The 57,671-nt window shown below is 71.4% G+C and carries 50 protein-coding genes (1 of these 50 running past the window's edge); 35 read left to right on the forward strand and 15 right to left on the reverse strand.

Annotation, left to right across the window (positions count from 1 at the left end):
* The first annotated feature begins 145 nt into the window (after positions 1-145).
* The 4 genes from ABLE68_RS09050 to ABLE68_RS09065 all read left to right on the forward strand — a co-directional run bounded on the left by ABLE68_RS09050 (position 146) and on the right by ABLE68_RS09065 (position 6,008).
* On the forward strand, positions 146-415 hold the full coding sequence (locus ABLE68_RS09050) for a hypothetical protein (protein ID WP_348870987.1): 270 nt from the start codon (positions 146-148) through the stop codon (positions 413-415).
* 13 nt (positions 416-428) lie between these two features.
* Positions 429-2,249, forward strand: coding sequence for a glutamine--fructose-6-phosphate transaminase (isomerizing) (glmS, locus tag ABLE68_RS09055; protein ID WP_348870988.1), 1,821 nt, complete (start codon positions 429-431; stop codon positions 2,247-2,249).
* A 58-nt stretch (positions 2,250-2,307) separates the two neighbouring features.
* Positions 2,308-4,053, forward strand: coding sequence for a DEAD/DEAH box helicase (locus tag ABLE68_RS09060; RefSeq protein WP_348870989.1), 1,746 nt, complete (start codon positions 2,308-2,310; stop codon positions 4,051-4,053).
* A 62-nt stretch (positions 4,054-4,115) separates the two neighbouring features.
* Positions 4,116-6,008 carry a penicillin-binding transpeptidase domain-containing protein gene (locus tag ABLE68_RS09065; protein ID WP_348870990.1) on the forward strand — a complete coding sequence of 631 codons (1,893 nt, stop codon included), beginning with the start codon at positions 4,116-4,118 and terminating at the stop codon, positions 6,006-6,008.
* Here the strand turns inward: ABLE68_RS09065 and ABLE68_RS09070 are convergent.
* Positions 6,005-8,104 (reverse strand): elongation factor G-like protein EF-G2, encoded by a 2,100-nt coding sequence (locus ABLE68_RS09070; RefSeq protein WP_348870991.1) that lies wholly within the window; start codon positions 8,102-8,104, stop codon positions 6,005-6,007. The genes ABLE68_RS09065 and ABLE68_RS09070 overlap by 4 nt on opposite strands.
* A 331-nt stretch (positions 8,105-8,435) precedes the next feature.
* Here ABLE68_RS09070 and ABLE68_RS09075 point away from each other — a divergent pair, with 331 nt between their 5' ends.
* Positions 8,436-9,893 (forward strand): NAD-dependent succinate-semialdehyde dehydrogenase, encoded by a 1,458-nt coding sequence (locus tag ABLE68_RS09075; RefSeq protein WP_348870992.1) that lies wholly within the window; start codon positions 8,436-8,438, stop codon positions 9,891-9,893.
* Here ABLE68_RS09075 and ABLE68_RS09080 read toward each other — a convergent pair.
* Positions 9,879-10,859, reverse strand: a complete 981-nt coding sequence (locus tag ABLE68_RS09080; protein WP_348870993.1) for a hypothetical protein — start codon at positions 10,857-10,859, stop codon at positions 9,879-9,881. The two genes, ABLE68_RS09075 and ABLE68_RS09080, sit on opposite strands and share 15 nt — an antisense overlap.
* Before the next feature lie 53 nt (positions 10,860-10,912).
* Here ABLE68_RS09080 and ABLE68_RS09085 point away from each other — a divergent pair, with 53 nt between their 5' ends.
* Positions 10,913-11,884: a DUF2332 domain-containing protein gene (locus ABLE68_RS09085; protein WP_348870994.1), complete on the forward strand. Its 972-nt coding sequence runs from the start codon at positions 10,913-10,915 to the stop codon at positions 11,882-11,884.
* Positions 11,885-11,903: 19 nt separating this feature from the next.
* On the opposite strand, the gene ABLE68_RS09090 is transcribed toward ABLE68_RS09085, so the two are convergent.
* The 6 genes from ABLE68_RS09090 to ABLE68_RS09115 form a co-directional block, all read right to left on the reverse strand.
* Positions 11,904-13,139, reverse strand: a complete 1,236-nt coding sequence (locus tag ABLE68_RS09090; protein ID WP_348870995.1) for a low temperature requirement protein A — start codon at positions 13,137-13,139, stop codon at positions 11,904-11,906.
* A gap of 21 nt (positions 13,140-13,160) precedes the next feature.
* The gene (locus tag ABLE68_RS09095; protein WP_348870996.1) at positions 13,161-14,153 is read right to left on the reverse strand and encodes a LuxR C-terminal-related transcriptional regulator; all 993 of its coding nucleotides are present in this window, start codon (positions 14,151-14,153) and stop codon (positions 13,161-13,163) included.
* Positions 14,154-14,220: 67 nt separating this feature from the next.
* Positions 14,221-14,781 carry a maleylpyruvate isomerase family mycothiol-dependent enzyme gene (locus tag ABLE68_RS09100; RefSeq protein ID WP_348870997.1) on the reverse strand — a complete coding sequence of 187 codons (561 nt, stop codon included), beginning with the start codon at positions 14,779-14,781 and terminating at the stop codon, positions 14,221-14,223.
* Complete coding sequence (locus ABLE68_RS09105; protein WP_348870998.1) at positions 14,778-15,737, reverse strand: sigma-70 family RNA polymerase sigma factor; 960 nt, start codon at positions 15,735-15,737, stop codon at positions 14,778-14,780. The genes ABLE68_RS09100 and ABLE68_RS09105 overlap by 4 nt, the downstream gene beginning before the upstream one ends.
* A 22-nt stretch (positions 15,738-15,759) precedes the next feature.
* The gene (locus ABLE68_RS09110; protein ID WP_348870999.1) at positions 15,760-17,322 is read right to left on the reverse strand and encodes a glycerol-3-phosphate dehydrogenase/oxidase; all 1,563 of its coding nucleotides are present in this window, start codon (positions 17,320-17,322) and stop codon (positions 15,760-15,762) included.
* Positions 17,319-17,909, reverse strand: coding sequence for a TetR/AcrR family transcriptional regulator (locus ABLE68_RS09115; RefSeq protein ID WP_348871000.1), 591 nt, complete (start codon positions 17,907-17,909; stop codon positions 17,319-17,321). The genes ABLE68_RS09110 and ABLE68_RS09115 overlap by 4 nt, the downstream gene beginning before the upstream one ends.
* A gap of 17 nt (positions 17,910-17,926) precedes the next feature.
* Here ABLE68_RS09115 and ABLE68_RS09120 point away from each other — a divergent pair, with 17 nt between their 5' ends.
* Together ABLE68_RS09120 and ABLE68_RS09125 are read left to right on the forward strand one after the other, a co-directional pair.
* Complete coding sequence (locus tag ABLE68_RS09120; protein WP_348871001.1) at positions 17,927-19,495, forward strand: FAD-binding oxidoreductase; 1,569 nt, start codon at positions 17,927-17,929, stop codon at positions 19,493-19,495.
* Positions 19,492-20,400 carry a diacylglycerol/lipid kinase family protein gene (locus tag ABLE68_RS09125; protein WP_348871002.1) on the forward strand — a complete coding sequence of 303 codons (909 nt, stop codon included), beginning with the start codon at positions 19,492-19,494 and terminating at the stop codon, positions 20,398-20,400. The genes ABLE68_RS09120 and ABLE68_RS09125 overlap by 4 nt, the downstream gene beginning before the upstream one ends.
* Positions 20,401-20,501: 101 nt before the next feature.
* On the opposite strand, the gene ABLE68_RS09130 is transcribed toward ABLE68_RS09125, so the two are convergent.
* Positions 20,502-21,164, reverse strand: coding sequence for a pirin family protein (locus tag ABLE68_RS09130; protein ID WP_348871003.1), 663 nt, complete (start codon positions 21,162-21,164; stop codon positions 20,502-20,504).
* Positions 21,165-21,180: 16 nt separating this feature from the next.
* On the opposite strand from ABLE68_RS09130, the gene ABLE68_RS09135 reads away from it, so the two are divergent.
* Positions 21,181-22,542 carry a GH1 family beta-glucosidase gene (locus tag ABLE68_RS09135; protein ID WP_348871004.1) on the forward strand — a complete coding sequence of 454 codons (1,362 nt, stop codon included), beginning with the start codon at positions 21,181-21,183 and terminating at the stop codon, positions 22,540-22,542.
* Here the strand turns inward: ABLE68_RS09135 and ABLE68_RS09140 are convergent.
* The gene (locus tag ABLE68_RS09140; RefSeq protein WP_348871005.1) at positions 22,531-23,649 is read right to left on the reverse strand and encodes a MalY/PatB family protein; all 1,119 of its coding nucleotides are present in this window, start codon (positions 23,647-23,649) and stop codon (positions 22,531-22,533) included. The genes ABLE68_RS09135 and ABLE68_RS09140 overlap by 12 nt on opposite strands.
* Before the next feature lie 35 nt (positions 23,650-23,684).
* Here ABLE68_RS09140 and ABLE68_RS09145 point away from each other — a divergent pair, with 35 nt between their 5' ends.
* A complete protein-coding gene (locus ABLE68_RS09145) occupies positions 23,685-25,082 on the forward strand; it encodes a CapA family protein (RefSeq protein WP_348871006.1) in 1,398 nt (465 codons plus the stop codon).
* Here the strand turns inward: ABLE68_RS09145 and ABLE68_RS09150 are convergent.
* Positions 25,057-26,004 (reverse strand): M28 family metallopeptidase, encoded by a 948-nt coding sequence (locus tag ABLE68_RS09150; protein WP_348871007.1) that lies wholly within the window; start codon positions 26,002-26,004, stop codon positions 25,057-25,059. The genes ABLE68_RS09145 and ABLE68_RS09150 overlap by 26 nt on opposite strands.
* Positions 26,005-26,052: 48 nt before the next feature.
* Between ABLE68_RS09150 and ABLE68_RS09155 the strand changes: the two genes are divergently transcribed.
* The 4 genes from ABLE68_RS09155 to ABLE68_RS09170 are packed head-to-tail and all read left to right on the forward strand — an operon-like array spanning position 26,053 to position 28,974.
* Entirely contained in the window at positions 26,053-26,508 is a 456-nt protein-coding gene (locus tag ABLE68_RS09155; RefSeq protein WP_348871008.1) for a DUF4396 domain-containing protein, read from the forward strand.
* Positions 26,509-26,529: 21 nt separating this feature from the next.
* Entirely contained in the window at positions 26,530-27,396 is an 867-nt protein-coding gene (locus ABLE68_RS09160; protein WP_348871009.1) for an ABC transporter substrate-binding protein, read from the forward strand.
* 7 nt (positions 27,397-27,403) lie between these two features.
* Positions 27,404-28,246, forward strand: a complete 843-nt coding sequence (locus ABLE68_RS09165; protein ID WP_348871010.1) for an amino acid ABC transporter permease — start codon at positions 27,404-27,406, stop codon at positions 28,244-28,246.
* Positions 28,243-28,974, forward strand: a complete 732-nt coding sequence (locus ABLE68_RS09170; protein WP_348871011.1) for an amino acid ABC transporter ATP-binding protein — start codon at positions 28,243-28,245, stop codon at positions 28,972-28,974. The genes ABLE68_RS09165 and ABLE68_RS09170 overlap by 4 nt, the downstream gene beginning before the upstream one ends.
* 132 nt (positions 28,975-29,106) lie before the next feature.
* On the opposite strand, the gene ABLE68_RS09175 is transcribed toward ABLE68_RS09170, so the two are convergent.
* Positions 29,107-30,081, reverse strand: a complete 975-nt coding sequence (locus tag ABLE68_RS09175) for a hypothetical protein (protein WP_348871012.1) — start codon at positions 30,079-30,081, stop codon at positions 29,107-29,109.
* Between the two features lie 231 nt (positions 30,082-30,312).
* Between ABLE68_RS09175 and ABLE68_RS09180 the strand changes: the two genes are divergently transcribed.
* From ABLE68_RS09180 to ABLE68_RS09205, 6 genes are all read left to right on the forward strand, one after another.
* Positions 30,313-31,470, forward strand: coding sequence for a CaiB/BaiF CoA transferase family protein (locus ABLE68_RS09180; RefSeq protein ID WP_348871013.1), 1,158 nt, complete (start codon positions 30,313-30,315; stop codon positions 31,468-31,470).
* Between the two features lies 1 nt (position 31,471).
* Positions 31,472-32,203, forward strand: a complete 732-nt coding sequence (locus ABLE68_RS09185) for a glutamine amidotransferase (RefSeq protein ID WP_348871014.1) — start codon at positions 31,472-31,474, stop codon at positions 32,201-32,203.
* A 23-nt stretch (positions 32,204-32,226) separates the two neighbouring features.
* On the forward strand, positions 32,227-33,666 hold the full coding sequence (locus ABLE68_RS09190) for a flavin-containing monooxygenase (protein ID WP_348871015.1): 1,440 nt from the start codon (positions 32,227-32,229) through the stop codon (positions 33,664-33,666).
* Between the two features lie 46 nt (positions 33,667-33,712).
* Positions 33,713-33,907, forward strand: a complete 195-nt coding sequence (locus tag ABLE68_RS09195; RefSeq protein WP_348871016.1) for a CsbD family protein — start codon at positions 33,713-33,715, stop codon at positions 33,905-33,907.
* A gap of 212 nt (positions 33,908-34,119) precedes the next feature.
* A complete protein-coding gene (locus tag ABLE68_RS09200; RefSeq protein WP_348871017.1) occupies positions 34,120-35,574 on the forward strand; it encodes a DEAD/DEAH box helicase in 1,455 nt (484 codons plus the stop codon).
* Between the two features lie 31 nt (positions 35,575-35,605).
* On the forward strand, positions 35,606-36,199 hold the full coding sequence (locus ABLE68_RS09205; protein WP_348871018.1) for a CPBP family glutamic-type intramembrane protease: 594 nt from the start codon (positions 35,606-35,608) through the stop codon (positions 36,197-36,199).
* A gap of 4 nt (positions 36,200-36,203) precedes the next feature.
* On the opposite strand, the gene ABLE68_RS09210 is transcribed toward ABLE68_RS09205, so the two are convergent.
* Positions 36,204-37,082, reverse strand: a complete 879-nt coding sequence (locus ABLE68_RS09210; RefSeq protein ID WP_348871019.1) for an NAD(P)H-binding protein — start codon at positions 37,080-37,082, stop codon at positions 36,204-36,206.
* A gap of 56 nt (positions 37,083-37,138) precedes the next feature.
* Here ABLE68_RS09210 and ABLE68_RS09215 point away from each other — a divergent pair, with 56 nt between their 5' ends.
* On the forward strand, positions 37,139-39,727 hold the full coding sequence (locus ABLE68_RS09215; protein WP_348871020.1) for an Ig-like domain-containing protein: 2,589 nt from the start codon (positions 37,139-37,141) through the stop codon (positions 39,725-39,727).
* A gap of 3 nt (positions 39,728-39,730) precedes the next feature.
* On the opposite strand, the gene ABLE68_RS09220 is transcribed toward ABLE68_RS09215, so the two are convergent.
* Positions 39,731-40,456, reverse strand: a complete 726-nt coding sequence (locus tag ABLE68_RS09220) for a MerR family transcriptional regulator (RefSeq protein WP_348871021.1) — start codon at positions 40,454-40,456, stop codon at positions 39,731-39,733.
* A gap of 88 nt (positions 40,457-40,544) precedes the next feature.
* Between ABLE68_RS09220 and ABLE68_RS09225 the strand changes: the two genes are divergently transcribed.
* From ABLE68_RS09225 to ABLE68_RS09235, 3 genes are all read left to right on the forward strand, one after another.
* Positions 40,545-41,756 carry an acetyl-CoA C-acetyltransferase gene (locus ABLE68_RS09225; protein ID WP_348871022.1) on the forward strand — a complete coding sequence of 404 codons (1,212 nt, stop codon included), beginning with the start codon at positions 40,545-40,547 and terminating at the stop codon, positions 41,754-41,756.
* A 206-nt stretch (positions 41,757-41,962) separates the two neighbouring features.
* Complete coding sequence (locus tag ABLE68_RS09230) at positions 41,963-44,158, forward strand: 3-hydroxyacyl-CoA dehydrogenase NAD-binding domain-containing protein (RefSeq protein ID WP_348871023.1); 2,196 nt, start codon at positions 41,963-41,965, stop codon at positions 44,156-44,158.
* Between the two features lie 22 nt (positions 44,159-44,180).
* Positions 44,181-44,843: a histidine phosphatase family protein gene (locus ABLE68_RS09235; protein WP_348871024.1), complete on the forward strand. Its 663-nt coding sequence runs from the start codon at positions 44,181-44,183 to the stop codon at positions 44,841-44,843.
* Here ABLE68_RS09235 and ABLE68_RS09240 read toward each other — a convergent pair.
* The gene (locus ABLE68_RS09240; protein ID WP_348871025.1) at positions 44,840-45,589 is read right to left on the reverse strand and encodes an SDR family oxidoreductase; all 750 of its coding nucleotides are present in this window, start codon (positions 45,587-45,589) and stop codon (positions 44,840-44,842) included. The two genes, ABLE68_RS09235 and ABLE68_RS09240, sit on opposite strands and share 4 nt — an antisense overlap.
* 69 nt (positions 45,590-45,658) lie before the next feature.
* Between ABLE68_RS09240 and ABLE68_RS09245 the strand changes: the two genes are divergently transcribed.
* From ABLE68_RS09245 to ABLE68_RS09295, 11 genes are all read left to right on the forward strand, one after another.
* The gene (locus ABLE68_RS09245) at positions 45,659-46,276 is read left to right on the forward strand and encodes a TetR/AcrR family transcriptional regulator (protein WP_348871026.1); all 618 of its coding nucleotides are present in this window, start codon (positions 45,659-45,661) and stop codon (positions 46,274-46,276) included.
* Positions 46,273-47,058, forward strand: coding sequence for a TIGR03084 family metal-binding protein (locus tag ABLE68_RS09250; RefSeq protein ID WP_348871027.1), 786 nt, complete (start codon positions 46,273-46,275; stop codon positions 47,056-47,058). The genes ABLE68_RS09245 and ABLE68_RS09250 overlap by 4 nt, the downstream gene beginning before the upstream one ends.
* Positions 47,055-48,749: an acyclic terpene utilization AtuA family protein gene (locus tag ABLE68_RS09255; RefSeq protein WP_348871028.1), complete on the forward strand. Its 1,695-nt coding sequence runs from the start codon at positions 47,055-47,057 to the stop codon at positions 48,747-48,749. The genes ABLE68_RS09250 and ABLE68_RS09255 overlap by 4 nt, the downstream gene beginning before the upstream one ends.
* Positions 48,746-49,864 carry an acyl-CoA dehydrogenase family protein gene (locus ABLE68_RS09260; protein WP_348871029.1) on the forward strand — a complete coding sequence of 373 codons (1,119 nt, stop codon included), beginning with the start codon at positions 48,746-48,748 and terminating at the stop codon, positions 49,862-49,864. The genes ABLE68_RS09255 and ABLE68_RS09260 overlap by 4 nt, the downstream gene beginning before the upstream one ends.
* Positions 49,865-50,006: 142 nt before the next feature.
* A complete protein-coding gene (locus ABLE68_RS09265; protein WP_348871030.1) occupies positions 50,007-51,575 on the forward strand; it encodes an acyl-CoA carboxylase subunit beta in 1,569 nt (522 codons plus the stop codon).
* Entirely contained in the window at positions 51,572-53,452 is a 1,881-nt protein-coding gene (locus ABLE68_RS09270) for an acetyl/propionyl/methylcrotonyl-CoA carboxylase subunit alpha (protein ID WP_348871031.1), read from the forward strand. Before ABLE68_RS09265 ends, ABLE68_RS09270 begins: the two co-directional genes overlap by 4 nt.
* Entirely contained in the window at positions 53,449-54,612 is a 1,164-nt protein-coding gene (locus tag ABLE68_RS09275; protein WP_348871032.1) for an acyl-CoA dehydrogenase family protein, read from the forward strand. The genes ABLE68_RS09270 and ABLE68_RS09275 overlap by 4 nt, the downstream gene beginning before the upstream one ends.
* A 92-nt stretch (positions 54,613-54,704) precedes the next feature.
* The gene (locus tag ABLE68_RS09280; protein WP_348871033.1) at positions 54,705-55,091 is read left to right on the forward strand and encodes a hypothetical protein; all 387 of its coding nucleotides are present in this window, start codon (positions 54,705-54,707) and stop codon (positions 55,089-55,091) included.
* A 39-nt stretch (positions 55,092-55,130) separates the two neighbouring features.
* A complete protein-coding gene (gene dinB / locus ABLE68_RS09285) occupies positions 55,131-56,348 on the forward strand; it encodes a DNA polymerase IV (RefSeq protein WP_348871034.1) in 1,218 nt (405 codons plus the stop codon).
* A gap of 4 nt (positions 56,349-56,352) precedes the next feature.
* Positions 56,353-57,132, forward strand: coding sequence for a carboxymuconolactone decarboxylase family protein (locus tag ABLE68_RS09290; RefSeq protein ID WP_348871035.1), 780 nt, complete (start codon positions 56,353-56,355; stop codon positions 57,130-57,132).
* Positions 57,133-57,141: 9 nt separating this feature from the next.
* Positions 57,142-57,671, forward strand: the 5' portion of a protein-coding gene (locus ABLE68_RS09295; RefSeq protein ID WP_348871036.1) for a YihY/virulence factor BrkB family protein. 502 nt of this gene lie beyond the right edge of the window; 530 of the gene's 1,032 nt are visible here — the first part of the coding sequence; the start codon lies at positions 57,142-57,144; the stop codon falls past the right edge of the window.

Here is a 57,671-nt window from a genome sequence, read left to right on the forward strand (position 1 = left end):
CGCCCTCCACCGTCGGCGTGGTGGGGCGGGTGGGAATGAGACCGGGGCTCCGAACGGGCGACTTCCAGGACGTCGATACGACGATTCCTGCCCGATTGCGGGCAGGAAGTTGCGATATGTGGCGGATGAGCGCACGATCTTCGCCGTGCCTACGTCACCCGATCCCGAGCTGGTGGAGCGGATCGCCGCCAGCACGGGGCTCTCGACCGCCGAGGCTGCTCGTGTCGTCGAGGACGTCGTCGCCTTCCACGCCGAACCCGTGGAGGACTACGTACGGCGCAGGCACGCCCACCTGAAGACCTACGGCGCCAAGAACGCCGAGATCTTCGCCCTGATCGCCGAGGAGCTGGCCGACCGCGTGGTCGCCGCTCCCGAGCTCACCGAGCGCCAGCTCCGGCGCCTGGTCTACGGATAGAGAGAAGCGCCCCATGTGCGGAATCGTCGGCTACGTCGGCACCCAGCAGGCAGCCCCGATCCTGCTCGAGGGCCTCACCCGCCTCGAGCACCGCGGCTACGACTCGGCGGGTCTGGCGCTGCTCGGCAGCACCGGCATCAAGGTCGCCAAGCGCGCCGGCCGGGTGCGGGACCTCGCGGACGGGCTGCCGAAGCGCTTCGCCGGCAAGGTCGGCATCGGCCACACGCGGTGGGCGACCCACGGCCCCGCGAACGACGTCAACGCCCACCCGCACACCGACGGCAAGGGCCTGGTCGCGATCGTTCACAACGGGATCATCGACAACGCCGCGGCGCTGCGGAAGCGGCTGACCGACGAGGGCGTCGACCTGGCCAGCGACACCGACAGCGAGGTGCTCGCCCACCTGGTCGCGGGTTCGGACGCCGAGACGCTCGAGGGCAAGGTGAGCGAGGCGCTGGCCGCGATCGAGGGCACCTACGGCCTGGCCGTCATGCACGCCGACTTCCCCGACCGGTTGGTCGTCGCCCGCAACGGCAGCCCGCTGCTGATCGGCGTCGGCGAGAAGGAGATGTACGTCGCCTCCGACCTGGCCGCCATCGTCCGGCACACCACCACGATCGCCCACCTCGACGACGGCGAGATGGCGACGATCACGGCCGGCGGCTTCACGACGTACGGCGAGGGGCTGGCGCGCGTCAGTCGCTCGGCCGTCACCGTCGACGTCGACCCGGCGTCGTACGACGCGGGTGAGCACGACTCCTTCATGCACAAGGAGATGGTCGAGCAGCCCGCCACGGCGGCACGGATGCTGCAGGGGCGGCTCAACGAGCGCTTCGGCACGGCCCACCTCGGCGGGCTGAACATGGACGCACGCGAGACCCGCGCGATCCGCCGGGTGAAGATCCTCGGCTGCGGGTCGGCCTACTACGTCGGGCAGATGGGTGCCTCGCTCATCGAGGAGCTCGCGCGGATTCCGTCCGACGCCGAGCCGGCCAGCGAGTTCCGCTACCGCAACCCGATCATCGAGCCGGACACGCTCTACGTCGCGGTCAGCCAGTCGGGCGAGACGATCGACACCCTGCTGGCCGTGCAGGAGATCCGGCGCAAGGGCGGCCGGGTGATCGGCCTGGTCAACGTGGTCGGCAGCGCGATCGCGCGCGAGGTCGACGGCGGCATCTACCTGCACGCCGGCCCGGAGGTCGCGGTCGCGTCGACGAAGGCGCTGACCAACATGTTCCTCGGCTTCGCGCTGCTCGCCCTCCAGCTCGGCCGGGTCCGCGACCTCTCCATCGCCGACGGGCGTCGGCTGATCGCCGGGCTCAGCCGGCTGCCGGACCAGATCGCCGAGATCCTCGAGCGCGAGGACGAGATCGCCCGGCTCGCGGCCGGGCTCGCCGGCGCCGAGAGCCTCTTCTTCGTGGGCCGGGTGCGCGGCTTCCCCGTCGCGCGCGAGGGCGCGCAGAAGTTCAAGGAGATCTCCTACCGGCACGCCGAGGCCTACCAGACCTCGGAGCTCAAGCACGGGCCGCTCGCGCTCATCTCGGAGTCCGTCCCGACGGTCGCGATCGTGCCGGACGACGAGCTGACCGACCGCAACGTCGGCGCGCTGCACGAGATCGCGGCCCGCAAGGGGCCGCTCGTGGTGATCTCCCACGAGGGTGTCGACCTCGGCGAGATCGACTGCGCGCGCATCGACGTACCCGTCAACGAGCGCGAGCTCGACCCGATCCTGCTGACCATCCCCCTGCAGCTGCTTGCCTACCACGCAGCCCTCGAGCTGGGCCACGACATCGACAAGCCGCGCAACCTGGCCAAGTCCGTGACGGTGGAGTGAGCCAGCCCACCGCGACGACGAAGGTGGCGTCGCTGGACGGAGCCACTACCGTTGACGGGTGAGCAACGACGAGCATGACGACACTTCTGCCCCCGAGGTGACGTTCGCCGACCTCGGCCTCGACGACAAGGTGCTGAAGGCGCTGGCCGATGTCGGCTACGAGACGCCCTCCGCCATCCAGGCCGCGACCATCCCGCCGCTGCTCGCCGGCCGCGACGTCGTCGGCCTCGCGCAGACCGGCACCGGCAAGACCGCGGCGTTCGCGCTGCCGATCCTGTCGCGCCTCGACCTGTCGCAGAAGAAGCCGCAGGCGCTGGTCCTCGCCCCCACCCGTGAGCTCGCGCTCCAGGTCTGCGAGGCCTTCGAGCGCTACGCCGCCCACCTGAAGGGCGTGCACGTGCTGCCCGTCTACGGCGGCCAGGCCTACGGCGTCCAGCTCAGCGCGCTGCGCCGCGGCGTCCACATCGTCGTCGGCACCCCCGGCCGGATCATGGACCACCTCGCGAAGGGCACGCTCGACCTCACCGAGCTGCGCTTCCTGGTCCTCGACGAGGCCGACGAGATGCTCAACATGGGCTTCGCCGACGACGTCGAGACGATCCTCGCGGACACGCCCGACGACAAGAACGTCGCGCTCTTCTCCGCGACGATGCCGGCCCAGATCCGCCGGATCTCGAAGCAGTACCTCAACAACCCCGAAGAGATCACGGTCAAGGGCAAGACCTCGACCGCGCCGAACATCACCCAGCGCTACCTGCTCGTGTCCTACCCGCAGAAGGTGGACGCGCTCACGCGCATCCTCGAGGTCGAGAACTTCGAGGGCATGATCGTCTTCGTCCGCACCAAGAACGAGACCGAGACCCTGGCCGAGAAGCTGCGGGCCCGCGGCTTCTCCGCGATGGCCATCAACGGCGACGTGGCGCAGAACCAGCGCGAGCGGACCGTCAACCAGCTCAAGTCCGGCAAGCTCGACATCCTGGTCGCCACCGATGTCGCCGCCCGTGGTCTCGACGTCGAGCGGATCAGCCACGTCGTCAACTACGACATCCCCACCGACACCGAGTCCTACGTGCACCGCATCGGTCGCACCGGCCGGGCCGGCCGCAGCGGCGACGCGATCTCCTTCGTGACGCCCCGCGAGCGCTACCTGCTCAAGCACATCGAGAAGGCCACCCGCCAGCCGCTGACCCAGATGCAGCTGCCGACCGCCGATGACGTCAACGCCACCCGGCTGTCGCGCTTCGACGACCAGATCACGGCGGCGCTGGAGCAGACGACCCGGATCGAGGCGTTCCGCGACATCGTCGCCCATTACGTCCGCGAGCACGACGTGCCCGAGGCGGACGTGGCCGCTGCGCTGGCCGTCGTCGCGCAGGGGGACACCCCGCTGCTGATCGACCCGAACGAGGTGGTCCGGCCGCCGCGTGACGACCGTCCGGCCCGCACCGACCGACCCGACCGCGGCGACCGGGGTTCCCGCCCCGAGCGTCGGCCGCGCGGTCGCACCGACGTCCCGATGGCGACGTACCGGATCGCGGTGGGCAAGCGGCACAAGGTCGAGCCGCGCCAGATCGTCGGCGCGATCGCCAACGAGGGTGGGCTCTCCCGCCAGGACTTCGGCCACATCGACATCCGCGCCGACCACTCGCTGGTCGAGCTGCCGGCCGACCTGCCGGGTGGTGCCTGGGACAAGCTCCGCGGCACCCGGATCTCCGGCAAGCTGATCGAGCTGGCTCCGGACAGCGGTGCGCCGAGCCGTGGCCACGACGCGGGCGAGCGGAAGAAGCCGCGCACCAAGCACTGACCTGGCCGGTCCGATCTGCCTGGTGACCTGCTCCGTGGGTGGCTCCTGGTAGAACCAGGGGCATGCGCCGACTCGTCTCCCTGGCCGCCGCTCTGGTCCTCCCGATCGCGGTGCTGAGCGCCTGCGACTCGGCGGAGAAGGTCACCGGACCCGACCCCGACGAAGCCGCGCAGGGCCTGGCGACGGCGTTCGGCACGGGTGACTTCAGCGACGTCGCCTTCACCGACGACACCCCGGAGACCGTGACGCCGGAGTACGCGAAGGTCGTCGCGGGCATGGGGTCCGACGTCCACCCCACCGTCGAGGCGGGCGACGTCGAGGAGGACGGTGACACGGCGACCACCACGCTCACCTGGACCTGGCCCGTCGGGGGACGCGAGTGGACCTACACGACCGACGCCGAGCTGACCAAGGCCGACGACGCGTGGCAGGTGGCGTGGTCGCGCAAGCTCGTCGAGCCGACCCTCGGACCGGGCACCGTCCTCGACGTCACCCCGGTCGCCGGCGCTCGCGGGCCGATCATGGGAGCGGACGGCCTGGCGCTGGTGACGCTGCGGCCCGTCGTCCGGTTCGGGATCGACCGCTCGCAGGTCTCGGCCGACAAGGCGGGGGAGTCGGCCCGCCGGCTGGCCGCGCTGGTCGACGTCGACGCCGCGCCGTACGCCAAGCAGGTCGAGGCGGCGGGGGACAAGGCGTTCGTCGAGGCGATCGTCTTCCGCAAGGACGACGTGCCCGTCTCCGTGGCGCAGGGCTACGACGACATCCCGGGCGCGCTCGCGATCCCTGACAACCTGCCGCTCGCGCCCACCCGCGGGTTCGCCGCACCCATCCTCGGCACGGTCGGACCGGTGACGGCGGAGATGGTCAAGAAGGACCCGGACAAGTACCAACCCGGCGACGAGGCCGGACTCTCCGGACTGCAGGCGCGCTACGACGACCAGCTGCAGGGCGTCGACGGCGCGGTGGTCAACGCGGTCTCCAGTGACGGGCAGGAGCGTGAGGTCTTCCGGGTGGACACCAGGCCGGGGACGGCGCTCCGGCTGACCATGGACGAGCGGCTGCAGACCGCCGCCGAGAACGCGCTCGCCACCGTCCGGCCGGCCAGCGCGCTGGTGGCGATCAGGCCGTCGACAGGGGCGATCCTGGTCGCGGCCAACGGACCGGGCACCGACGGCTACAACGACGCGACCTACGGTCAGTTCGCGCCCGGGTCGACCTTCAAGACCGTCAGCAGCCTGGCGTTGCTGCGCGCGGGGCTGACGCCGGACACCGTCGTACCGTGCACCCGGACCGTGGACGTCGACGGGCGCGACTTCGAGAACTACGACGACTACCCGAGCACTGCCCTCGGCAACATCCCGCTGCGCACCGCCGTCGCCAACTCCTGCAACACCGCCTTCATCTCGCAGACCGACAAGCTCAGCGACGGGGACCTGGCGAGCGCGGCGGCGACGCTCGGGCTCGGGATCGACCACGACCTCGGGTTCCCGGCCTACTTCGGCAGCGTGCCGCCGCCGGAGTCCGAGACGGGTGCGGCGGCCGACATGATCGGCCAGGGCACCGTGCTCGCCTCGCCGATGGCGATGGCCACGGTGATGGCCTCGATCCAGGCCGGTCACACGGTGGTCCCGCAGCTCGTGAAGACGGTCGACGTCTCCGTGCCCGACGAGGCGACACCGCTGACGGACGCGGAGGACGCCGCGCTGAAGTCGATGCTGCGGGGCGTGGTCACCTCCGGCAGCGGCCGCGGGCTCCTCGACCTGCCCGGCCCGCCGGCGATCGCCAAGACCGGCACCGCGGAGTTCGAGAAGAACGGCAAGACCCTCACCCATGCGTGGATGGTCGCCGCCCAGGGTGACCTGGCCGTCGCCGTCTTCGTCGACGAGGGCGCCTCCGGCTCCGGCACCGCCGGCCCGATCCTGGAGCAGTTCCTGCGGGCGGCTCAGGCGGGCTAGGCGTCGGCCAGCACCGAGCGGGCGACCTCTTCGGGCATCGCCTCGTAGTGCGCGAAGGACCGGGTGAAGACGCCGGCCCCGTGGGTCGAGGAGCGCAGGTCGATGGCGTAGCGGACCAGCTCGGTCTGGGGGACCTCGGCCAGCACCTGGGTCCGGTCCTCGCCGACCTTGTCGGTGCCGAGCACCCGAGCCCGGCGCGACGACAGGTCGCTCATCACGGTGCCGATCAGCTCGTCCGGGATCACGACCGTGACCGCGTCGTACGGCTCGAGCACGGTGATCGTCGCGGCGGCCGCGGCCTCCCGCAGCGCGAGGGCGCCGGCGGCCTGGAAGGCCATGTCGGACGAGTCGACGCTGTGCGCCTTGCCGTCGACCAGGGTGACGCGCAGGTCGACGACCGGGTGTCCGTGGCGTACGCCGCGCTCCATCTGGGCCCGGACGCCCTTCTCGACGCTCGGGACGTACTGACGGGGCACCGACCCGCCCACCACCTTGTCGACGAACTCGAAGCCGGCGCCCTCCGGCAGCGGCTCGACCTCGAGGTGGCAGACGGCGTACTGCCCGTGCCCGCCGGACTGCTTCACGTGGCGGCCCAGGCCGGTCGCCCGATCGGCGAAGGTCTCGCGCAGGGAGACGACGAACGGCACCGTGTCGACGTGGACGCCGTAGCGGTCGGTGAGCCGCTCGAGGGTGACCTCGGCGTGGGACTCGCCCATGCACCAGAGCACGAGCTGGTGGGTCTCGGCGTTGTTGGCGATCCGCAGCGACGGGTCCTCGGCGGCGAGCCGTCCGAGCGCCTGCGACAGCTTGTCCTCGTCGGCCTTGCTGCGGGCGACGATCGCGACCGGCAGCAGCGGCTCGGGCATCGACCATGGCCGCAGCACGCGCGGGTCGTCGACCGAGGAGAGCGTGTCACCGGTCTCGGCGCGGGTCAGCCGGCCGATCGTGCACAGGTCACCGGCGACCACCCGGTCGGCCGGTGACTGGGCGCGGCCGAAGGCGTGCGCCAGCGCACCCACCCGCTCGTCCTCGTCGTGGTCGGGGTGGCCGCCACCCGCGCCGAAGAAGGCGGTGAAGTGGCCCGAGACGTGGACCGGCTGGTCCGGCACCAGCGTCCCCGAGAAGACCCGCACCAGGCTGAGCCGGCCGAGGTAGGGGTCGCTGGTGGTCTTCACGACCTCGGCCACCAGCGGGCCGTCGGGGTCGGTGCCGATCGGCGGTGCGGCCGCTCCCGAGGGCAGGAAGACGTCGGGCGAGGGGTGCTCGGCCGGCGACGGGAAGCCGCGGACCGCGAGGTCGAGCAGCTCGGCGCAGCCGATGCCGGTCACCGAGCAGACGGGTACGACGGGGTGGAACGACGCTCGCGCCACCGCCCGCTCCAGGTCGTCGACGAGCACGTCCTCGGCGCTCTCCTCGCCGCCCACGTAGCGGTCCATCAGGGTCTCGTCCTCGGACTCCTCGATCACCGCCTCGATCAGGTCCCCACGGAGGCCGGTCGCATCCGCCTCGGCGCCTGGAGCGAGCAGACCGACGAGCCCGACCACCTCCGTCCCCTGGCGGACCGGCACGTAGAGCGGCAGCACCCGGTCGCCGAAGGACGCCTGGGCCTGGCGGAGCAGGCCGTCGTAGTCGGCGCGGGCCTGGTCGAGCTTGGTGACGACGACCGCCCGGGGCATGCCGACCGCTGCGCACTCGCGCCACAGCGACCGGGTGGCGTCGTCGATCCCCTCGTTGGCGGCGACGACGAAGAGGGCGCAGTCGGCGGCGCGCAGCCCGGCGCGCAGCTCGCCCACGAAGTCGGCGTACCCCGGGGTGTCGACCAGGTTCACCTTGGTGCCGGCGTGCACCAGCGGAGCGACCGCCAGCGAGATGGTGCGCCCGTGCGCGTGCTCGGACTCCTCGTGGTCGCAGACGGTGGTGCCGTCGCGCACCGATCCGGCGCGGCTGATGGCGCCCGAGGCGGCGAGCAGGGTCTCGATCAGGGTGGTCTTGCCGGAGCCTGCTGGGCCGACGAGCACGACGTTCCTGATCCGGTCCGGGCTGCTCGCCCCCAGATTGTGTCCCGACGCTCTCCGCGAGCCACCCTTGTCCGCCATCGTCCGACCTCCAGCCGGGACCGCGCTGTCCCGCGAGACCGACACAACTCCTCCTCGCGCCGGTGCGCAAGGGTCGGAAGGCACCCGGTGAAGACACAGGTGGGGGCCGCGGCGATGCCACGGCCCCCACCCACGTCCGGCGGCCGCGCCCCGGACACGAGGGGGTGATCCGGGTCGGCCGACCAAGGGTGAACCCCTCGCTGCATGGGGTCAGCAAGGGGTTCGTGTCGACCTCAAGGTGCTCCCTCCGAGTCGACGCTTCCAGGGTGTCACGCCGTCCAAGTCCCTGTCTGCGATTTGCCGGAAGGTGATCGAGTGCAAGGCTGTCGGCATGAACGGACTCGACCTTCTCGGCCCCGACCAGCGGGGCCTCTTCATCGGTGGCACCTGGCGCGAGGCGGAGGGTGGCAAGCGGCTCGACGTGATCGACCCGGCGGACGGGTCGGTGCTGACCGACGTCGCCGACGGCTCGGTCGCTGATGCCGTCGACGCACTCGACGCGGCCGTCGCCGCGCAGGCCGCCTGGGCCACGACCCCGCCGCGCGAGCGCGGGGAGATCCTGCGTACGGCGTTCGGCCTGATCACCGACCGCGCTGACCAGTTCGCCCAACTCATGAGCCTGGAGATGGGCAAGACCATCGCCGAGGCGCGCGGCGAGGTCGGGTACGGCGCGGAGTTCTTCCGCTGGTACTCCGAGGAGGCCGTCCGCATCCACGGTCGCTGGATGCAGGCACCCGCCGGCGGCAGCCGGCTGCTGACCATCAAGAAGCCGGTCGGCCCCTGCCTCTTCATCACCCCGTGGAACTTCCCGCTCGCGATGGGCACCCGCAAGATCGGGCCCGCCATCGCGGCCGGCTGCACCATGGTGGTCAAGCCCGCCAGCCAGACCCCGCTGACGATGCTCGCCCTCGCGGCGCTGCTCGCCGAGGCGGGTCTGCCCGACGGCGTGCTCAACATCGTGACCACCAGCCACACCAGCGAGTTCAGCCAGGCGCTGCAGGGCGACGACCGGCTCCGCAAGGTCAGCTTCACCGGCTCGACGGGGGTCGGCAAGGTGCTGGTCCGCCAGTCGGCCGACCAGCTCCAGCGGCTGAGCATGGAGCTCGGCGGCAACGCACCGTTCCTCGTCTTCGAGGACGCCGATGTCGACGCTGCGGTCGACGGCGCGATGGTCGCCAAGATGCGCAACATGGGCGAGGCGTGCACCGCCGCCAACCGCTTCCTCGTGCACAGCTCGGTCGCCCAGGAGTTCGGCGAGAAGCTCGGCAAGCGGATGGGGGCGTTGGCCCTGGGCCGCGGCCAGGACGACGGCGTCGACGTCGGCCCGCTGATCGACGAGAAGGCGATCGAGTCGGTCAGCCAGCTCGTCACCGACGCCGTCCACGACGGCGCGACGGTGGTCGTCGGTGGCTCCGCCGTCGACGGTCCCGGCTACTTCTACCAGCCGACCGTGCTGCTCGACGTGCCGAGCGACTCCGCGATCAACACCGAGGAGATCTTCGGCCCCGTCGCACCGATCACGACGTTCGAGTCCGAGGAGGACGCGATCCGCCAGGCCAACGACACCGAGTACGGCCTGGCCTCCTACGCCTACACGCGCGACCTGAACCGGACCATCCGGCTCGCGGAGTCGCTGGAGTTCGGGATGATCGGCATCAACACCGGTCTGATCTCCAACCCGGCGGCGCCGTTCGGCGGCGTGAAGCAGAGCGGCTTCGGTCGCGAGGGCGGCTTCGAGGGCATCGAGGAGTACCTCGAGACGACGTACGTCGCGCTACCCGCCGGCTGACGCCTTCGCGAGGCCGGCCAGCCAGACGTCCCACCCGCGGTCGAGCGGGTCCCGGCCCTTGGCCGGGGCCTGCCCGGTCACCCAGGACGCGAAGTCGTCGTCGAAGGCACCACTGCCGTCGTCGTTGTGCAGGTCCAGCCACACCGGGAGCCCGGCCACCCTCGCGGCACCGATCGCCGCCCGGGCCAGCGCGGACACGTCGGCGCCGTACCGCGCGATCGTGAGCTCGGCGGGCGGCACCGGCTGGCCGTCGAACTCGACGTCGAGGTCGAGGCGGACGTGCCCGTCGCGACGGTCCAGCCGCCAGCCGGGTGCCGACGCCTGCAGGCTCTCCGAGGACACGCTGCGCTGGACGTCCTGGAAGAGCGAGCTGTCGTCGAAGCCGACCGCGCCGGCGACGGTGAAGGACGTGTCGGCGTTGACGAAGGTCCAGGTGGTGCCGGCGCTGCCGTAGTGGAGGTGGCCAGCCTCGCTGACGTCGTGGGCGATCGCGCCACCCGAGTCGACGGTGATGGTCTCGACGCCGGGCACCACGACGTACTCCAGGTCGCCGAGCAGCGCGTCGCGGACGGCGTACCAGTTGGTCAGGACGGCAGTCTCGTCGTCGCGACCCGCGAACGAGTCGTCGACGACCAGCTTCGCGGCACCGCTGTCGGGCGTCAGGTCGAGCCGGTAGGTCGAGTAGCCCTCGTCGTCCACGGCCGCGTCGACGTCGGCGATCAGTGTGGTCAGCGCCGGCGCCCGGTCGACCGCTCCGGCGTCGAAGCGGACGGCGATGACGGTCCCGCGATCGCGGCTGGCCGTCGTGACGTCGACGCTGTCGACGTGCTCGATCCGGCCGATGTGGGTCTGCAGGACGTGCGCCCGGTCGGCCTCCTCGGTGCAGCCGGCCAGCGAGAGGACCAGGAGGGCAGGCAGGCAGATCGCCAGGACGGAACCCGCCCCTCTCCCCCCAGAGGTCCTCATGCGGAGAATGGTCCCCTATCCGGCACCCCGGCCGGACAGGAATCTCCGCACTGGTGGGAGGCACCGTGGATCCCTATGCCGACTCCGCGCGGCAGTACGCCGAGTTCGCCGCCGACGCGGGCGATGAATCACCGTGCTTCGCCGCGTGGGCACGCGGGGTCGCCGCCGATCCGGACGTGCTCGCCTGGCTGGCCGGGCTGCCCGGCAACAAGCGGCAGCCCAACCTGGTCTTCGCAGCCGCACGCTGGCACGGCGTACCCGCCCCCGGCCCGTACGACGGCCTCCGGCGCGGGCTGCTCGGCGACGACGGGAGCATCCGGCGCACCATCCTCGCGCGGGCGACCCAGACCAACGAGGTCGGCCGGCTGGCGACCCTGGTGCCGGCCTTCGCGCAGGTGTCGCCGTGTCCGCTCGCGCTGATCGAGGTCGGTGCGAGCGCGGGACTCAACCTCTTCCCGGACCGCTACTCCTACTCGTGGGGCGCCGGCTCGGGACCGCTCCTCAGCACCACGGTCACCGGCCCGGCGCCGCTGCCGGCCGCGGTCCCGGAGGTCGCGTGGCGCGGCGGCATCGACCTCAACCCGCTCGACGTGACCGACGACGACCAGATGGCCTGGCTCTCCACCCTGGTGTGGCCCGAGCAGGACGACCGTCGCGACCAGCTCCGCCGGGCGATCGAGGTCGCGCGCACGGACCCGCCCGCCATCGTGCGCGGCAACCTGCTCGAGGAGCTGCCGGCCCTGGTCGAGCAGGCGTCGGCGTACGGCACGGTCGTGGTGTTCCACAGTGCGGTGATCGCCTACCTGGTCGACGAGGACCGCGAGCGTTTCCACGACCTGATGGCGTCGCTGGTCGCCGACGGGGCGTGCCACTGGGTCAGCAACGAGGGGCCGCGGGTGCTGCCGCGGGTCACGGCCACCGGGCCGGAGCTGCCGGCGGACCTGCGCGGCTTCGTGCTCGGCGTCGACGGCCGCTCGGTGGCGTGGACGCACGGGCACGGTCGCTGGCTTCAGTGGCACTCGTGACCGAGCGGCGCACCCAGACCTACAGGGACGCGAGGATCTCCTCGTTGTGCCGGTGGCCGACGGTCTCGTAGCCGACCACCGTGACCCACGGGGTCACCGCGACGACGAGCAGCGACCAGACCAGTGGGGCCCCGGCCGCGACCATCGCCACTCCCGCGACGAGCACGGCGGCGGACAGCAGGATCAGCAGCAGGTGGAACGGGTCGAGGGTGCGCGTGAGGATCCCGTAGACCAGGAACGAGAACACGACGTAGATCGCGAGCGGCACGGCGACCGCCACGACGGTCGCGGTGTCGCTGAGGAGGGAGTGGCCCTCGAGCCGGTACGCCGCGGCGTGCAGCCCGGCGCCGACGGCGACCAGCGCGCCGAAGAACGGGATGTGGCCGTAGCTCCACGCGAAGCTGCGCTCGCGGTGGGCGTGCAGCAGGTCGCCGCTCGGCATCACGAAGTAGGTCCACCACATCCCGAAGGTCACCCCGACGCCGGCCAGCCCGAGCACCGCGACGTCGATCGTCCACCCCTCCTCGCTGAGGATCGCCGACAGGGTGGCGACGGTGCCGATCAGCCCCTCGCCGAGGGCGATGATCACCATCAGGCCGTAGCGCTCGGCGATGTGGTGCGGGTGCCACGGGGTGCCGCCCTCGTGACGACGCTCGGCCAGCCACGGGGTGGCGGACTCGAGCAGGATCAGCAGCACCGCGCACACCAGGAAGACGGAGATGGTGGTCTCGACCAGGGCGAGCACCACCCAGGCGGTCTGCGAGACGACCAGGCCGCCGACGAAGAACCGGCTGATCTCCGCCCGGTCCGGGTCCTGGCGGCCGGCGCGCAGCCACTGGAAGATCATCGGCACCCGCATCACGACGTAGCCGAGCACCATCACCCGGTTGTCGATGTGGTCGTCGTGGAGCAGCGACTCGAACATGTCGGGCAGCCCGAGGGCCAGGATGATCACGCCGATCATCTGGACCATCGTGGTCAGCCGGTAGATCCAGTCGTCGGTGTCGTACGCCGATGCGAACCAGGTGAAGTTGATCCACGCCCAGGACACCGCGAACGTCGCGAACGCGAACCCGAGGACCCCGTCGGCGACGTGGTCGGCGGCGAGGAAGTGCGCGAGCTCGGTGGCGGCCGCGCCGAACGCGATCACGAAGGTCAGGTCGAACAGCAGCTCCAGCGGTGTCGACGCGCGGCTGTCCTCGTGCGGGTCGCGCCCGGACATCCTGATGACGGCATGGGTGATCCGCTCCGGCATGGCGTCAGCCTAGAGCGGAGCTCAGGCGAGGCCGAGCGTCGCGGCCAGCCCGGCTCGCGACGCGATCCCGAGCTTGCGGTAGACGTGGGAGAGGTGCCACTCGACCGCCTTCACGCTCACCGCCAGCTCGCCGGCCACCTGACGGTTGGTCAGACCGCCCGCCGCCAGCCGGGCGACCTTCTGCTCGGCCGCGGTCAGCACCGCGAGCGCCTCGCCCTGCATCGGCCGGGCGGACTGGCCAATCCGGGCCAGCAGCCGACGGATCCGCCCCTGCAGCGGCCACAGGTCCTCGGCGGACGCGTACTGCTCCGCGTGCCGGAGCAGGGCGAGCGCCTCGTCGGCCGACGCGGGATCCGCGCCCAGGAGCAGGAGCCCGGCGAGGTCGGTCTCGATCTGCGCGGCCAGGCGGGCCGCCCGGACACCGTCGAGGACGTCGTGCGCCTCGCGGAGCAACGCGCTCCGGTCGGCGTGCGGGTCCACGGTGGCCAGCGCGCGCAGCCCGATCGCGATCGAGTACGCCGTCCCTGCCGACCGCGCGAGCGCGAGGTGCTCCCGGGCCAGCACGGTGCCCTCGGCGCGGTGGCCGCACCGGACGGCGGAGAGCGCGGCCGCCGCGCGCCAGGGCAGCAGGTCCGGGTCGTCGTCCGGTCCGTGCACGAGCCGGGAGATCCGGGAGAAGTGCGCGGCGGCCAGGTCGTCCTCGCCGCTCGCCGCGGACAGCTCGCCCCGTCCGTAGTGCGCGGTCGCACCGACCAGGCCGGCAGCATCGAGGTGGCGGCCGAGCTGCTCGCCCAGCGAGAGCGCCTCGGCGAGCTCGCCGCGCGCGAGCCGGCAGTCGATCGAGGTGGTCAGCAGTGCCGCTCGGTCGAGCTCGGACAGGGCGTCCGTCGAGCCGGCACGGACGCGGTCGAGATCGGCCAGCGCCACCCGGACCCGTCCGGCGCGCGCGGCGGTGAAGGCGCCCGCGAGCAGCTCGCGAGAGGGGTCGATGCTGAGCACCGGGGAGGGGGGCACCCGTGGAGCCTAGGAACGGGCGCACCCCGGCCGAGGCGAATGCCACCGATTGCCGTCGGTGGACCAGTCAGGTCCGCTCGGTCCGGCCGAGGAACGCCAGCAGCTCGACGTCGTACGACGCGGACGGTGCGACCGCCAGGGGATGTGCGAAGCGGAGGCCGCGGTCGGACTCCGCCACCATCGCGCGGGCGACCGGCAGCAGCTCGCGCGCGAGCGTCGCGGGGATCGGAGAGCGGTCGGCGGTGGCCTGCCCGACGTCCCAGCCGTGCACGGTGATCTCGAGCGCCGCGGTCGCGACGAGCACCGTGCTGCCGAGGTCGAGGCCTCCGACGAGGACGTCGCCCGGACCGGTCCGGCTCCACACGCCGAGGAGCGCACACGCCTTGTCCTGCAGGGCGGCGACTCGGCCCTCGGCCGTCGTGGTGAGGTGCACCGCGACCGCACCACCGGCGGCCTCGGTGAACGCGTCGAGCGAGTCCTCCATGTGGGCGAGCAGCTCCGCGAGGGACCAGTCGGCGCACGGCGTCGGCCGGTCGAGCAGGCCGCCGCGGACCGAGCCCAGCCGTTCGCGCGTGTAGTCGAGAGCCCGGTCGAGGAGGTCGACGGAGCTGCTCAGCGTCTGGGTCACGTGCGGTCGTCGGGTAGGCCCGCGGGCAGGCCGAACGTCGCGAAGAGCGTGGTGTCGAAGAAGGCCGTCACGTGGCGGACCCGGTCGCCGTCGAGCTCGAGGACCTGCAGCTGGAAGGGCTTGAAGTCGCCCTCCGGCGTACGCAGGTAGAGGCCGTACGCCGGCTGACCGTTCGCCCAGGTCGCGACCATCGGCATGTCGTGGGAGCCGCCGGGGCACTCGGTGCCGATCAACCAGCTGATCGCCTCCTTGCCGCGGTACCAGCTCGTGAACGGCGGCATGTCCCACGTCGCCTCGGCGGTCAGCATCCCGACGATCGACGTGACGTCCTTGCGCCAGAAGGCGTCGACGTAGCGCTCGAGCATCTGCTGCTGGGCGGCGGTGAGGTCGGGCTCGACCGTGTCGGGGGTGAGGCCGCGCTCGGCGAGCTGGGCGTGGGCGCGCTGGAGCGCGGAGTTGACCGCCGCCGCGGACGTGTCGAGCGCCTCCGCCACCTCGGCCGCCGACCACCGGAGCACGTCGCGCAGGATCAGCACCGCCCGCTGGCGGGCCGGCAGGTGCTGGAGCGCGGCGATGAACGCGAGCCGGATGGTCTCGCGCTCGGCGACGACGACCGCGGCGTCGGGCACCGGCTCGAGCCAGGCGATCTCGTGGTCGAGCTCGAGGGCGTCGCCGGCCATGGCGTCGGCCGTGCCGAGCCCTGCGGGCAGCGGCCGCCGGGGTCGGTTCTCGAGGTTGGTCAGGCAGACGTTGGTGGCGATCCGGTAGAGCCAGGTGCGGACCGAGGACCGCCCCTCGAACGCTGCCGATGCCTTCCACGCCCGCAGGAACGTCTCCTGCACGAGGTCTTCCGCCTCGTGCACGGATCCGGACATCCGGTAGCAGTGCGCCAGCAGCTCACGCTGGTAGCGCTCGGTGAGTGCGGGGAAGTCGTCGAGCTCAGTGGTGGTGGCCATGGCCGCTCCAGTCTGCATGGGACTACCGACCGGAGTCGACCGCCAAACTCATCGCCCGCTCGGCGGCGGGTACGGCGAGCGCCCGGTCGGCCGCGATCAGCCCGACCCGGGTGCGCCGGTCGAGCAGGTCGTCGACGTCGGCAGCGCCCTCGTGGGTCACCCCGAAGATCAGCTCGGCGAGGGTCACCGGGACCGTCTCCGCGATCGGCGCGAGCAGCTCCTCGTCGCTCAGGCCGCTGACCGTGCGCGCGTTGTCCAGGACGAGCGCGGCGTCGGTCCCGAAGCGGCGCACCAGCCGGGCCGGGTCCTCCAGCTCGGCCAGCCGCTCGCGCGACGCGGCGCCCAGCAGCGGCAGGTCGCGGGTGCGGCACGCCGCAGCCGTCAGCCCCGCGTGGGCGACGGCGGCGTCGACCGCGTCCTCGGCCATCTGCCGGTAGGTCGTCAGCTTGCCGCCGACGACCGTGATGACACCCGTCTCGCTGGTCAGCACCGCGTGCCGGCGGGACAGGTCCGACGTCGCCCCCTCGTCGCCCGACGAGAGCAGCGGCCGCAGCCCGGCGTACGCACCGATCACGTCGCTGCGGTGCAGGGGTCGGGCGAAGGCCGCCGAGGCCACGTCGAGGAGGAACCCGATCTCGGGCTCCGACGGCTCGGGCACGTCGGGGATCTCGTCGTCGACGGGTTCGTCGGTGAGCCCGATGTAGATGGTGCCGTCGGGCTGCGGCAGCACGTTGATGAAGCGGCCGGTGGTGCCGGGGATCGGGGCGAAGACCGACGTGCGGAGGCCGGGGATGCTCGACCCGCGCAGGACCAGGTGGGTGCCGCGGCTGGGTCGCAGGGTCACCTCGGGAACCAGCGACCCGGCCCACACACCGGTGGCGTTGACCACCGTGCGCGCGGTGACGACCGACGTCGCGCCGGTGAGCTCGTCGCGCAGCTCGACGGAGGTGCCGGTCGCGGCCAGGACCCGCGCGCGGGTGCGGACGTGGGCGCCGTACGACGCTGCGGTGCGCGCGACGTTGGTGACCAGCCGGGCGTCGTCCTCGAGCTGTCCGTCCCAGGTGATGAGCCCGCCACGCAGCCCGGCCACCCGGAGCGGGGCGAGCTGGAGCGCCTCGACGGTGGAGACGCGTCGGGGTCGCGGCAGGACGTCCGAGGGGGTGCGCGCTGCTCGGCGAAGGACGTCGCCTCCCAGGAGGCCGGCACCCGTGAGGATCGCCAGGCGACGGCTGGTGACCGAGCCGAGCGGGATCAGCATCGGGATCGCGTGCGTGAGGTGGGGCGCGGTGCGCTCCATGAGGATCCCGCGCTCGACGGCGCTCTCGTGGGCGACGCCGAACTGGAACTTCGCGAGGTAGCGCAGGCCGCCGTGCACCAACTTGGAGGACCAGCGCGAGGTGCCGAAGGCGAGGTCGTGGGCGTCGACGGCGAGGACCGACAGGCCGCGGCTGACCGCGTCGAGGGCGACCCCGACCCCGGTGATGCCGAGGCCGATGACGACCACGTCGACGTCGGTCGGCGCGCCGGCGAGGCCGGGGGTGATGCGGGTGCTGGGGGTGCTGCGGGTGGGGGTCGGGGCGCTCATGGCAGCAGTCCTCGGGTCAGGGCGAGCCGGAGCTCGCCGTCGAGCTCGTCGAGCGAGACCGCGTCGTCGACCATCGTGTGCGCGGACAGGACGAAGCCGTGGGCGGCGAGCAGCATGGAGCGCGCCATCAGCACCGGGTTGCCCTGGCGGACCTCGCCGGCGGCCTGCGCCTCGGTGAGAGCGTTGACGGTCAGCTCCAAGATGGCGTCCTGCGAGCGGCCGCGACGGGAGAAGAGGTAGGGGAGGATCAGCTCCGGGTCGAGGTCGACGATCCGGATGAACAGCTCGTTCTCGCGCAGTCGCTGGACCGTGCCGACGATGTCGCCGACCAGGCGCTCGACGGTCGAGGTGTCGGGGTCCTCGTCGGCGAGGGCGTCGGCGACGACGCCGCCCCACTCGCGGGTCATCAGGTCGGAGAGCAGCTGCGGCATGTCCGACCAGGTGCGGTAGATCGTCATCCGGGAGACCCCGGCACGACGGGCCACCTCGGTGAGCGTCGTACGCCGCCAGCCGACGTCGAGGATGCAGTCGCGTGCGGCGTCGAGATAGGTGTCCCGAGGTTCGGTGTTGTGACGAAGTGACGTCATGTGTCACAGTGTAACGCATGACGCCAGAGATGCATCCCTCCCGTTGGGGCGACCCGGCCCGCGCCCAGTCCCTTCCCGCCGAGGCCCGCGGCCTGGTGGAGATGGTGTTCGGCGTCGACGACCGCCCCGCGGTCGAGCCGCCCGCACTGCGTCCGTCGTCGCTCGATGCCGGTGTGCTCGACGCCCTCGCCGCGGTCGTCGGCGCCGACCACGTGCACACCGACGACGACACCCGACGACTGCGGACCCGCGGGAAGTCCACCCCCGACCTGCTCCGCGCGCGCTCGGGCGACCTCGAGGACGCGCCCGACGCAGTGGTACGACCGGCGACCCACGACGAGGTCGCGGCCCTGATCGCGCTCGCGGTCGAGCACCACCTCGCGGTGGTCCCGTTCGGTGGCGGTACGTCGGTCACCGGCGGCCTGGTCGCCCGGCGCGAGGGCTTCGCCGGGGTCCTCAGCCTCGACCTGGTCCGGATGAAGCAGCTGCTCGCGGTCGACCACGTGTCGATGACGGCGACCCTCGAGCCCGGGCTGCGCGGCCCCGAGGCCGAGGCACTGCTGGCCGCCGAGGGACTGACCCTGGGCCACTACCCGCAGTCGTTCGAGTACGCCTCGATCGGCGGCTTCGCCGCCACCCGCTCCAGCGGCCAGTCGAGCGCCGGATTCGGCCGCTTCGACGCGCTGGTCGTCGCGATGACCGTGGCGACGCCGCGCGGTCGGATCGACCTCGGCTCCGCGCCGTCGAACGCCGCGGGCCCCGACCTGCGCCAGGTCTTCCTCGGCTCCGAGGGCGCCTTCGGCGTGATCACCTCGGTCACGGTGCGGGTGCGCAAGCTGCCCGCGGTGAAGCGCTACGAGGGGTGGCGCTGGGCGTCGTTCGCCGACGGTGCCGACGCGATGCGCACCCTCGCCCAGTCCGGCCTGCTGCCGACCGTGCTCCGGCTCTCCGACGAGGCCGAGACCTCGATCAACCTGGCAGACCCGGGCGCCATCGGCGGCGAGGGCAGCGCAGGGTGCCTGATGATCACCGGCTTCGAGGGCGAGCCCGACGCGGTCGACGCCAAGCGTGCGGCGGTCGCTGCGCTGCTCGAGGGACTCGGCGGGACCAGCACCGGGGAGGCGGCCGGCGAGAAGTGGGCGCACGGTCGCTTCGATGCGCCGTACCTCCGTGACTCGATGCTCGATGTCGGGGTGCTGGTCGAGACGCTCGAGACGGCGACCTTCTGGTCCAACCGCGACCGGCTCTACACCGACGTGAAGGCCGCGCTGGAGGCGTCGCTCGGGCAGCCGTCGATCGTGCTCTGCCACATCTCGCACGTCTACGAGACCGGCTGCTCGCTCTACTTCACCGTCGCCGCGAAGGAGACCGACGACCCGCTCGCCCAGTGGCAGGTCGCCAAGACCGCCGCGAGCGACGCGATGATCGCCGCGGGTGCGACCATCACCCACCACCACGCGGTCGGCACCGACCACAAGCCGTGGCTCGCCCAGGAGATCGGGCCGCTCGGCGTCTCGGTCCTGCGCGCGGTCAAGGCCGACCTCGACCCGACCGGCGTCCTCAACCCGGGGGTGCTGATCCCGTGACTCGCTCGTTCTCCTTCCTCGTCAACCCGACCTCCGGCGGCGGTGCCGCACCCGGTGCCGTCGTCCCGGTCGCGCGGATCCTGCGGGACGCCGGCGCGACCGTCGACGTCACCTACTCGCCCGGCCCGCACGCGATGGTCGAGCTGGTGGACGAGGCGATCGCCCGCGGCGACGTCATCGTGTCGGTCGGCGGCGACGGGATGCTGTCGTCGCTCGCGGGGCTGGTCTCCGAGCGCGACGGGACTCTCGGCGTGGTGCCCGCCGGCCGCGGCAACGACTTCGCCCGGATGCTCGGCCTGCCCGACGACCCCGCCGGTCAGGCGCGAGTCCTGCTCGAGGCCGACGTACGGCGCGTCGACCTGCTCGCCGTCTCCGGCCTCGCCTCGCCACGTCGCCTGGTCGCCGGCTCGGTCTACGCCGGGGTCGACGCCCGGGCTGCCGAGATCGTCGACCGCGCGACCTGGCTGCCGCGCCGGCTGCAGTACCCCTACGCCGCGCTGCGCTCGCTCGCGACGTACCAGCCCGGCGACTACCGGGTCTCCGTCGACGGCGAGGAGCGGTCGTACGCCGCCGCGACGGTCGTGGTGGCCAACTCGGCCTACTACGGCAGCGGCATGCAGATCGCGCCGCCAGCCTCCGTCGAGGACGGCATCCTCGACGTGGTCGTCATCGAGGCCGCCGGGCGGCTCGCACTGATGCGGTCGCTGCCGAAGGTCTACGACGGCGGGCACGTCCACCTCGACGAGGTGACGGTCCTGTCCGGCACGCGGGTCGAGGTGCGCGGCACCTCACGCGCCGGCATCTCGGTCGGCGGTGACGGTGAGCCGCTCGGCACGCTGCCCACCCTCGACGCCTCGCCCGCCGTGGTCGAGGTCGTCCCCGGCGCGCTGGCCGTCCTGTGTTGAGTCGAGACTTCCGTAGCTTCAATCGAGACTTCCGTCGGTCGAATCTCTCGATTCAACCGACGTAACTCTCGACTCGACCGACGGAAGTCTCGATTCAACCGTCAGTCGAACGCCCAGACGAGCAGCTCGGTGGGCACGGCCGCGGTGACGGTGTGCGCGGGCTCGTCGGTGAAGCGGAAGGCGTCGCCGTCGGAGAGCGGCTCGGCCAGGGAGAACCGCTGGAGTGCGCCGCCCGCGACGAAGGCGTGCACGCGCGCCGCCTCCGGGAGGGTGACGGGGTCGCCGGCGCCGAGATGCGCGACCGAGAAGGTCGCGGCCCCCAGCTGCACGACAGGCGTCAGCTCGCCCGGCACCAGGTCGACCGGCGTGACGGCGTACGTCGGAGTGGTGCCCGTCTCGGAGGGTGTCAGCCAGGCCTGGACGAACCGGACCTGCCCCTCGGGTCCGGCGATCTCGGCGTGGGTCACGCCCGAGCCCGCGGACAGCACCTGCACCTCGCCCGGGTGGACGACGCCGGTGTGGCCCTCGCTGTCGGTGTGCAGCAACGACCCCGACAGCACCCACGTGACGATCTCGACGTCGCGGTGCGGGTGGTCGGTGAAGCCGGTGCCGGCCTTGAGCCGGTGGTCGTCGTGGCAGACGAGCGGGCCGAAGGCGACGTTGTCCGGGTCGTAGTGCGTGCCGAAGGAGAATGAGTGTCGGGTGAAATGTCCGTCACCCCGGGTGAGGAACCGATCGGTTCCACGTCGGATCTCCACGCTCACAGGCATCATTGTGCCCGTGCCAGATCCCCACCCAGCAGCGCCTCCTCCCCAGCTCCCCCCGGGGTTCCGGTTCGGCACGAGCACGGCGTCGTACCAGATCGAGGGTGCTGCCACCGAGGACGGCAGGGGGCCGAGCGTCTGGGACACGTTCTCCGACGTCGAGGGCCACATCGTCGACGGGTCGAGCGGCGCGGTGGCATGCGACCACTACCACCGCTACGCCGAGGACGCGGCGCTGATGAAGCAGCTCGGCGTGGGTGGCTACCGCTTCTCGATCGCCTGGCCGCGGATCCAGCCCACCGGGTCGGGCAAGCCCAACGAGAAGGGCCTCGACTTCTACGACCGGCTGGTCGACGAGCTGCTCGCCAACGACGTCCAGCCGATGGCGACGCTCTACCACTGGGACCTCCCGCAGGCGCTCGAGGACGACGGCGGCTGGCTCAACCGGGCGACCATCGACCGGTTCGCCGACTACGCCGCGATCATGGGTGAGCGCCTCGGCGATCGCGTCGAGCACTGGATCCCGGTCAACGAGCCCAACGTCGTGATGATGCTGGGCTACGCCACGGGGACGCACGCGCCCGGCCGGACGCTGATGTTCGACTCCTTGCCGGTCGCCCACCACCTCCTTCTCGGGCACGGCCGCGCCGCGATCGCGCTGCGCGCCGCCGGCGCGACCAGCGTCGGGTGCGCCAACAACCACGCACCGATGTGGCCCGCGAGCGACGACGAGGCCGACGTCGGCGCGACCAAGCTCTTCGACGCCCTGTGGAACGGCATGTTCGTCGAGCCGATGCTGCTCGGGCGCTATCCCGCGGACCTGGCGCCGCTCTTCGAGGGGATCGTGCAGGACGGCGACCTCGCCACGATCCGCCAGCCCCTCGACTTCTACGGCGTCAACTACTACAACCCGTTCAAGATCGGCGCGGCCGCCGAGGACGCGGAGATGCCGTTCGCGTTCCGCGAGCTGCTCGGCTACCCGACCACCGACTTCGGCTGGCCGGTCGTGCCCGACGCGCTGCGCGAGTGGCTCATCCTGCTGCGCGCCCGCTACCGGGCCGCGCTGCCGCCGATCTACATCACCGAGTCGGGATGCGCCTACAACATGGGGCCCGACGAGAACGGCGTCGTCGACGACCAGCCCCGCATCGACTACCTCGACGCCCACCTGCGGGCGATCGCGACCGCGGTGCAGCGCGGCGTCGACGTACGCGGCTATTACACGTGGTCGCTGATGGACAACTTCGAGTGGGCGGAGGGCTTCACGCAGCGCTTCGGCCTGGTGCACGTCGACTACGAGACGCAGGTGCGGACGCCGAAGCGCTCGTTCCAGTGGTACGCCGACATGATCGCCGCGCAGACGAAGTCACTCGGCTAGCGCTGCAGCGAGGCCGTCCACGATCCGCTCCAGCCGTTCGGGGCTGGTCGCGATGTTGACCCGCACGTGCCCGGGCAGTCCGGGCTGGTAGTCCTGACCGGGCGCGACCCGCACCCCGTGGGCGAGCCCGGCCCAGGCCGGGTCGTCGACGCCGTACGCGCGCAGGTCGAGCCACGCGAGGTAAGTCGCCTGGAGCGGGCGCATCCGGGCGCGGGGCAGCCGGTCGGCCACCAGGTCGACGAGCAGGTCGCGCTGTGCCGAGAGCCGCTCGACCAGGGCGGCGTGCCAGTCGTCGCAGTCGCGCCACGCGACGGCTCGGCCGACCACCCCGAGGCTCGACCAGCTGTTCTGCGCGGGGATCGGCGCCTCGAGCAGCCGCGCGCGGTCCTCGGGGTCGAGCGCGACGACGAGGGCGCCGTGGACCGCCGGCATGTTGAAGGACTTGGTGGCGCTGGTGACGAGCACCGCGTGCTCGTCGACCGAGAGGTACGGCGTGAAGCGCGACCCGGTCAGGGTCAGCGGTCCGTGCACCTCGTCGGTGACGACCCGAGCGCCGTACGACCTCGCGAGCTCGGCGAGGGCGACCAGCTCCTCGCGGGTCGAGACCCGGCCGAGCGGGTTGTGCGGGTTGCAGAGCAGGAGGGTGCGGGCGCCGGCCGCGAACGCCTGCTCCACGGCGGCCAGGTCGAGCGCGGCGTCGTCGGCGTCGGGGTCGACGGTGATCGGGACGACCGTGCGACCGGTGAGCTCCACGACGTCGCGGAACGGGGGATAGGACGGCATCTGCACCACGACGGGCCCCGGAGGGCAGAGCAGCTCGAGGACCAGCCGGATGCCCCCGATGACGCCGCCCGCCGGCACGCACGCCTCGGCCGGCACCTGCCACGACCAGTGCCGCGCGGCGAACCCGGCGAACGCCGCGCCGACCTCGTCCTCGTGGGGCGGGTAGCCGAGCCGGCCGGCCCGGATGGCCGCCACCAGGGCGTCGGTGATCGCCGGCGCGTGGGCGTAGTCCATCTCGGCCACCCAGGCGGGGATGACGCCGGGCGTCTCCCACTTGAGCGGGAGGGCGGCGCGAGCCTCGTCGTCGGTCAGGTCCCGGATCACGGACCCATCTAACGGCATCCGTCTAGCGTGGCTCCATGAAGCGGACGGCGGTCCTGGGCGCGGTGGTGTCCCTGGTCGTCCTCGGGGGATGTACGTCGGACGCCCAGCCGGTCCCGAGGCCCGACGAGCAGCTGCCGATGCCGACCCAGCCGCCGCCGTGGGTCACCGAGACGCTCCCGGCCGAGCCGACCACCCGCCCGATGGTGCTCGCGACCAACGTCCGGCGACCGCCCTTGTCGTTGCCGAAGGCCGTCGCCGAGTGGGTGATCCAGGGCCGGGTCGACAACTGGGACCAGCTCGGCCAGCCGTCCGCGCCGTTGACCGTCGTCGACCGCTCGGACGGTCTCGCCCGGCTGCCGATGAACTCGATCGCCGTCGGGGTGGCCGACGCGATGGTGCCGGCGGTCCGGGTCGTCTCCGTCGACGACGTCAACCCGTTGCTCCGTCCGGACGACTACCCGATCCAGACCCAGGGCCTTGCGCACCCGCCGATCACGACGCTCACCGTCGTGGGCGACATCATGCTCGGCCGCGAGGTCGGCGACCGAGGTGCGGACCTCGGCGACCCGTCGTACGCACTCCGGCCGATGGCCCAGCGGCTCGCGAGCGCCGACATCACGGTCGGCAACCTCGAGAGCACGGTGTCCGCGGACGGGACGCCCACCCAGGGCGGCGATTCCTTCCACGCGGACCCCCTGGTGCGGGCCGGGCTCCGCGACGCCGGCTTCGACGCGGTCGGGCTCGCCAACAACCACCTCGGTGACTACGGCGACCGCGCGCTGGTGCAGACGGTGAGTCGGCTCCGCAGCCACGGGCTCGCGACGTTCGGCGGCGGTCGCGACCTGGCGCAGGCGAGCGAGCCGGTGGTCGTGACCCGCCACGGCGTCCGCTTCGGGTTCCTCGGCTTCAACGCGATCGGCGAGACGCCCGAGGCGGGCCGGGGACAGCCGGGTGCGCTGTCGGTCAGCATGCCGCCGCGCACGGGGCCGCTCGACACCGCCGAGCTCGACCGGGTGCTCGACGACGTACGCCGCCTCGCCGGTCGTGTCGACGTGGTGACGGTGGTGGTGCACTGGGGCACGCAGTACACCCACCGGCCCGAGCCGGTCCAAGGACGGGTCGCGCGGGCGCTGGTGGGCGCGGGCGCCGACCTCGTCGTCGGTGGTCATCCGCACTGGGTGCAGGGCGCGTCGATGATCGGCGACGCACTGCTGGTCAACTCGCTCGGCAACTTCGTCTTCGACATGGACACGCCGGAGACCAACGAGGGCGTGGTGCTGGAGGCGACGTTCTGGGGCGACCGGCTGGTGGCGACCGACTTCGTGCCCTACCGGATCGGCATCGATCGGGCGCCGCGACCGGTGCCGTGGTCACGGGCGTCGAGCATCCTCGATCCCTTCTGGGAGTTCAGCGACCTCGGAGCCAGCTCGTGAGGACGCGGCCCACCCGACCGAGCTGATCGGGTCGGACGACTGAGGGCACGTCCCCGGCCGAGTGGTAGCCGGCGTACGGCGTGCTGCCGACCCGAGCCGCGTCGAAGCCGGCGTCGGCGAACGACTCGTGGTCGCTCGCCGCGTCGGTCTCGGTGCGGAAGGGGACGTCGAGGTGCCGCGCCGTCCGCTCGAGCTGGTCGCGGACCCGCTCGGACCTGCCCTCGACCGAGGACAGGGGCACCCGGCCGCCCACACCGACCCGGTCCATCGCCACCATCGCGACCAGGTTGCTGCGCTCGGCGTCGGTCATCTCGTCGACGTAGAACCGCGAGCCGAAGTGGTGCAGGTCGTCGCCGGTCCCGCGTGGCTCCTCGCCGCCGAAGGCCACGAGCACGACCGGCAGGGGAGTGGCGCCGAGGGTGCGGGCGAGCTCGAGCAGCACGGCGACCCCCGACGCGTTGTCCTCCGCGCCCGGGGCCACGGCGACCGTGTCGAGGTGCGCACCGACCAGGACGTACGGCGACGCCGGGTCGAACCCGGGCGGGGTCGCGATCACGTTAAAGGAGCGGCCCGCCGCGACCGGCACGCCCCACGAGTCGCCCGCGGGCACCGGGAACGACTGGCGGCGGGTCTCGTAGCCCGCGCGTGCGAGCTGCTCGTCGACGTACGCCGCGGCCTCGCGGAACGAGGGACCGGTCGCGAGCCGTGGGCCGATGTCGCCCGCGAGGTGCCGGACGGTCCGCATCGCGACGGCCTGGTCGAAGTGGAGGACGGGATCCGGTGCCGGGGTCGGGATCGGCGACGTCGACGGCGTCGTCGACGGGGTGGCCGGCGGTGGTGGGACGTCCGGGTCGGGCTCGTCGGTGCAGCCGGTGATGCTCAGCGCGAGGCCCGTGCCGAGGACCGCGAGCGCCGTACGCATGGTCCGACCGTACTTGGCTTATACCCCTGGGGGGTATATGTTCGGGGCATGGACGCGACCTGGAAGACCGCCATCACGGCGACCCGGCACTGCCTGACGGGCTGTGCGATCGGCGAGGTGCTGGGCATGGTGCTCGCCACGTGGTGGGGCTGGCACAACCTGGGCAGTGTCTCGCTGTCGATCGTGCTGGCCTTCTTCTTCGGCTACCTGCTGACCTTCACCGGTGCGCGCCGAGGTGGTCTGGACGCGCGGGCGGCCGTCCGCGTGGCGCTCGCGGCCGACACGGTCTCGATCTTGGTGATGGAGATCGTCGACAACGGGTTCATGCTCGCGGTGCCGGGAGCGCTCGGCGCGACGCTGGCGGACTGGCTCTTCTGGGTGTCGCTGGTGGCCGGGTTGGCGGTGGCTTTCGTCGTGACCGTTCCGGTCAACCACTGGATGATCGGACGTGGCCGGGGTCACGCCGTGGTCCACCAAATGCACGAAGGTCACCACCACCCCTGAGCGGAGTCCTACGATTCGCACATGCGTCTGCGTGGATCCCTGGCGGTTGCCGCCTTCCCCCTCCTTCTCGTCGTGGCGGCCTGCGCGCCCCAGTCGGACGGCTCCACGGCAGCCGATCCGTCGGCGACGCCGACCGCGGGTCAGTGCGACACGGACAACCTCAACCTGCTCACCGCCGGCCAGCTGACCATCGGCACCGACTCCCCGGCGTACGAGCCGTGGTTCGTCGACAACGACCCGACGAACGGCAAGGGCTTCGAGTCAGCAGTCGCCTACGCGGTCGCCGACCAGCTCGGCTTCTCCACCGACCAGGTGACCTGGGTGAAGGTGCCGTTCAACAACTCCTACGCCCCGGGTCCGAAGAAGTTCGACTTCGACATCAACCAGATCTCGATCACCCCGGCGCGGGCGAAGGTCGTCGACTTCTCCGACGGCTACTACTCCGCCGCGCAGGCCGTGATCACCCTGAAGAAGGACGGCGCGACGCCGACCTCCCTCGCCGAGCTCAAGGACCTCAAGCTCGGCGCACAGACGGGCACCACCAGCCTGACCGCGATCCGGGACCAGATCCAGCCGTCCCAGGAGCCGCTGGTCTTCCCGAACACCAACATCGCGAAGCAGGCGCTGCTCAACGGCCAGGTCGACGCGATCGTCGCGGACCTGCCGACGGCCTTCTACATCACCGCGGTCGAGATCCCGGGCAGCACGATCGCCGGCCAGTTCGCGTCGACCGGTGAGCCCGAGGAGTTCGGGATGCTCTTCCAGAAGGGCAACCCCCTCGTCGCGTGCGTCAACGAGGCGCTCGCGGCCCTGAAGAGCGACGGCACGCTCGACTCGATCGAGAAGCAGTGGCTCTCCGACACGGTCGATGTCCCCGTCCTCCAGTGACCGCGGGGTGAGCTGGACCCCCAGCGACCGCGAGCTCGAGAGAGCCCGCGCGCGCCGGTCCATCCACCAGCGCGGGGTCGTGCTCTCCACGGTGGTCACGGTGGTCGTGCTCGCCGCCCTCGTCGTCGGCGTGACCAGCGCGCCCGGCTGGGACCGGTTCCGCGAGTTCTTCCTGTCGTGGCCGGACGCCAAGGCGGCGTTCCCGGACATCGCCAAGGGCTTCTGGATCAACGTCAAGATGTTCCTGATCGCCGAGCCGCTCATCCTGCTGCTCGGAGGGCTGGTCGCGATCACCCGCGGCAGCGTCTCTCCGTGGCTGACGCCGGCCCGCTTCCTGGCGGTCATCTACACCGACCTCTTCCGCGGGGTGCCGACGATCCTGGTCGTCTACGTCCTCGCGCTGGGCATCCCCACGCTGCAGCTGCAGGGCATGACGACCAGCCTCTTCTGGCTCGGCACCATCGCGCTGGTGCTCTCCTACGGCGCGTACGTCGCCGAGGTGATCCGGTCCGGCATCGAGTCGATCCACCCGTCGCAGGTCGCCAGCGCCGAGGCGCTCGGGCTCAGCCGGACGCAGACGATGCGCTTCGTGGTGCTGCCCCAGGGTGTGCGCCGCGTCGTACCTCCCCTGCTCAACGACTTCGTCTCGCTCCAGAAGGACACCGCGCTGGTCGGCACCGTCGCCGTGTTCGAGTCGCTCTACGTCGCCGCCGACTACGGCAACTACAACTTCAACTTCACGCCGTTCCTGGTGACCGCGGCCTTCTTCGTGGCCCTGACGGTGCCGCTGGCGCGGATCACGGACTGGCTCGGCCGACGGGCGATGGAACGGGAGCGTGGATCGCGATGAGCGCGCTGCTCGAGGTCTCGAACCTCCGCAAGTCGTACGGCGACAAGCTGGTGCTCGACGACGTCTCGCTCACCGTGCAGCAGCACGACGTGATCTGCCTGATCGGGTCCTCCGGCTCGGGCAAGTCCACGCTGCTGCGCTGCCTCAACCTGCTCGAGGACATCGACGACGGTGTGATCGCTTTCAACGGCGGGGAGATCTCCGACCCGCGGATCGACGCGCGCGACGTGCGCAAGCAGATCGGCATGGTCTTCCAGGCCTACAACCTCTTCCCGCACCTGTCCGTGCTCGACAACTGCACGCTCGCGCCTCGTCGCGTGCACGGCGTACGACGTCCGGAGGCCGAGGCTCGCGCGCTCGAGCTGCTCGAGCGGTTCGGGCTGGCCGACCAGGCGACCAAGCACCCCGACAAGCTGTCCGGTGGTCAGCAGCAGCGTGCCGCCCTGGTGCGTGCGCTCTGCACCAACCCGACGCTTCTCCTGCTCGACGAGATCACCGCCGCCCTCGACCCCGAGCTGGTCGGCGACGTGCTGTCGATCGTGCGCTCGGAGGCCGAGGCGGGGATGACCATGGTGATCGCCACCCACGAGATGGGCTTCGCCCGCGAGGTCGCCTCCTCGGTCTGCTTCCTCGACAACGGCCGGATCCTCGAGCAGGGCGCGCCCGACCAGATCTTCACCGCGCCTCGCGAGGAGCGGACCCGGGAGTTCCTCCGCCGCGTCCTCTGAGCGGCGGGTGCTCCGGGCAGCGGGTGCTCCGGGCAGTGGGTGCTCCGGACAGCGGTGCTCCGGGGCAGCGGGTGCTCCGGGCAGCGGTGAGCAGGCAACCGTTCTCGCAGCGGATTCGTGCAGAAACGGTTGCTAGCTCACCGCCGACCGGGGCGCCTGGCGGCGGATCCGATCACGGCGTGACCCGACGGCGACCGATACCGACCTGAACAGCAGCTCCCACTGCGTGGCGAAGCTCGGCGGTGGCCCGTCGTACCCGCCCCTGAGAAGCGTCCGGTAGACCTCGCCGACCAGGATCTTCGGCTGGGCGATGCGCTCCTTCGTCACCTGCACGTACTGCTGGTCGGCGGCGCGGAACAACGCGTACCGGTCGAGGTCCTTCGCGTACTGCTGACGGTCCTCCTGATGGTGGCTGCCCTCGTACTCGACCACGGTTCGCCAGGCGCGGTAGACGAGGTCGCCGATGAGGGTGACGTCCTCGCCGACCGGGACTTCGGCATTGACCTCCGGCGTCGTCAGCCCGGCGAAGGTGAGGATGGGTCGGAGCTCGCTCTCCATCAACGACCGCGATCCTCCGTCGAGGTGATCGAGGATCCAGATCGCCTCGTCCGCGCCGTGCCGCCACAGGGCTGACAGGGCCAGCGCGCGGATCTCGTCGACGTCCGTGTGGCCGCGACGCAGCAGCCAGTCGCCGACCTTGATCGCGTCGATGACCCGAGCGTGCGCGCAGTAGGAGAGGTACGCCGCAGCGACTGTCACACCGACCTCGTCTGTCGGGGGTAGGCGCTTGGTGCGGTGGAGGAAGACGTCGTCGAGGTCGAGATGCAGATCCCCCTGGACGACGAAGCGGATCGGGCGTCGCGGTCCGAAGTCGAGACCGAGCTGTCGCAAGCGGGTGATCCCCGTGAGGTGAGCGTCGTCCGGCAGGGCGAGCCGAGCGGCGGTGATCCAGTCGTCCTCGGTCATGTCGTGGTCGGCGACGCGCCACACGCCCTGGTGGATGCGAACGAACCGCCTCCCTTGGAGCATGCGGGAGCTCACCCCCGCTCGTGCTGCATCGGCGCGGGTGAAGGGACCGGTGTGGAGCCGCGGAGGGATGGCACGCATGGCGGAAGTGGACGTCGATCCACGTCGCCCGCGCGGCCGCGCGTGGCGTCGCTGTGGACAGGCGTGCGTCGGACGATTCCTGTGGAACGTGACCGGGTCGTTGGGCAGCGGTGAGCAGGCAACCGTTTTCGGGCGAGAAGACGGTCCAAATGGTTGCTAGCTCACCGCCGCCCGGATTCCACCGCTGGAACCCCGACCAACGATGACAGCGGTTCTGTCATGATCGGCCGCATGAGCATCGAGCTGGGTCAGGGCACCGGTCCGCTGAGGGGTGTCAAGGTCGTCGAGATCGCGGGGATCGGGCCGGGCCCGCACGCCTGCATGATCCTGGCGGATCTCGGGGCCGACATCATCCGGGTGGAGCGTCCCGGCGGCCAGGCTCTGGCCGGCGGCGCGACGATGCTGCTCAACCGCGGCCGGCCGAGCGTGGCGATGAACCTCAAGGACCCCGAGGCGGTGGCGACCGTCCTCGAGCTCGTGAAGACGGCCGACGTGGTCATCGAGGGCATGCGTCCCGGCGTGACCGAGCGCCTCGGCCTGGGCCCGGAGGACTGCCTGGCGGTCAACCCCCGGGTCGTCTACGGCCGGATGACCGGCTGGGGCCAGACCGGTCCGCTCGCGCAAGCGGCCGGGCACGACATGAACTACATCGCGATCACCGGCGCGCTGCAGATGATGGGCCAGGACAAGAGCCGCCCGCACTTCCCGAGCAACCTGGTCGGTGACTTCGGCGGCGGCTCGACCTACCTCGTCATCGGCATCCTCGCCGCCCTACTCGAGGCCAAGCTCAGCGGCCAGGGACAGGTGATCGACGCCGCGATCGTGGACGGTACGGCGCACCTCAACGCGATGACCGCGGCCTTCCTCGCCTCCGGCGGCTACACCGAGGAGCGCGGGGTCAACCTGCTCGACGGCGGCGTGCCGTTCTACGACATCTACGAGACGTCCGACGGCAAGCACATGAGCGTCGGAGCCCTGGAGCCGCAGTTCTTCGACGCGCTCGTGACCATCCTCGGTGTCAAGGAGACCTGCCCGGGGCAGGGCGAGCCGCAGCGGTACGACGAGATGCGGTCGGTCTTCACGGACACCTTCCGGTCCCGGACGCAGGCCGAGTGGATCGAAGTCTTCGAGGGCACCGACGCCTGCGTCGCCGGGATCATCCCGATCACCGAGGCGTTCGAGCACCCGCACCTCAAGGCCCGCGGGACCTTCGTCGAGAAGGACGGGATGACCCAACCGGTGCCGGCCCCCCGCTTCTCGCGCACCGAGCCGACCCTGACCCTGCCCCCGAGCAAGGTCGCCGGCGAGCACACCCGCGACGCACTGACCGCGTGGGGGATCGCCGACGTCGACGGCCTGATCGACCGCGGGGTCGCCGTCCAGGCCTGAGATGAAGCCCTTCCTCTTCCTCGGCACCCGCGCCGAGGACGCCGCCGCCGACAGCGAGTACGCCGCCGTCCTGCGCGGCTCGGGACTCACCGAGGACGACGTACGCCGGGTCCGCCTCGAGCGCGACCCGCTGGGGCCGGTCGACCTCGCCGACTGGTCCGGCGTGATCCTCGGCGGAGGGCCGTTCAACGTGAGCGACCCGGAGGACGCCAAGAGCCCCGCCCAGAAGCGCGCCGAGAGCGAGCTGCGCGACCTCGCCGAGCGCGCGGTCGCGGCCGACTTCCCGTTCCTCGGCGCCTGCTACGGCATCGGCGTGCTCGGCACCCTGCGCGGCGGCGTCGTGGACGGCACGTACGCCGAGCCGATCTCCTCGCGCGAGATCACCCTCACCGACGCCGGCGCGGCCGACCCCCTGCTCGGCGAGATGCCGCGCAGGTTCACCGCGTTCCTCGGGCACAAGGAGGCGGTCAGCCGGCTGCCGGAGGGCGCGGTCCTGCTCGCGTCGAGCGCCGACTGCCCCGTCCACGCCTTCCGGATCGGCAGCAACGTCTACGCCACCCAGTTCCACCCCGAGCTCGACATCGAGGGCCTCTGCCTGCGGATCGAGACCTACCGCGGCTACGGCTACTTCGAGGCGCACGAGGCCGACGGCCTGCTCGCCATGGCCCGGTCGAGCCACGTCGAGCACCCGACCCGCCTGCTGGCCCGGTTCGTGGATCTCTACCGTAATTGACAGATATTCAGTAAGGTCGGGTCATGACCTCCGAGCACGTCGACGTCCTCATCGTCGGAGCCGGCCTGTCCGGCATCGGCGCCGCCTGCCAGCTGCGTGAGCGCCACCCGGGTCGGACCGTCGCCGTGCTGGAGAGCCGCGAGGTCAGCGGCGGCACCTGGGACCTGTTCCGCTACCCCGGCATCCGCTCGGACTCCGACATGTACACCTTCGGCTACCACTGGCGCCCGTGGCGCAACGAGCGCGCGCTCGCCGACGGCGACGCCATCCTCGACTACCTCCGCGAGGTCGCGGGTGAGTACGGCGTCGACAAGCTGATCCGCTACCGGCACCGGGTCGTGGGCGCGAGCTGGGACTCCGACGCCGCGGTCTGGACCGTGCGCGCCGAGACGCCCGACGGCGAGATCACGCTGACCGCGAGCTTCCTCTGGAACTGCGGCGGCTACTACGACTACGACGCCGGCTACACGCCGGAGTTCCCGGGCCTCGACGACTACCAGGGGCAGGTCGTCCACCCGCAGCAGTGGCCCGAGGACCTCGACTACGCAGGCAAGAAGGTCGTCGTGATCGGGTCGGGTGCGACCGCGGTGACCCTGGTGCCGGCGATGGTCGCGGGCGGTGCCGGGCACGTGACGATGCTCCAGCGCTCCCCGACGTACGTCATCTCGATCCCCGGCCGGGACCCGCTGGCCGCCCGGTTGGCACGCCTGCCCGAGAAGGTGCGGTTCCCGATCCTGCGGTGGAAGAACATCCTGGTGTCGGTCGGGATCTACCAGCTCAGCCGCAAGAAGCCCGACGCCCTGCGCAGCTTCATCCGGAAGAACACCGTGAAGCAGCTGCCGCCCGAGGTCGACGTCGACGTGCACTTCAAGCCGACCTACGACCCGTGGGACCAGCGCCTGTGCCTGGTGCCCGACGGCGACCTCTTCCGGGCCTTCCGCAAGGGGAGCGCGTCGATCGTCACCGACACCATCGAGACCTTCACGGAGAAGGGCATCCGGCTGACGTCGGGCCAGGAGCTCGAGGCCGACGTCATCGTGACCGCGACCGGGCTCAAGCTGCTGGCGCTCAACGCGCCGCTGGAGGTCGACGGCAAGCCGGTCGACCTGCCGGAGACGATGGCCTACAAGGCGATGATGCTGAGCGGCATCCCCAACTTCGCCTTCACCATCGGCTACACCAACGCGTCCTGGACGCTCAAGGCCGACCTGGTCTCGGACTACGTGTGCCGACTGCTCGACCACCTCGACGAGCACGGGCTGCGATCCGCGACCCCGCGGCCGGACCCGACCGTCCGCGAGCGACCGCTGATGGACTTCTCGGCGGGCTACGTCCTGCGCGCCCTCGACGAGCTGCCCAAGCAGGGCGATCGGGCGCCCTGGCAGCTCAAGCAGAACTACCTCACCGACGTCCGCAAGATCCGCCGTGACCCGATCGACGACGGCGTCCTGACGTTTGCGTGACCTCCGGATCGGTCACCGTCTCCCCAGGACTACAGAGGAGGCAGACATGGGTCTGAAGGACAAGGCAGAGAACAAGGTCGAGAACCTCAAGGGACAGGGCAAGGAGTCGGCGGGCAAGGCCACCGGCAACGAGCGCCTCGAGGCCGAGGGCAAGGGCGACCAGGCGTCGTCGAAGGTCAAGGACGCGGGCGAGAAGGTCAAGGACGCCGCATCGGACCTCAAGGACGGCCTGACCAAGTAGTACCGAGCGTCACACTCCGCCGATGCGGGTCTGACGGGCTGCTGCGTCTACAGTTGTCGAAGCAGCCCGTTCAGTCTTGCCTCGGGCTTCGGCGGATCCCTCGCAGGATCGCGCCCCTCCTATCGGAGGCACATGCTTCTCCGCTCCCGCTGACAGCGGGTTCAGCTTGGCGAGACACGCCAACAGTGAGTGATTTTCTCTTGTCTAACGCAGTGTCTGCTGCGGGCTTCGCCGATCTCGGCGTCCCCGCCTCCCTTGTCGCCGTCCTCACGGACCTCGGCATCTCCACCCCGACCCCGATCCAGGCCGCCACGCTGCCCGACTCCCTCGCGGGTCGCGACGTGCTCGGCCGTGGCCGCACCGGCTCCGGCAAGACGTACGCGTTCCTGCTGCCGCTGGTCGCCCGCCTCACCGCCTCCGGCAAGCAGCCGCAGTCGCGCAAGCCGCGCGCGCTGATCATGGCCCCGACGCGCGAGCTCGTGAACCAGATCAACGACGCCCTCAAGCCGCTGGCGAACACCGCCGGCCTGAGCACCCAGACCATCTTCGGTGGTGTCGGCCAGAACCCGCAGGTCCAGGGCCTGCGCAAGGGCATCGACATCGTCCTCGCCTGCCCCGGCCGGCTCGAGGACCTGATGGGCCAGGGTCACGTCGACCTGAGCCAGGTCGAGGTCACCATCCTCGACGAGGCCGACCACATGGCCGACCTGGGCTTCCTGCCCGGCGTCCGCCGGATCATGGACACGACGCCGAAGAACGGCCAGCGGCTGCTCTTCTCCGCCACCCTCGACAAGGCGATCGACGTCCTGGTCAAGCGGTTCCTCACGGACCCGAAGACCCACGAGGCCGACTCGGCCCAGTCGCCGGTCGCGAAGATGGACCACCACGTGCTGCACGTCGGCCGTGAGCACCGCGTCTCGGTGCTCGTCGACCTGACCAGCGCGCCCGGTCGCACCGTCGTCTTCACGCGCACCAAGCACGGCGCCAAGGCGCTGACCCGCCAGCTCAACAAGAGCGGTGTCCCCACCGTCGAGTTGCACGGCAACCTCAGCCAGAACGCCCGCACGCGCAACATGGACGCCTTCCACTCGGGCAAGGCCAGCACCCTGGTCGCCACCGACATCGCGGCGCGGGGCATCCACGTCGACGACGTCGCGCTGGTGGTCCACGCGGACCCGCCCATGGAGCACAAGGCCTACCTGCACCGCTCGGGCCGTACGGCGCGCGCCGGTGCCGCCGGCACCGTCGTCACCCTGATGACCGACGAGCAGGTCCGCGACGTGCGCGACCTGACCCGGGCCGCAGGCATCAAGCCGACGATGACCAAGATCAGCGGCGGCGCCCACCCGGTCCTCGCCCAGCTCGCCCCCGGCGAGCGGGTGCTCGTCCCGGGCGGCATGGGCATCGAGCCGGAGACCCCCATCCGCCAGGCCCGCCCCGCGGGTTCCGGCGGTGGCGGCGGCCGCAACCGATCGCGCGGCAGTCGCAGCGGCTCGGGCTCCAAGTCCGGTGGCGCTGCCAAGTCCGGTGGCGCCCCGAAGTCGGGCGCTGCCCCGAAGTCCGGCGGCAACCGGTCGCGTCGAGGCGCGGGTTCGGGCTCCGGCTCGGCCTCGTCGTCGGGTGGTTCCCGGCACAGTGCTGCGTCGTTCAGCTCCGGTCGACGCTGAGCTTCTCCCTCACGCGCCGTACAGTCGGCGCGTGAGGGATCGCCGGGGGGCTGCGCTGCTGGTGTTCCTCGTTGCCGGAACCGTCCTCCTGGGCGTCTCGTTCCGCATCGAGCCCGGCAGCCCGTGGTTCTACCCGTCTGCGCTCGCTCTCGCCGCCGTCTGGGCGGTCGGCGCCTTCGCCAGTGGCCCCGTGCCGCTCGGCGATCGTGGCGTCCTGCTGCCCGTGGCGGTCGGAGCCGTCCTTGCCGGGGTGTTCGTGCTCGGCGCATTGATCGTGCGCGAGCTCCCGGTCCTGGACAGCCAGATCTCCGCCGTCACGGCGTACGCCGACCGCGGCTCAGGACCGCTCGTCATGCTCGTCACGCTCCTGACCGGCGCCGGCGAGGAGCTGTTCTTCCGCGGCGCCGTCTACGCGAGGCTCCCGCGGCACCCGGTCGTCGCGACCACGGCGGTCTACGGGGTCGTGACCATCGCGACCGGCAACGTCGCGCTCGTCGCCGCGGCGCTGGTCCTGGGTCTCGTGGTCGCGCTGGTGCGCCACCGGTCGGGTGGCGTGCTCGCACCCGCGATCACGCACGTGACCTGGTCGCTGGTCATGCTCCTGGTGCTGCCGCAGATCTTCTAGGGTCCTAGTCCTCGGCGATCGCGCGGCGGACGGCCTCGGCGTACGTCAGCGGCTCGCCGGGGATCAGGCCGCGGATCGCGTGGTCGGTCACGATCACCTCGGTGCCCATCGACTCGATCAGGTTGCGCCCGGTCGTGGTGTCGACGTCGGTGACGAACGAGATCCAGTGGGCCGACAGGCCGGGCGTCAGCACCGGGACCGTGACGACGGGGACCCGCCGACCGTTGATCACCTCGGCGGCCTCCTGGAGCATGTCCACGTAGCTGAGCTGGTCCGGTCCGCCGATCTCGAAGACCCGGTCGAAGGCCTCCTCGAGGCCGACCACGCCTGACAGGTAGCGCACCACGTCGTCGACCGCGATCGGCTGGGTCTTGGTCGCTGCCCACTTCGGCACGACCATCGCCGGCAGGTTCTTGATCAGCTGCCGGGTCATCTCCCACGAGATGCCGCCGGCGCCCACGACGATCGCGGCGCGCAGCACCGTTACCGGCACCCCGGACTCACCGAGCAGTCGCTCCACCTCGCGACGCGAGCGCAGGTGCGGCGACAGGTCGTCGCCGTCCTTGCCGAGCCCGCCCAGGTAGACGATCTGCCGGGTGCCGCTGGCTGCCGCAGCGAGCCCGAAGGCCTGGGCCGCCTCGGCGTCCTTGTCCTCGAAGTCGTTGTCGTCGAGCGAGTGCACGAGGTAGATCGCGACGTCGACGCCGTCCAGCGGCGCTGCCAGCGACCCCGGGTCGGAGACGTCGCCCGCGACCGGCTCACCGGGTCCGTCGTACGTCTCGGGGTGGCGAGTCATGGCCACGACCTCGTGACCCTGCTCGATCAGCTCGGGGACCAACCGGCTTCCGACGAATCCGGTCGCTCCGGTGACGAGCACGCGCACGCTTCCCCCTTTTTGTGCGACCCGATGGTCGCCCTGTTGTGCCTAGCGTGGCCTGCATGACCCGGTCGAGTCGAGTGCTGCTCACCGTGTCCGCCCTGGTGGTCGGACTCCTGATGTCGCCTGTGCCCGATTCGTACGCCGACTACGCGTCGGACTGCGCGAGTCCGACCCGGACTCTGTCCGGCGGCGGCAGCGGACCGATCTCCCTGGCCGCGGGCGACACGCTGCTGCTGACCGGTGGTGACTTCACGGGCGGGACGAACTCGTTCCCCGCCGGAGCGACGTTGTGCGTCTCCAGCTCGGCGACCTGGAGCCCGGCCTACGTCAACAATGCAGCGGGTGCGCTTCGGGTGGCGGCCGGCGGCGAGGTCACGCTGTCGGGCGTCGCGGTGGCGACCGGGTTCTCGCTCGACAACGAGGGCACGTTCACCGCGTCCAACCTGAACATCAACGGGGCGGCGACGTTCCACAACGCGCAGGGTGCCCAGCTGGTCCTGGAGGGCTCCTTCTCCCCGGGCGCGGGGTCGATCGTCAACGACGGTCGGATGCGGATCAAGGGCAGCGCCAACCTCAACACCTCGGTGACCCTGGAGAACGCCAGGGTTCTGAAGGTCGACGGGACGCTCACGGTGAACGGCGGCTTCCACAACTCCGGCATCGCCCGGGTGGACGGCGGGCTGACCGTCAACGGCTCGGGCGCCCTGGTCAACGACTGCGGGCTCGCGGTGGGCGGGGACCTGGCCAACAACGGCCCGGGATCGAGCAGTCAGGGGCTGACCCTGGTCCGAGGCCGCTTCTCCAACAACGGAGCGTGGGACCAGACCTCGACCGGCTACCTGCGGGCCGACGCGCTCACCAACGACGGGACCGTGACCGGCTTCGGCGGCTACCGGTTCGCCGGCTCCACGGCCACCCAGGGCACGTTCGTCGGCGACTCCGCCGGGACCCCGATCGTCGTCCAGGACGACACCCCGCCCGCGCCGCCCAAGATCTTCGACACCCAGTCCGGCACCGTGACCAACGTCGTGGCGGGCACCCTGCCGATCTTCGACCCGGGCCGCTACCCGGCGCCCGGCTGCAGCACCACGCCACCGCCCGTCGACCCGGCTGCCGACGTCGAGGCGTCGAAGTCGGCTCCGGCCGATGCCGCGGCCGGTGACCAGGTCACGTTCACCATCGCGGTCGTCAACCACGGCACCGCCACCGCGCAGGACGTCGAGGTGACCGACGCCCTGCCCGGCAACCTGGTCGGACCGATCACGGCCAGCAACGGCGGCGTCGTCGCGGCCGGCAGCGTCATCTGGGAGCTCGGTGATCTCGCCGACGGCGAGACGCGGACCCTCACCGTGACCGGCACGGCACCCGCGAGCGGCACCCTGGTCAACACGGTGTCCTCCACGTCGTCCACCGTCGACCCCGACCCCACCAACAACGACGGCACCGCCGAGGCAGCCACCTCGACGACCGTCGTGCAGCCCCCGCCGCCCACCAACGACCCGCCGGTCGCGCCGGACATCGACCGGACCACGCCGGCAGGGACGCCCACCGGTGGGATCATCGTCGCCACGGACCCCAACGCAGGCCAGCGGCTGCGCTACTCGATCGCCACGCAGCCCAGCAACGGTCGCGCCCTCGTCCTGGCCAACGGGGTGGCCGTCTACCTCCCGGCGGCCGGCTTCGTGGGCGTCGACACCTTCGACTACAGGGTCTGCGACAACGGCACACCGTCGCTCTGCACGACCGCGACGATCAGGGTGACGGTCACGCCGACGGCGCGGCCCGACACCGCGGTCACGGACCAGGACGTGCCGGTCTCGATCCCGGTCCTCGCCAACGACTCCCCCGGAGCACCGGTGACCACCACGTCGAACGGGCCCAGCCACGGCAGTGTCGTCGTGGAGGCGAACGGCTCGATCACCTACACGCCCGACGCGGGGTACGTCGGTGACGACGCGTTCGACTACACGATCTGCTCACCGACAGCACCGACGGTCTGCGCGACCACGTCGGTGACGGTCACGGTGCTCCCGGTCAACCACCCGCCGGTGCTCCCGGACGTCGCGCTCAGCACCCGCACCGACCACGCGGTCAGGGGGCGGCTGGCCGGCACGGACCCGGACGGTGACGCCCTCACCTACGCCCGCGCCACCGAGCCGCGCAACGGCACGGCGGTCGTCGGTGCGGGTGGCAAGGTCGTCTACACCCCGAAGCGCGGGTACGCCGGCCACGACTCGTTCCGGGTCACGGTCTGCGACGACGGTGACCCCGTGCTCTGCGCGACCGGTCGGGTCACCGTCGACGTGCGCCCGGTCGCCCGGGACAACCGTGCGACCACGAGCGAGGACACGCCGGTGCGCATCTACGTCCGGCAGAACGACGACGGGCGACCGGTGACGTCGACCCTGCGTCGCGCCCCCCGGCACGGATCGGTCGCCAAGCGTGGCCACACCTACGTCTACCGCCCGGACTCCGGGTACGCCGGCCGCGACACGTTCCGCTACCGGGTCTGCACGGTCGGTCCCGACAAGCTCTGCGACAGCGCGCTGGTGCTCGTAACGGTGGCTGCGGCCGGCCCTGACGACGGAGGCGGCGGTGGCACCGGAGGAGGTGGCACCGGTGGTGGCGGTGGTGGGCTGCCGTCCTGACCGTCAGCGGGTGCGGCGCTCGATGACCTCACGCCGGGTCTCGTCCATCGCGGCCTCGTAGGCCGCGACCAGGCTGGCGATCGAGAGCGGCTTGAGCCGCTCGACGACCTCGCGGAGCTTGTCCGGTGAGGCGCCGGACTCCTTGTAGACCGGCCACACCATGGTGCGGAAGAGCTCGTTGAGCTCCTTGGCCAGCTGCCGCCCGTGCTCGGCGTACACGTCGGCCGCAGCGATCGCGGCCTCGGTCGGAAAGCCGAGGTCGAGCAGGCCGAGGCCGACCGAGAGCTGCGAGACCGCGACCTCGTAGCGGCCCCGCTTGGTGCGGAAGACGATGCCGAGGACGGCGAGCGTGGTCAGCTCGTCGTCGGTCAGGTCGCGCCCGGTGCGCTTGATGAGCTCGGCTCGCGACATCTCGACGGGAAGGTCAGCCTGCCACGGCGCGAGCATGGTGCGGTGGAGCGCGATGTCCTCGGGGGTCGCGCCGGCCGGGATGCCGGCGACGTACCGCTCGATCGCGGAGAGCGTGAACCCGTGGGCCTGCAGCTCCTGGACCAGCTCGAGCCGGGCGATGTGGTCGGCGCTGTAGTAGCCCGACCGACCGCGTCGGATCGGCGGGGGGACCAGGCCCTTGGTCGTGTAGAAGCGGATGTTGCGCACGCTCATCCCGACCCGGTTGGTCAGCTCGTCGAGGGTCAGCAGCCCCCGCGGCGACTCGACTGTCTCGTCCATGACCCTCCTCACATCCGACCCGTCCTTGACCTTGACAGTAATAGTGTCACAATCGAGAACAGGTTTCCCATCACGGAGTAGGACGGTCATGGCAGAAGCATTCGTGTACGACCACATTCGTACGCCGCGCGGCAGGGGCAAGGCGGTCGGCTCGCTGCACGAGGTCAAGCCTGTCGACCTCGTCGTCGGCCTGCTCGACGAGATCAAGGATCGCAACCCCGGCCTCGACCCCGCGCGTGTCGACGACGTCGTGCTCGGCGTCGTCTCGCCGGTCGGTGAGCAGGGTGGCGACATCGCGAAGACCGCTGCTCTCAAGGCCGGCTACCCCGACACCGTCGCCGGCGTCCAGCTCAACCGCTTCTGCGCGTCCGGCCTCGAGGCCGTCAACCAGGCAGCGTCCCGCGTCCGCGGTGGCTTCGAGGACCTGATCCTCGCCGGCGGCGTCGAGTCGATGAGCCGGGTGGCGATGGGCTCCGACGGCGGCGCCTGGGCGCAGGACCCGGCCACCGCACTGACCACCGGCTTCGTGCCGCAGGGCATCGGCGCCGACCTGATCGCGACGATCGAGGGCTGGAGCCGCGACGACGTCGACGCCTACGCCGCCGAGTCGCACCACCGCGCCGCCAAGGCCTGGGCCAACGGCTACTTCGCCAACGCGATCGTGCCGGTGCGCGACCTCAACGGCCTGACCGTGCTCGACCACGACGAGACGATCCGTCCGGACACGAGCCCCGAGGGCCTGGCCGGCCTGAAGCCGAGCTTCGCCCAGCCCGGTCGGGACGCCGGCTTCGACGACGTCGCGCTCGAGAAGTACCACTGGGTCGAGCGGATCAACCACGTCCACCACGCCGGCAACTCCTCCGGCATCGTCGACGGCGCGGCCCTGATGGCGATCGGCAGCGAGGAGGTCGGCACCGAGCTCGGCCTGACCCCGCGCGCCCGGATCATCGCGACCGCCGTGTCCGGCGCCGACCCGACGATCATGCTCACCGGTCCCGCACCGGCGGCCCGCAAGGCGCTCGCCAAGGCCGGCCTCGAGGTGGGCGACATCGACCTCTTCGAGATCAACGAGGCCTTCGCCGCGGTCGCCATGCGCTTCATGCGCGACCTGGACATCAGCCACGAGATCACCAACGTCAACGGCGGCGCGATCGCGATGGGCCACCCGCTCGGTGCGACCGGCGCGATGATCCTCGGCACCCTGATCGACGAGCTCCAGCGCCGCGACCAGCGCCGCGGCCTCGCCACGCTCTGCGTCGGCGGCGGCATGGGTATTGCCACGATCGTCGAGCTGGTCTGAGCGGCGAAAGCCGCCAGACCAACTCGACGAGTTCGGGCAATACGTCGGTGGTCGAGTAGCCCCCGCGACTGAGGAACGAAGTCGCGGACCCTGGGCGTACCGAGACCCATCGCCCCTTCCAGGACATCAACTCCAGACATCAGGTGGTTTCGAGACAGGCGCAGAGCGCCTTCCTCAACCCCCGGGACATCCAGACAGGAAGCTAGATGAGCACCAGCACCGAGCAGCAGACCGCGGTCCGCTACGACCGCGACGCCGACGGCATCGTCACCCTGACCCTCGACGACCCGACCGCCAGCGCCAACACGATGAACGAGCTCTACCTCGAGTCGATGGCCGCCGCCGTCCAGCGGCTGTACGACGAGCAGGACGACGTGACGGGTGTCGTGGTCGCCAGCGCGAAGAAGACCTTCTTCGCCGGCGGCAACCTGAAGAACATGGTCCAGGCGACCAAGGAGGACGCCGCTGACGTCTTCGCGATGGGCGAGGCCGTCAAGGCCGGGCTCCGCAAGCTCGAGAAGTTCCCGAAGCCGGTCGTGGCCGCCATCAACGGTGCGGCCCTCGGCGGTGGCTTCGAGATCTGCCTGGCCTGCAACCACCGGATCGTGGTCGACGACCGCTCGGTGAAGATCGGCCTGCCCGAGTCGACCCTCGGCCTGCTCCCCGGCGGCGGCGGCGTCACCCGGATCGTCCGGCTCCTCGGGCTGCAGTCCGGCCTGATGGACGTGCTGCTGACCGGCACCCAGTTCTCCCCCGACCAGGCGCTCGAGAAGGGTCTGGTCGACGAGCTGGTCGCCACCCGCGACGAGCTGGTCCCGGCGGCGAAGGCCTGGATCAAGGCCAACCCCGACGAGAGCGCGAACCCCTGGGACAAGCCCGGCTACAAGATGCCCGGTGGCTCCCCGAAGTCGCCGGCGCTCGCCGGCTTCCTGCCGGTCTTCCCGGCGCTGCTGCGCAAGCAGACCAAGGGCGCGGTCTACGAGGCACCCCGCGCGATCCTGTCCGCTGCCGTCGAGGGTGCGTCGCTCGACTTCGACACCGCCTCGCGGATCGAGTCGCGCTACCTGACGAAGCTGATCGTCAACCAGGCCTCGAAGAACATGATCCAGGCGTTCTTCTTCGACCTGCAGGCGATCAACGCCGGCAAGCTGCGCCCGCAGGGCATCGAGCCCTACAAGGCCACGAAGGTCGGCGTCCTCGGCGCCGGCATGATGGGCGCCGGCATCGCCTACTCCTGTGCCCGCGCGGGCATGGAGGTCGTGCTCAAGGACGTCAGCGCCGAGGGCGCCGCCAAGGGCAAGTCCTACTCCGAGGGCCTGCTGGACAAGGCGATCGCCCGCGGCAAGAGCACCGAGGAGAAGAAGGCCGAGCTGCTCGGCCGGATCACGGCCACGGCCGACCCGGCCGACCTGGCCGGCTGCGACCTCGTGATCGAGGCCGTCTTCGAGGACCCGTCGCTCAAGCAGCAGGTCTTCGCCGAGATCGCGCCGTACGTCAACGACGACGCGCTGCTCTGCTCCAACACCTCGACGCTGCCGATCACCGAGCTGGCAACGGGCATCGACCGCCCGGCTGACTTCATCGGCCTGCACTTCTTCTCGCCCGTCGACAAGATGCCGCTGGTCGAGATCATCAAGGGCAAGGAGACGTCCGACGTCGCGCTGGCCAAGGCGTACGACGTGGTGCAGCAGATCCGCAAGACGCCGATCGTCGTCAACGACAGCCGGGGTTTCTACACCTCGCGCGTCATCGGCACGATGGTCAACGAGGGTCTCGCGATGCTCGCCGAGGGCATCCACCCGGTCAGCATCGAGCGGGCCGCGACGCAGGACGGCTACCCGGTCGGCCCGCTGCAGCTCAGCGACGAGCTGAACATGGAGCTGATGGCCAAGATCGGCAAGGCGAGCAAGGACGCCGTCGAGCGCGACGGTGGCACCTACACGCCGCACCCGGGCGAGGCGGTCGTCGCGAAGATGATCGAGCTCGGTCGTCCGTCGCGTCTCAAGGGCGCGGGCTTCTACGACTACGAGGACGGCAAGCGCACCGGCATCTGGCCGGGTCTCGCCACCGAGTTCCCCGTGGCCGCCGAGCCGCTGCCCTTCGAGGACATCAAGGACCGGCTGCTCTTCGTCGAGGCGCTCGAGACCGCGAAGTGCTTCGAGGAGGGCGTGATCGAGTCGTCGGCCGCGGCCAACATCGGCTCGATCATGGGCATCGGCTTCCCGGCGATGACCGGCGGTGCCGCCCAGTTCATGCACGGCTACCAGAACGCTGCGGGCCAGGTCGGACTCGGCGCGTTCGTGGCCCGGGCCGACGAGCTGGCCGCGAAGTACGGCGAGCGGTTCAACGCCACGCAGTACCTGCGTGACCTCGCCGCCGAAGGCGGTTCGTTCCCCGCCTGACGACCCGCCTAGGGTCTCCCGCATGGGTGTGCTGCTGCTGGTCCGTCACGGACAGGCGTCGTTCGGCGCTGACGACTACGACGTCCTGTCCGAGACGGGCTGGCAGCAGGCCCGGCTGCTCGGCCGCTGGCTCGGCGAGCGCGGCCTGCAGCCCGACCTCGTCGTGCGCGGCAGCATGCGCCGCCACCGGGAGACCGCCGAGGCGATGATCGAGGGTGCCGGCTGGACGTCCGAGCCGCGTGTCGACGCTGACTGGGACGAGTTCGACCACCTCGGCGTGGTCTCCGCCCACGGCGAGAGCGTCGACGGCCTCGACCGGCGCGAGTTCCAGCTGCTCTTCGAGCGGGCGACGGCGCGCTGGACCAGCGGTGAGAGCGCCGACTACCCCGAGACGTACGCCGCCTTCCTCGACCGGGTGTCGCGCGCGACCGCCGCCGCCGCGACCGAGGCCGGATCGGGCCGCACGGTCGTCGCGGTCACCTCAGGTGGAGCGATCGGCGCGGTGTGCGCCCGGCTCAGCGACCCGGACGCGGACCAGCCCGCGCTCGCGCGGATGTGGTCGCGCTTCAACGCGGTCACGGTCAACTCCGCGGTCACACGCGTGCTCGTCGGGTCGACCGGCATGCGGCTGCTGACCTTCAACGAGCACCCTCACGTCGAGGGCGACACGCTGACCTACCGCTAGACCATCCTCCGGACCATCGACAGCGGGGCGTGCCGGAGCACGAAGGAGAGCGGCGTCCACGGCCACGGCGGCACGCACGCCTCGCGCTTCTCCTTCTCGATCGCGTCGACCATCGCGCGCACGCCGTCCTCGGTGGTGGCCATCAGCCGCGGGAGCTTTCCGTCGACGACGTTCATCCCGGACACGATGTAGCCCGGGTGCAGCAACGTCACCTTGATCGGCGTGCCGTAGAGGTCGGCCTGCAGACCCTGGCCGAGGCTGGTCACGCCCGCCTTCGTCGCGGCGTACGTCGTCTGCGCCTTCGGTAGCCCGCGCATCGCCGCCATCGACGACACCAGCACGAGGTGACCGTGGCCCTGGTCGCGCAGGATCTCGGTCGCCGCCTCGGCCTGCGCGAGGACCGCGACGAAGTTGGTCATCGCGGTCTCGCGGTTGGCGTCGTAGCGCCCGGTGCCGAGCGGGGCGCCCTTGCCGATGCCGGCGTTGACGACGATCCGGTCGAGGGTGCCGAAGTCGGCGCGGAACGCCTGGAACACCGAGAAGACCTGGTCGTCGTCGGTGACGTCGAGGGCGCGGACCTCCACCCGCCGAGCCGGGTGGGCAGCGGCGATCTCGTCACGCAGCGCCTCGAGCCGGTCCAGGCGTCGCGCGCACAGCGCCAGGTCGTAGCCCCTCGCGGCGAGCTGGCGCGCCATCTCCTCGCCGAGTCCGGAGGAGGCGCCGGTGATCAGGATCGTCTGCGTCATGCGCCGAGTGTGCCCGACCGAGAAAAAGTCAGGCTTGACTGTTTGTTGGTGACGCACGATGCTGGGCCGGTGAGCACGGTGGCCGGGACGACGCGCGTCCCGCAGGAGGAGCGGACCCGCCTGATGCGGGCCCGGCTGCTCGAGGCGACCGTCGACTGCCTGGTGGAGCGTGGCTTCGCCGGTACGTCGACCACGCTGGTCTCCGAGCGTGCGGGTGTCAGCCGCGGCGCCCAGCTGCACCACTTCCCGACCAAGAACGACCTCGTCGTCGCCGCGGTCGAGCACCTCACCGAGCGACGCGGCGCCGAGCTCGCGGCCGCTGCCGACTCGCTGCCGGACGGCCCCAGGCACACCCGCGCCGTGATGCAGATGCTCGGTGACCACTTCGCGTCGCCCGTCTTCAACGCTGCTCTCGAGCTCTGGGTCGCGGCGCGGACCGACGAGAACCTGCTGGCCGCGGTCGGGCCGCTGGAGCAGCGGGTCGGTCGCGAGACGCACCGGCTGACGGTCGAGCTGCTCGGCGCCGACGAGTCCGTGCCCGGCGTGCGCGAGATGGTGCAGGCGACCCTCGACCTGGTGCGCGGGCTCGGCCTGGCCAACACGATCTCAGACGACACCCGGCGCCGCCGCCGCATCCTCGACCACTGGGCCGACACCCTCGACACCGTGCTGAAGGAGAACCGATGAGCGACCTCCTCGAGGGCCTGCTGGCCGACCTCAAGGCCGAGAGCGACCAGCTCTGGAACGCCGTCGCCGGGCTCGACGCCGACGGCTGGGCCACGCCGACGCCGGCCGCGGGCTGGACGGTGGCGACCCAGGTCGCGCACCTGCTGTGGACCGACGAGGTGGCGGTCGTCGCGGCCACCGACAAGGCGGCGTGGGACGCCCACGTCGTCGCCGGCATGGCCGATCCGACGGGCTACGTCGACGAGCAGGCCTTCGAGGTCGCGCGGCTGGCCCCCCAGGCGTTGCTCGCCCGCTGGGGCAAGGCGCGCGAAGCGCTGCCCCTCGCGCTCCGGTCCGTGCCGGACGGCCAGAAGATGCCGTGGTTCGGCCCGCCCATGTCGCCGACGTCGATGGCGACCGCGCGGTTCATGGAGACCTGGGCGCACTCCCACGACGTGTACGACGCGCTCGGCATCGACGTCGAGCCGACCGACCGGATCCGGCACGTCGCGCACCTGGGGGTCCGCACCCGCAACTTCGCCTACTCGGTCCACGAGCTCCCGCCGCCGGCGGAGGAGTTCCGCATCGACCTGGTCGCCCCGTCGGGGGACGTGTGGTCGTGGGGGCCCGAGGACGCCGCGCAGACGGTGACCGGGTCGGCGTACGACTTCTGCCTGCTGGTCACCCAGCGCGTGCACCGTGACGACACCGACCTGGTCGCGACCGGCGAGGACGCCGAGCAGTGGCTGACCATCGCCCAGGCCTTCGCCGGGCCCGCGGGCGAGGGACGGTCGAAGCAGTGATCATCGGCAACTGCTCCGGCTTCTACGGCGACCGGCTCTCTGCGATGCGCGAGATGCTCGAGGGCGGCCGGCTCCACTACCTCACCGGCGACTACCTCGCCGAGCTGACCATGCTGATCCTCGGCAAGGACACGATGAAGGACCCGTCGCTGGGCTACGCCAAGACCTTCGTGCGCCAGGTGGAGGACTGCCTCGGGCTCGCGCTCGAGAACGGCGTCAAGATCGTCAGCAACGCCGGCGGCCTCAACCCGTCCGGTCTCGCGGACCGGCTCCGCGAGGTCGCGCAGGGCCTCGGCCTCGATCCCGCGATCGCCCACGTGGAGGGCGACGACGTCCGGTCGCTGGGTCTCCGCGAGGGCGCGCTGACGGCCAACGCCTACCTCGGTGGCTTCGGCATCGCAGCTGCCCTGAGCGCCGGCGCCGACGTCGTGGTCACCGGCCGGGTCACCGACGCGTCCCTGGTCGTCGGGCCGGCGGTCGCCCACCACGGCTGGACGCCGACGTCGTACGACGAGCTGGCCGGCGCCGTGGTCGCCGGGCACGTCCTCGAGTGCGGGACGCAGGCGACCGGTGGCAACTTCTCCGGCTTCAAGACGCTCCCTCACGACGGACTCCCGCTCGGGTTCCCGATCGCCGAGATCGCGGCCGACGGCTCCTCGGTGATCACCAAGCACGCCGGGACCGGTGGTGCGGTCACCGTCGACACGGTCACCGCGCAGCTCGTCTACGAGATCCAGTCGACGCGCTACCTCAACCCCGACGTCACGACCCACCTCGACTCGGTCCGGCTGCGCGAGGTCGGACCCGACCGGGTGGAGATCTCGGGCGTCACCGGCGAGGCGCCGCCCGCGCGCCTCAAGGTCTGCGTCAACGAGCTGGGCGGCTTTCGCAACACCGTGGAGTTCGTGCTCACCGGGCTCGACATCGAGGCGAAGGCCGACTGGGTCCGCGAGCAGCTCGGCCCCGCGCTCACCGCGAGCGAGGTCAGCTGGACCCGCACCGCGCTGCCCCCGGCCGACGCCGACACCGAGGAGGGTGCGTCCTCGCTGCTGCGCTGCACCGTCAAGGACGCCGACCGCGACCAGGTCGGGCGGGGCTTCACCGGCGCCGCGGTCGAGCTGGCGCTCGCGTCGTACCCCGGCTTCACGATGACCGGACCGCCCGCCCAGCCGACGCCGTTCGGCGTCTACCGCGCGGAGTACGTCGACCGCTCGGCCGTCACGCACACCGTCGTCCACGCCGACGGGACCCGCGAGGTGATCGCCGACCCGACCGACTTCGCCGAGGTCGAGCACGCCGACGGGCTGCGCCCCTCGCCGTACCCCGCTCCGACCGACTCGCTCACCCGGCGTGCGCCGCTCGGGTCCTTCGTGCACGCGCGGTCCGGCGACAAGGGCGGCGACGCCAACATCGGGCTCTGGGTGATGAACGACGGTTCCGGCAAGTACGACGCGCGTGTCACCTGGCTGTCCAAGCTGGTCACCCCCCGCAAGGTGCGCGAGCTGGTCCCCGAGGCAGCCGACCTCGACATCGAGGTCTACGTGCTGCCCAACCTCGGTGCCGTCAACGTGCTGATCCGCGGGCTGCTCGGCGAGGGTGTCGCGGCATCGACGCGGTTCGACCCGCAGGCCAAGGGCCTCGGCGAGTGGGTGCGCTCGCGGGTCGTGCACATCCAGGAGGGGCTCCTGTGAACGTGCGCGACATCGCCGCGGAGTTCACCCGGCGCGAGGTGGTGCCCCACCTCCAGGAGTGGGAGGACGCCGGAGAGATCCCGCGGTCGCTCCACCTGGCGGCTGCGAAGCAGGGACTGCTCGGCGTCTCCTTCCCGGAGTCGGTCGGTGGCGAGGGCGGCGACCTCATCGACTCGACCGACCTGCAGGAGGGGATGTTCGAGGCCGGTGCGTCGAGCGGGCTGATGGCAGGCCTCTTCACCGGCGGCATCGCGCTGCCCCACATCGCCGCCCACGGCTCGTCCGACCTGGTCGCCCGGTTCGTCCGGCCGACCCTGGCCGGGGAGAAGATCGGCTCGCTTGGCATCACCGAGCCCGGCGGCGGCTCCGACGTCGCGGCCATCCGCACCACCGCCGTGCGCGAAGGCGATCACTACGTCGTCAACGGCGCCAAGACCTTCATCACCAGCGGCATCCGCGCCGACTTCGTGACCACCGCGGTCCGCACCGGCGGGGCTGGTCACGCGGGCATCTCGCTGCTGGTCGTCGAGAAGGGCACCCCCGGCTTCACCGCCGACCGCGCGCTCTCGAAGATGGGCTGGCACTGCTCCGACACCGCCGAGCTGTCGTACGTCGACGTGCGGGTGCCGGTCGCCAACCTGGTCGGCGAGGAGGGCTCCGGCTTCTACCTGATCGCCGAGCAGTTCGTCGTCGAGCGGATCGCGCTCGCCGTCCACGCGTACGGGATCGCGGCCCGGTCGCTGGAGCTCACCGCGGCCTACTGCCGCGACCGCGAGACCTTCGGCAAGCCGCTGATCGCCAACCAGGTGGTGCGCCACAAGCTCGTCGAGATGCGGCGCCAGGTCGAGGTCGCCCGCACCTACACGCGGCACGTCGCCGAGCGCCACGTCGCGGGGGAGAGCGTCATCGCCGAGGCCTGCCTCGCGAAGCAGACCGCGTGCGACACCGCGACGTACGTCTGCGACCAGGCCGTCCAGCTGCACGGCGGAACGGGATACATGCACGGGACCGAGGTGGAGCGGCACTACCGCGACGCCCGGATCCTGCCGATCGGCGGAGGAGCCACCGAAGTGCTGACAGACCTGGCCGCCAAGCTGTTGGGGTACGCCTCATGACGGGCCACCGTCGGTCGAGGAGGGACGAAGTCCCGTCTCGAAACCCGGTGAGCCAAAGGTCGGCCTCGATCGAGGTCGCTTCTCGGGTGCAGGGGTTTCGAGACGGTTGCTGCGAAACCTCCCCAACCGACGGAGGGGAACGATGACGAACCGCGAGGCGATGCTGGAGAAGGTCGCCGACCTCGAGACCGAGCAGGCGAAGGCCGTCGCCGGGGGCGGCGAGAAGTCGGTCGCGCGCCACCACGGGCGCGGCAAGCTGCTGCCCCGCGAGCGGATCGAGCTGCTCGTCGACGAGGGCTCCGCCTTCCTGGAGCTCTCCCCGCTGGCCGGGTGGGGCTCCGACTTCACCGTCGGGGCCAGCGTGGTCACCGGCATCGGCGTGGTCGAGGGCGTGGAGTGCATGATCACCGCCAACGACCCGACCGTGAAGGGCGGCGCGAGCAACCCGTGGACGGTCAAGAAGATCTTCCGGGCCTCGCAGATCGCCGAGGAGAACGGGCTGCCGACGATCTCGCTGGTCGAGTCCGGCGGCGCCGACCTGCCGACCCAGAAGGAGATCTTCATCCCGGGCGGCAAGCTCTTCCGCGACATCACCCGGGCGTCCGCGCGCAAGGAGCCCACGATCGCGCTGGTCTTCGGCAACTCCACGGCCGGTGGCGCCTACGTGCCCGGCATGTCCGACTACACCGTGATGGTCCGCGAGCAGGCCAAGGTCTTCCTCGGCGGCCCGCCGCTGGTGAAGATGGCGACCGGCGAGGAGTCCGACGACGAGTCGCTCGGCGGTGCGGAGATGCACGCGCGCACGTCGGGCCTCGCCGACTACCTCGCCGAGGACGAGCGCGACGCGATCCGGATCGGGCGACGGATCGTCGCCCGCCTCAACTGGAAGAAGGCGGTCGCGCCGCCGACGTCGTACGCCGATCCGGACGAGGACCCCGAGGGCCTGCTCGACCTGATCCCGACCGACCTCAAGGAGCCGTTCGACCCGCGCGAGGTGATCCGCCGGATCTGCGACGGGGTGTCCGAGACGAACGGCGCGGTCTTCGACGAGTTCAAGCCGCTCTACGGCCCGTCGCTCGTGACCGGCTGGGCCAAGCTGCACGGCCGCCCGATCGGCATCCTCGCCAACGCCCAGGGCGTGCTCTTCTCCCAGGAGGCGCAGAAGGCGACGCAGTTCGTGCAGCTCGCCAACCAGACCGACACGCCTCTGCTCTTCCTGCACAACACGACCGGCTACATGGTCGGCAAGGACTACGAGCAGGGCGGGATCATCAAGCACGGCGCGATGATGATCAACGCGATCAGCAACTCCACGGTCCCGCACCTGAGCGTGATCATGGGGGCGTCGTACGGCGCCGGCAACTACGGCATGAACGGCCGCGCCTTCGACCCGCGCTTCCTCTTCACCTGGCCGTCCGCCAAGTCCGCGGTCATGGGACCCGCCCAGCTCGCCGGCGTGCTCGAGATCGTCGCCCAGCAGTCCGCGGAGTCCAAGGGCCAGACCTTCGACGCCGAGGGGTTCAAGGCGGTCAAGGAGATCGTCGAGGCCCAGATCGAGGAGCAGTCGATGCCCTACTTCCTGTCCGGGATGCTCTACGACGACGGGGTGATCGACCCGCGCGACACCCGCACGATCCTGGGCATCTGCCTGTCCGTGATCGAGACCAAGCCGATCGTCGGCACCGACCGGTTCGGGGTGTTCCGGCCATGACCCGCCGCATCACCCGCCTGCTGGTCGCCAACCGCGCCGAGATCGCGTCCCGGGTGTTCCGCACCTGCCGCGCCCTCGGCATCGAGACCGTCGCGATCCACTCGGACGCCGACGCCGCGCTGCCCTACGTGCGCGAGGCCGACACGGCTGTGCAGCTGCCCGGCAACGCCCCGTCCGAGACCTACCTGCGCATCGACCTCGTGCTCGACGCAGCCCGCCGGTCGGGAGCCGACGCGATCCACCCGGGCTACGGCTTCCTCTCCGAGAACGCCGAGTTCGCCCGCGCTGTCATCGACGCCGGCCTCATCTGGGTCGGCCCGGCTCCCGAGTCGATCGACGCGATGGGCTCGAAGATCGAGGCCAAGCGGATCATGCGCGAGGCCGGCGTACCCACCCTCGAGGCGCCCGCCGAGCCGACCGAGGCCGACCTGCCCCTGCTGGTCAAGGCCTCCGCCGGCGGCGGTGGACGCGGCATGCGCGTCGTACGCCGCCTCGAGGACCTGGCCGGCGAGATCGCCGCGGCCGAGGCCGAGGCACTGTCGGCGTTCGGCGACGGCACGGTGTTCGTCGAGCCGTACGTCGAGCAGGGCCGTCACGTCGAGGTCCAGGTCGTCGACACCAGCGTCTACGGCGAGCGCGACTGCTCGATCCAGCGGCGGCACCAGAAGGTGGTCGAGGAGGCGCCGGCTCCCGGCCTGAGCGACGAGGTCCGTGCTGCGTTGCACGAGGCCGCGCGCAAGGCCGCCGAGGCGGTGGACTACCGGGGCGCGGGCACGGTCGAGTTCCTCTACGACCCGGCCACCGAGCGGTTCTTCTTCCTGGAGATGAACACGCGTCTCCAGGTCGAGCATCCCGTCACCGAGCTCGTGCACGACGTCGACCTGGTCGAGCGGCAGATCGCCTCCGCGGAGTCGAGCTGGACGATGGGGTGGTCGGACCCGCCGCGCAGCCACGCGATCGAGGTGCGCCTCTACGCCGAGGACCCGTCGGCCGACTACCAGCCGCAGAGCGGGACCCTCACGACGTTCGAGATCCCCCTCGAGGACGGGATCCGCGTGGATGCCGGTTTCGAGTCCGGCAGCGAGGTGTCGACGCACTACGACGCAATGCTGGCCAAGGTGATCGCCCACGCCCCCACCCGTCGGGCAGCGGCACGCAAGCTCGCGGGGGTGCTCTCCCGCGCGAAGATCCACGGGCTGGTCACCAACCGGGACCTGCTGGTGTCGATCCTGCGTGACGAGGCGTTCCTGCGGGGCGACGTGTCGACCGACTTCCTCGGGGGTTTCGAGACAGGCGCTAGCGCGCCTTCCTCAACCACCGAGTCTTCGGCAGTCGCGGCGGCGATCGCGCTGGCCGAGCGCGCCAAGGGGGTCCGCACCGTGCAGCGCGGGATCCCGGTCGCCTGGCGCAACGTCACCTCGCAGCCGCAGCGCACCGAGTTCGAGGGGGGCCTCGTCGTCGAGTGGTTCGGCGCCTACTCCGTCGAGGGCCACACCGTGGTCGCCGCGAGCGCAGACAGCGTCACCCTCGAGACCGACGGCGTGCGCTCGACGTACGACGTGGCCGTCGTCGGTGACGCGGTCGACGTGGACGGGCCGGAGGGGCACGTGCGACTGACGCGGGTGCCGCGGTTCGTCGACCCGGCGGACGCGGTCGCCAGCGGGAGCCTGCTGGCGCCGATGCCCGGGACCGTCGTCCGGGTCGCCGTCGAGCAGGGTCAGACGGTGGGTGCCGGCGACCCGGTGCTCGTCCTCGAAGCCATGAAGATGCAGCACACCGTGAGCGCGCCGTACGCCGGCGTCGTCACGGAGATCAACGTGAGCACCGGTGCGCAGGTCGCCTCCGGTGAGGTCCTAGCAGTGGTGGAGGAAGCATGACCGTGGGATTCAGCGAGACCGAGGAGCGCCAGGAGCTGCGCAAGGCGGTGGCCCGGCTCGCCGGCAAGTACGGCCGCGAGTGGTTCACCGAGAAGGCGCGCGCCGGCGAGAAGACCACCGAGCTGTGGCTGGAGATCGGCAAGAACGGCTACCTCGGCATCAACATCCCCGAGGAGTACGGCGGGGGTGGCGGCGGCATCGGCGACATCGCGGCCGTGTGCGAGGAGCTCGCCGCCCAGGGCTGCCCGCTGCTGCTCATGGTCGTCAGCCCCGCGATCTGCGGCACGATCATCAGCAAGTACGGCACCGAGGAGCAGAAGCAGCGCTGGCTGCCCGGCATCTGCGACGGCACGAGCACGATGGCCTTCGCGATCACCGAGCCCGACGCCGGCACCAACACCCACAACATCACGACCACGGCGCGGCGCGACGGTGACGAGTGGGTGCTTAACGGCCGCAAGATCTACATCTCCGGCGTCGACGAGGCCGACAACGTGCTCGTCGTGGCCCGCGCCGAGGACGCCAGGACCGGCAAGGTGAAGCCGGTGCTCTTCGTCGTGCCGACCGACTCGCCGGGCTTCGAGTTCAAGCACATCCCGATGGAGATCGTCAGCCCCGAGCTGCAGTTCCAGGTCTTCATCGACGACGTCCGGCTGCCGGCCGACGCCATCGTCGGCGACGAGGACGGCGGTCTCGCGCAGCTCTTCTCCGGGCTCAACCCCGAGCGGATCATGGCGGCGTCGTTCTCGACCGGCCTGGCGCGCTACGCCCTCGGCAAGGCCACGTCGTACGCCAAGGAGCGGGTGGTCTTCAAGGAGGCCATCGGCTCGCACCAGGCGGTCGCGCACCCGCTCGCGCAGGTGCACATCGAGACCGAGATGGCCCGCCTGATGACGCAGAAGGCGGCGGCACTCTTCGACGCCGGGGACGAGTTCGGCGCGGGCGAGGCGGCCAACATGGCGAAGTACGCCGCCGCCGAGGCCGCTTGCAACGCCGCCGACGCTGCCGTGCAGACGCACGGCGGCAACGGCATCACGCAGGAGTACGGCGTGGCCGGGCTGCTCGTCGCGACCCGCGCCGGGCGGATCGCCCCGGTCAGCCGGGAGATGATCCTGAACTTCGTCGCGATGCACTCGCTGGGGCTGCCGAAGTCCTACTGATCCTGCCGGGACCGGGGAAGGGCGCGTAGCCTCGGGCTGCGCCCTTCTCGGGGCAACGGGGCCACCGTCGTTCTCGAGAGGTCCCATTCGTCATGCGCAAGCTCCTGTCCGTCGTCGCCCTGCTGCTGTGCGCAGCCGGCCTGTCGACCGCAGTCCCCGCCCAGGCCCAGACCGGCACGACGCACGCGTCGCACACCGCCAGGGCTGCCTTGCCCTGGGAGGGCAACTACCGCGGCCTGGACCGCGACCACCGCGTCGTCACGTTCCACTACACCCGGTCCCACGGCATCACGAACTTCCGAGTCGGCCACCAGTTCTTCGGCCACGCGCAGGTCCAGGGCGACCAGTGGCACCACACCTGCACCTCCGGCTACTGCACCCGCGGGCGTTGGCACCACGACTTCTACGTGACCGGCGTCTGGAACGTCAGCCACAGCGGCAGCGGCGACGTCTTCTTCGAGGCCACCCACGTCAGTTGATCCACCCTTCCCTTGCCATGATCGAACACATGTTCGATCATGGCAAGGGTGATCATCCACGCCGACCTCGACTCGTTCTTCGCCTCCGTCGAGCAGCGTGACGACCCGCGGCTGCGCGGTCGACCGGTCATCGTCGGCGGGGGCGTGGTCCTCGCCGCGAGCTACGAGGCCAAGGCACACGGGGTCCGCTCCGCGATGGGTGGCCGGCAGGCGATGCGGCTCTGCCCGGACGCGCTGGTCGTCCCGCCCCGCTTCTCGGCGTACGTCGAGGCGAGCCGGGCGGTCTTCGAGATCTTCCACGACACGACGCCCCTGGTGGAGGGCATCTCCATCGACGAGGCGTTCCTCGACGTCGGCGGGCTGCGTCGTCTGGTCGGGCCCCCCGAGATGATCGGCGCCCAGCTGCGCGAGCGGGTGCAGGCGGAGGTCGGGCTGCCGATCTCGGTCGGCATCGCCCGCACCAAGTACCTCGCCAAGGTGGCCAGCGCCGTCAGCAAGCCCGACGGCCTGCTCAGCGTGCCCGCGGACGGCGAGCGCGCGTTCCTCCACCCGCTCCCGGTCGAGCGGCTCTGGGGCGTCGGCGCGATCACGGCGGCCAAGCTGCATGCCGAGGGCATCCGCACCATCGGTGACCTCGCGCGCCGCGAGGAGGCCGAGCTGACCGGCGCCATCGGTCTGGCGGCCGGTCGCCACGTGCACGCGCTGGCCAACCTGCGCGACCCGCGTCCGGTCGTGGTCGGTCGGCGCCGCAGCTCGATCGGGTCCCAGTCGGCGCTCGGCTCGCGTCGCCGGCGCAGCCACGCCGAGCTCGACGTGATCCTCGCCGGCCTCGTCGACCGGGTCGCCCGTCGCCTCCGCAGCGGTGAGCGCACCGGTCGGACCTTCACGCTCCGGCTGCGGTTCGACGACTTCACCCGGGCGACCCGCTCGGCGACCCTGCCCCGGTCCACGGCCGCGACGGCCACCTGGCTCGAGACCGGACGCCGGTTGCTCGCGGCCAACTGGCCGCTGATCGAGGAGCGCGGGTGCACGCTGATCGGCATCACGATCTCGGGCCTCGTCGGGGCCGACGCCCCCGAGCAGCTCGAGCTGCCGCTCGACGCCGAGCAGGAGCGGGGCGAAGTCCTCGACGGCACGCTCGACCGGGTGCGCGACCGCTTCGGGTCCAGTGCCGTCACCCGCGGCACCCTCGTCGGGCGCCGGATCGGGCTGGAGATGCCGACCCTCCCCGACCCGGGGCCTTCAGCCCTACGCTGACGCCGTGCTCCCGCCCATCCAGCGCTACGCCCCCCAGGTCGCCGTCGTCATGGACGCGGTCGGGGACGCCCGCCGTTCCCTCGACCTCGACCTCACCGAGCCGCGGGTCGAGCTGTTCGCGGACCAGTTCGGCGTCGACGTGTCGGTGATCGACGACGACCTGCGCCGCCGGTTCCTGGAGGCGACCGGGCCCACGGCGTTCGAGGTCGTGCAGGCGATCTACGTCGACGACTACTGGCCGCGGGTCGCCGCGATGTCGATGCAGCTCTTCGGCCCGGTCACCAGCGAGCAGCTCCCCCCGGTCGAGCCCGTCGACCTCTGGCCGCTGCTCGAGGAGTTCATGCGCGAGGTCGCCCGGCTCGACACCCTCGACCCGGTCCTCACCGAGCTGGTCCGGCTGCGCGGTGCGCGGCAGCACGAGTGCCGGCTGTGCAAGTCCCGGCGCTCGGTCGCCGCCCTCGACGCAGGCGCGAGCGACGACACCTTCGCGGCCGTCGACCACTACGACGACAGCGACCTTCCCGCCGCGACCCGCGCTGCGCTCGCCCTGACCGACGCGATGATCTGGACGCCGTACGCCGTCCCCGAGCCGGTCCTCGCGGCGGCGACGGAGCACCTCGCGCCCGAGCAGGCCGTCGAGGTGGTCCTCGACGTCACCCGCAACGCAGCCAACAAGATCGCCGTCGCCCTCGGCGCGGACGCGGCGACCGTCACCGAGGGCGTCGAACTCTTCACGACTGATGCCGACGGCCACCTGACGGTGGTGGAGCGGCCGCCCGGCTAGGTTGTCCGAGTGGGCACAGCGATCGATGCCGTCGACCGGACGCAGCAGCGCTTCTCCGTGCTCGGCTACCCCCTCGCGGTGATCTACAAGTACTTCGACGACCAGGGCAACTACCTCGCCGCGATCATCACCTACTACGCCTTCATCGCGATCTTCCCGCTGCTGCTCCTCGGGTCGTCGATCCTCGGCTTCTTCCTCGAGGGCAACCCGGAGCTGCAGAAGGACCTGCTCGACTCGGCGCTCGCGCAGTTCCCGATCATCGGTGACCAGCTCGGTCGGCCCGAGGGGCTGCAGGGCTCGGTCACGGTCGTGGTCATCGGTGGTCTGGTGGCTCTGTACGGCGCGATGGGTCTGGGGCAGGCGCTCCAGAACGCGCTCAACATCGCCTGGTCCGTGCCGCGCAACAGCCGGCCCAACCCGATCCTGCTCCGGCTGAAGAGCCTCTTCCTGCTGCTCACCGCCGGCATCGCCGTGCTGAGCATCTCGGTGCTGTCGACGCTGGCGGCCAACACCGAGGTGCTCGGCGAGACGGTGTCGTC

Source organism: Nocardioides pollutisoli (assembly GCF_040045055.1).
GTDB lineage: Bacteria > Actinomycetota > Actinomycetes > Propionibacteriales > Nocardioidaceae > Nocardioides > Nocardioides tweenelious.

Coding starts and splice junctions, on each gene's coding strand:
- glmS (WP_348870988.1), top strand. CDS start 429: ATGTGCGGAATCGTCGGCTACGTCGGCACCCAGCAGGCAGCCCCGATC.
- ABLE68_RS09065 (WP_348870990.1), top strand. CDS start 4,116: ATGCGCCGACTCGTCTCCCTGGCCGCCGCTCTGGTCCTCCCGATCGCG.
- ABLE68_RS09070 (WP_348870991.1), bottom strand. CDS start 8,104: ATGGCGGACAAGGGTGGCTCGCGGAGAGCGTCGGGACACAATCTGGGG.
- ABLE68_RS09075 (WP_348870992.1), top strand. CDS start 8,436: ATGAACGGACTCGACCTTCTCGGCCCCGACCAGCGGGGCCTCTTCATC.
- ABLE68_RS09080 (WP_348870993.1), bottom strand. CDS start 10,859: ATGAGGACCTCTGGGGGGAGAGGGGCGGGTTCCGTCCTGGCGATCTGC.
- ABLE68_RS09090 (WP_348870995.1), bottom strand. CDS start 13,139: ATGCCGGAGCGGATCACCCATGCCGTCATCAGGATGTCCGGGCGCGAC.
- ABLE68_RS09105 (WP_348870998.1), bottom strand. CDS start 15,737: ATGGCCACCACCACTGAGCTCGACGACTTCCCCGCACTCACCGAGCGC.
- ABLE68_RS09110 (WP_348870999.1), bottom strand. CDS start 17,322: ATGAGCGCCCCGACCCCCACCCGCAGCACCCCCAGCACCCGCATCACC.
- ABLE68_RS09115 (WP_348871000.1), bottom strand. CDS start 17,909: ATGACGTCACTTCGTCACAACACCGAACCTCGGGACACCTATCTCGAC.
- ABLE68_RS09120 (WP_348871001.1), top strand. CDS start 17,927: ATGACGCCAGAGATGCATCCCTCCCGTTGGGGCGACCCGGCCCGCGCC.
- ABLE68_RS09145 (WP_348871006.1), top strand. CDS start 23,685: ATGAAGCGGACGGCGGTCCTGGGCGCGGTGGTGTCCCTGGTCGTCCTC.
- ABLE68_RS09150 (WP_348871007.1), bottom strand. CDS start 26,004: ATGCGTACGGCGCTCGCGGTCCTCGGCACGGGCCTCGCGCTGAGCATC.
- ABLE68_RS09155 (WP_348871008.1), top strand. CDS start 26,053: ATGGACGCGACCTGGAAGACCGCCATCACGGCGACCCGGCACTGCCTG.
- ABLE68_RS09160 (WP_348871009.1), top strand. CDS start 26,530: ATGCGTCTGCGTGGATCCCTGGCGGTTGCCGCCTTCCCCCTCCTTCTC.
- ABLE68_RS09170 (WP_348871011.1), top strand. CDS start 28,243: ATGAGCGCGCTGCTCGAGGTCTCGAACCTCCGCAAGTCGTACGGCGAC.
- ABLE68_RS09175 (WP_348871012.1), bottom strand. CDS start 30,081: ATGCGTGCCATCCCTCCGCGGCTCCACACCGGTCCCTTCACCCGCGCC.
- ABLE68_RS09180 (WP_348871013.1), top strand. CDS start 30,313: ATGAGCATCGAGCTGGGTCAGGGCACCGGTCCGCTGAGGGGTGTCAAG.
- ABLE68_RS09185 (WP_348871014.1), top strand. CDS start 31,472: ATGAAGCCCTTCCTCTTCCTCGGCACCCGCGCCGAGGACGCCGCCGCC.
- ABLE68_RS09190 (WP_348871015.1), top strand. CDS start 32,227: ATGACCTCCGAGCACGTCGACGTCCTCATCGTCGGAGCCGGCCTGTCC.
- ABLE68_RS09195 (WP_348871016.1), top strand. CDS start 33,713: ATGGGTCTGAAGGACAAGGCAGAGAACAAGGTCGAGAACCTCAAGGGA.
- ABLE68_RS09215 (WP_348871020.1), top strand. CDS start 37,139: ATGACCCGGTCGAGTCGAGTGCTGCTCACCGTGTCCGCCCTGGTGGTC.
- ABLE68_RS09220 (WP_348871021.1), bottom strand. CDS start 40,456: ATGGACGAGACAGTCGAGTCGCCGCGGGGGCTGCTGACCCTCGACGAG.
- ABLE68_RS09225 (WP_348871022.1), top strand. CDS start 40,545: ATGGCAGAAGCATTCGTGTACGACCACATTCGTACGCCGCGCGGCAGG.
- ABLE68_RS09230 (WP_348871023.1), top strand. CDS start 41,963: ATGAGCACCAGCACCGAGCAGCAGACCGCGGTCCGCTACGACCGCGAC.
- ABLE68_RS09235 (WP_348871024.1), top strand. CDS start 44,181: ATGGGTGTGCTGCTGCTGGTCCGTCACGGACAGGCGTCGTTCGGCGCT.
- ABLE68_RS09240 (WP_348871025.1), bottom strand. CDS start 45,589: ATGACGCAGACGATCCTGATCACCGGCGCCTCCTCCGGACTCGGCGAG.
- ABLE68_RS09250 (WP_348871027.1), top strand. CDS start 46,273: ATGAGCGACCTCCTCGAGGGCCTGCTGGCCGACCTCAAGGCCGAGAGC.
- ABLE68_RS09265 (WP_348871030.1), top strand. CDS start 50,007: ATGACGAACCGCGAGGCGATGCTGGAGAAGGTCGCCGACCTCGAGACC.
- ABLE68_RS09270 (WP_348871031.1), top strand. CDS start 51,572: ATGACCCGCCGCATCACCCGCCTGCTGGTCGCCAACCGCGCCGAGATC.
- ABLE68_RS09275 (WP_348871032.1), top strand. CDS start 53,449: ATGACCGTGGGATTCAGCGAGACCGAGGAGCGCCAGGAGCTGCGCAAG.
- ABLE68_RS09280 (WP_348871033.1), top strand. CDS start 54,705: ATGCGCAAGCTCCTGTCCGTCGTCGCCCTGCTGCTGTGCGCAGCCGGC.
- dinB (WP_348871034.1), top strand. CDS start 55,131: ATGGCAAGGGTGATCATCCACGCCGACCTCGACTCGTTCTTCGCCTCC.